This is a genomic window from Algoriphagus ratkowskyi, from assembly GCF_002150505.1.
GTDB classification, from domain to species: Bacteria; Bacteroidota; Bacteroidia; order Cytophagales; family Cyclobacteriaceae; genus Algoriphagus; species Algoriphagus ratkowskyi.
The window spans coordinates 230,687-288,357 of the sequence record NZ_MSSV01000008.1 but is presented as its reverse complement, the minus strand read 5'-3'; the positions used below and the strand labels follow the sequence as shown (position 1 = coordinate 288,357).

The 57,671-nt window shown below is 38.5% G+C and carries 50 protein-coding genes and 1 pseudogene (2 of these 51 running past the window's edge); 13 read left to right on the top strand and 38 right to left on the bottom strand.

Annotation, left to right across the window (positions count from 1 at the left end):
• On the bottom strand, positions 1–1,189 hold the 5' portion of the coding sequence (locus tag BVH02_RS11175) for an aminotransferase class I/II-fold pyridoxal phosphate-dependent enzyme (RefSeq protein ID WP_086501523.1). The gene continues 62 nt to the left of window position 1, outside the view; the window shows 1,189 of its 1,251 coding nt (coding positions 1–1,189); its start codon is at positions 1,187–1,189; its stop codon lies off the left edge, out of view.
• 179 nt (positions 1,190–1,368) lie between these two features.
• Between BVH02_RS11175 and BVH02_RS11170 the strand changes: the two genes are divergently transcribed.
• From BVH02_RS11170 to BVH02_RS11160, 3 genes are read left to right on the top strand one after another with little or no spacing between them, the layout of a single operon-like run.
• Positions 1,369–2,865, top strand: a complete 1,497-nt coding sequence (locus tag BVH02_RS11170) for an acetyl-CoA carboxylase biotin carboxylase subunit (protein WP_086501522.1) — start codon at positions 1,369–1,371, stop codon at positions 2,863–2,865.
• 2 nt (positions 2,866–2,867) lie between these two features.
• Positions 2,868–4,166 (top strand): DUF1015 domain-containing protein, encoded by a 1,299-nt coding sequence (locus BVH02_RS11165; RefSeq protein ID WP_086501521.1) that lies wholly within the window; start codon positions 2,868–2,870, stop codon positions 4,164–4,166.
• Entirely contained in the window at positions 4,147–4,734 is a 588-nt protein-coding gene (locus tag BVH02_RS11160; protein WP_086501520.1) for a Maf family nucleotide pyrophosphatase, read from the top strand. Before BVH02_RS11165 ends, BVH02_RS11160 begins: the two co-directional genes overlap by 20 nt.
• A 171-nt stretch (positions 4,735–4,905) precedes the next feature.
• Here the strand turns inward: BVH02_RS11160 and BVH02_RS11155 are convergent, their stop codons facing one another.
• The 3 genes from BVH02_RS11155 to sdaAB are packed head-to-tail and all read right to left on the bottom strand — an operon-like array spanning position 4,906 to position 8,254.
• The gene (locus BVH02_RS11155; protein ID WP_086501519.1) at positions 4,906–6,216 is read right to left on the bottom strand and encodes an efflux RND transporter periplasmic adaptor subunit; all 1,311 of its coding nucleotides are present in this window, start codon (positions 6,214–6,216) and stop codon (positions 4,906–4,908) included.
• A gap of 3 nt (positions 6,217–6,219) precedes the next feature.
• Complete coding sequence (locus BVH02_RS11150) at positions 6,220–7,557, bottom strand: TolC family protein (RefSeq protein ID WP_086501518.1); 1,338 nt, start codon at positions 7,555–7,557, stop codon at positions 6,220–6,222.
• Between the two features lie 19 nt (positions 7,558–7,576).
• Entirely contained in the window at positions 7,577–8,254 is a 678-nt protein-coding gene (gene sdaAB, locus BVH02_RS11145) for an L-serine ammonia-lyase, iron-sulfur-dependent subunit beta (protein WP_086501517.1), read from the bottom strand.
• A 166-nt stretch (positions 8,255–8,420) separates the two neighbouring features.
• Between sdaAB and BVH02_RS11140 the strand changes: the two genes are divergently transcribed.
• From BVH02_RS11140 to BVH02_RS11120, 5 genes are all read left to right on the top strand, one after another.
• On the top strand, positions 8,421–9,233 hold the full coding sequence (locus tag BVH02_RS11140) for an aminotransferase class IV (protein WP_223271759.1): 813 nt from the start codon (positions 8,421–8,423) through the stop codon (positions 9,231–9,233).
• A 118-nt stretch (positions 9,234–9,351) separates the two neighbouring features.
• On the top strand, positions 9,352–10,995 hold the full coding sequence (locus BVH02_RS11135) for a sodium/sugar symporter (RefSeq protein WP_086501516.1): 1,644 nt from the start codon (positions 9,352–9,354) through the stop codon (positions 10,993–10,995).
• A gap of 12 nt (positions 10,996–11,007) precedes the next feature.
• On the top strand, positions 11,008–12,510 hold the full coding sequence (locus tag BVH02_RS11130; protein ID WP_086501515.1) for a xylulokinase: 1,503 nt from the start codon (positions 11,008–11,010) through the stop codon (positions 12,508–12,510).
• 43 nt (positions 12,511–12,553) lie between these two features.
• Entirely contained in the window at positions 12,554–13,867 is a 1,314-nt protein-coding gene (xylA, locus tag BVH02_RS11125; RefSeq protein ID WP_086501514.1) for a xylose isomerase, read from the top strand.
• Between the two features lie 338 nt (positions 13,868–14,205).
• The gene (locus BVH02_RS11120) at positions 14,206–16,107 is read left to right on the top strand and encodes a sialate O-acetylesterase (RefSeq protein ID WP_086501513.1); all 1,902 of its coding nucleotides are present in this window, start codon (positions 14,206–14,208) and stop codon (positions 16,105–16,107) included.
• 44 nt (positions 16,108–16,151) lie between these two features.
• Here BVH02_RS11120 and BVH02_RS11115 read toward each other — a convergent pair whose 3' ends face one another.
• Positions 16,152–17,210, bottom strand: a complete 1,059-nt coding sequence (locus tag BVH02_RS11115; RefSeq protein WP_086501512.1) for an alpha/beta hydrolase — start codon at positions 17,208–17,210, stop codon at positions 16,152–16,154.
• A gap of 130 nt (positions 17,211–17,340) precedes the next feature.
• Between BVH02_RS11115 and BVH02_RS11110 the strand changes: the two genes are divergently transcribed.
• Positions 17,341–17,913 carry a hypothetical protein gene (locus BVH02_RS11110; protein ID WP_086501511.1) on the top strand — a complete coding sequence of 191 codons (573 nt, stop codon included), beginning with the start codon at positions 17,341–17,343 and terminating at the stop codon, positions 17,911–17,913.
• Between the two features lie 135 nt (positions 17,914–18,048).
• Here the strand turns inward: BVH02_RS11110 and BVH02_RS11105 are convergent, their stop codons facing one another.
• The 13 genes from BVH02_RS11105 to BVH02_RS11045 all read right to left on the bottom strand — a co-directional run bounded on the left by BVH02_RS11105 (position 18,049) and on the right by BVH02_RS11045 (position 31,452).
• A complete protein-coding gene (locus tag BVH02_RS11105; protein ID WP_086501510.1) occupies positions 18,049–18,375 on the bottom strand; it encodes an antibiotic biosynthesis monooxygenase family protein in 327 nt (108 codons plus the stop codon).
• A gap of 877 nt (positions 18,376–19,252) precedes the next feature.
• A complete protein-coding gene (locus BVH02_RS11100; RefSeq protein ID WP_086501509.1) occupies positions 19,253–20,530 on the bottom strand; it encodes a sugar isomerase in 1,278 nt (425 codons plus the stop codon).
• Positions 20,531–20,739: 209 nt separating this feature from the next.
• The gene (locus BVH02_RS11095; RefSeq protein WP_191278283.1) at positions 20,740–20,931 is read right to left on the bottom strand and encodes a hypothetical protein; all 192 of its coding nucleotides are present in this window, start codon (positions 20,929–20,931) and stop codon (positions 20,740–20,742) included.
• 2 nt (positions 20,932–20,933) lie between these two features.
• Positions 20,934–22,358: a purine-cytosine permease family protein gene (locus BVH02_RS11090; protein ID WP_086501508.1), complete on the bottom strand. Its 1,425-nt coding sequence runs from the start codon at positions 22,356–22,358 to the stop codon at positions 20,934–20,936.
• A gap of 161 nt (positions 22,359–22,519) precedes the next feature.
• Positions 22,520–22,837, bottom strand: coding sequence for an L-rhamnose mutarotase (gene rhaM / locus BVH02_RS11085; protein ID WP_086501507.1), 318 nt, complete (start codon positions 22,835–22,837; stop codon positions 22,520–22,522).
• A 114-nt stretch (positions 22,838–22,951) separates the two neighbouring features.
• Positions 22,952–24,025: an acyl-CoA dehydrogenase family protein gene (locus BVH02_RS11080; protein WP_086501506.1), complete on the bottom strand. Its 1,074-nt coding sequence runs from the start codon at positions 24,023–24,025 to the stop codon at positions 22,952–22,954.
• A complete protein-coding gene (gene pnuC, locus BVH02_RS11075) occupies positions 24,003–24,629 on the bottom strand; it encodes a nicotinamide riboside transporter PnuC (protein WP_086501505.1) in 627 nt (208 codons plus the stop codon). Before pnuC ends, BVH02_RS11080 begins: the two co-directional genes overlap by 23 nt.
• Positions 24,630–25,042: 413 nt before the next feature.
• On the bottom strand, positions 25,043–25,891 hold the full coding sequence (locus tag BVH02_RS11070) for a glycosyltransferase family A protein (protein WP_086501504.1): 849 nt from the start codon (positions 25,889–25,891) through the stop codon (positions 25,043–25,045).
• A 34-nt stretch (positions 25,892–25,925) separates the two neighbouring features.
• A complete protein-coding gene (locus tag BVH02_RS11065) occupies positions 25,926–26,852 on the bottom strand; it encodes a glycosyltransferase family 2 protein (protein WP_086501503.1) in 927 nt (308 codons plus the stop codon).
• Positions 26,853–26,855: 3 nt separating this feature from the next.
• A complete protein-coding gene (locus BVH02_RS11060) occupies positions 26,856–27,800 on the bottom strand; it encodes a glycosyltransferase family 2 protein (RefSeq protein ID WP_086501502.1) in 945 nt (314 codons plus the stop codon).
• On the bottom strand, positions 27,797–29,617 hold the full coding sequence (locus tag BVH02_RS11055) for an ABC transporter ATP-binding protein (RefSeq protein WP_086501501.1): 1,821 nt from the start codon (positions 29,615–29,617) through the stop codon (positions 27,797–27,799). Before BVH02_RS11055 ends, BVH02_RS11060 begins: the two co-directional genes overlap by 4 nt.
• Positions 29,618–29,629: 12 nt before the next feature.
• Positions 29,630–30,610, bottom strand: a complete 981-nt coding sequence (locus BVH02_RS11050) for a glycosyltransferase family 2 protein (RefSeq protein WP_086501500.1) — start codon at positions 30,608–30,610, stop codon at positions 29,630–29,632.
• 227 nt (positions 30,611–30,837) lie between these two features.
• The gene (locus BVH02_RS11045; RefSeq protein ID WP_086501499.1) at positions 30,838–31,452 is read right to left on the bottom strand and encodes a DUF4230 domain-containing protein; all 615 of its coding nucleotides are present in this window, start codon (positions 31,450–31,452) and stop codon (positions 30,838–30,840) included.
• Between the two features lie 415 nt (positions 31,453–31,867).
• Here BVH02_RS11045 and BVH02_RS11040 point away from each other — a divergent pair, with 415 nt between their 5' ends.
• Positions 31,868–32,380 carry a hypothetical protein gene (locus BVH02_RS11040; RefSeq protein WP_086501498.1) on the top strand — a complete coding sequence of 171 codons (513 nt, stop codon included), beginning with the start codon at positions 31,868–31,870 and terminating at the stop codon, positions 32,378–32,380.
• A 128-nt stretch (positions 32,381–32,508) separates the two neighbouring features.
• Here BVH02_RS11040 and BVH02_RS11035 read toward each other — a convergent pair whose 3' ends face one another.
• The 16 genes and pseudogenes from BVH02_RS11035 to BVH02_RS10975 all read right to left on the bottom strand — a co-directional run.
• Positions 32,509–33,228: a hypothetical protein gene (locus BVH02_RS11035; protein ID WP_086501497.1), complete on the bottom strand. Its 720-nt coding sequence runs from the start codon at positions 33,226–33,228 to the stop codon at positions 32,509–32,511.
• Positions 33,229–33,390: 162 nt separating this feature from the next.
• Positions 33,391–33,687 carry a hypothetical protein gene (locus BVH02_RS11030; protein WP_086501496.1) on the bottom strand — a complete coding sequence of 99 codons (297 nt, stop codon included), beginning with the start codon at positions 33,685–33,687 and terminating at the stop codon, positions 33,391–33,393.
• Between the two features lie 133 nt (positions 33,688–33,820).
• Entirely contained in the window at positions 33,821–34,753 is a 933-nt protein-coding gene (locus BVH02_RS11025; protein ID WP_086501495.1) for a mechanosensitive ion channel family protein, read from the bottom strand.
• Positions 34,754–35,047: 294 nt separating this feature from the next.
• Positions 35,048–35,572: a PRC-barrel domain-containing protein gene (locus BVH02_RS11020; protein WP_205635728.1), complete on the bottom strand. Its 525-nt coding sequence runs from the start codon at positions 35,570–35,572 to the stop codon at positions 35,048–35,050.
• Positions 35,573–35,614: 42 nt separating this feature from the next.
• Positions 35,615–36,217 (bottom strand): hypothetical protein, encoded by a 603-nt coding sequence (locus BVH02_RS11015; RefSeq protein ID WP_086501493.1) that lies wholly within the window; start codon positions 36,215–36,217, stop codon positions 35,615–35,617.
• Positions 36,218–36,368: 151 nt separating this feature from the next.
• The gene (locus BVH02_RS21245) at positions 36,369–36,515 is read right to left on the bottom strand and encodes a lmo0937 family membrane protein (RefSeq protein ID WP_111357135.1); all 147 of its coding nucleotides are present in this window, start codon (positions 36,513–36,515) and stop codon (positions 36,369–36,371) included.
• A gap of 328 nt (positions 36,516–36,843) precedes the next feature.
• Positions 36,844–37,374 carry a fasciclin domain-containing protein gene (locus BVH02_RS11010; protein ID WP_086501492.1) on the bottom strand — a complete coding sequence of 177 codons (531 nt, stop codon included), beginning with the start codon at positions 37,372–37,374 and terminating at the stop codon, positions 36,844–36,846.
• 523 nt (positions 37,375–37,897) lie between these two features.
• Entirely contained in the window at positions 37,898–39,397 is a 1,500-nt protein-coding gene (locus BVH02_RS11005) for a trypsin-like peptidase domain-containing protein (protein WP_086501491.1), read from the bottom strand.
• Between the two features lie 193 nt (positions 39,398–39,590).
• Positions 39,591–40,358, bottom strand: a complete 768-nt coding sequence (locus BVH02_RS11000) for a PRC-barrel domain-containing protein (RefSeq protein WP_086501490.1) — start codon at positions 40,356–40,358, stop codon at positions 39,591–39,593.
• A 257-nt stretch (positions 40,359–40,615) separates the two neighbouring features.
• The gene (locus tag BVH02_RS10995) at positions 40,616–40,930 is read right to left on the bottom strand and encodes an HPF/RaiA family ribosome-associated protein (protein WP_086501489.1); all 315 of its coding nucleotides are present in this window, start codon (positions 40,928–40,930) and stop codon (positions 40,616–40,618) included.
• A gap of 30 nt (positions 40,931–40,960) precedes the next feature.
• Complete coding sequence (locus tag BVH02_RS10990; RefSeq protein ID WP_086501488.1) at positions 40,961–42,121, bottom strand: baeRF3 domain-containing protein; 1,161 nt, start codon at positions 42,119–42,121, stop codon at positions 40,961–40,963.
• Positions 42,122–42,486: 365 nt separating this feature from the next.
• On the bottom strand, positions 42,487–43,122 hold the full coding sequence (locus BVH02_RS21955; protein ID WP_317045426.1) for an NADP-dependent oxidoreductase: 636 nt from the start codon (positions 43,120–43,122) through the stop codon (positions 42,487–42,489).
• A 34-nt stretch (positions 43,123–43,156) separates the two neighbouring features.
• Entirely contained in the window at positions 43,157–43,495 is a 339-nt protein-coding gene (locus tag BVH02_RS21950; protein WP_317045425.1) for a hypothetical protein, read from the bottom strand.
• Complete coding sequence (locus BVH02_RS21400) at positions 43,492–43,632, bottom strand: hypothetical protein (protein ID WP_158093883.1); 141 nt, start codon at positions 43,630–43,632, stop codon at positions 43,492–43,494. The genes BVH02_RS21950 and BVH02_RS21400 overlap by 4 nt, the downstream gene beginning before the upstream one ends.
• Before the next feature lie 403 nt (positions 43,633–44,035).
• On the bottom strand, positions 44,036–44,608 hold the full coding sequence (locus BVH02_RS10980) for a hypothetical protein (protein ID WP_086501487.1): 573 nt from the start codon (positions 44,606–44,608) through the stop codon (positions 44,036–44,038).
• Between the two features lie 232 nt (positions 44,609–44,840).
• Positions 44,841–45,962, bottom strand: a pseudogene (locus BVH02_RS10975) (aldehyde dehydrogenase family protein); the annotation flags it as partial.
• Positions 45,963–47,082: 1,120 nt separating this feature from the next.
• On the opposite strand from BVH02_RS10975, the gene BVH02_RS10970 reads away from it, so the two are divergent.
• Complete coding sequence (locus tag BVH02_RS10970) at positions 47,083–48,378, top strand: serine hydrolase domain-containing protein (RefSeq protein ID WP_086501486.1); 1,296 nt, start codon at positions 47,083–47,085, stop codon at positions 48,376–48,378.
• Positions 48,379–49,220: 842 nt separating this feature from the next.
• On the opposite strand, the gene BVH02_RS22040 is transcribed toward BVH02_RS10970, so the two are convergent.
• The gene (locus BVH02_RS22040; RefSeq protein ID WP_394363984.1) at positions 49,221–50,021 is read right to left on the bottom strand and encodes a thrombospondin type 3 repeat-containing protein; all 801 of its coding nucleotides are present in this window, start codon (positions 50,019–50,021) and stop codon (positions 49,221–49,223) included.
• 1,659 nt (positions 50,022–51,680) lie between these two features.
• Positions 51,681–52,700, bottom strand: a complete 1,020-nt coding sequence (locus BVH02_RS10955) for a zinc-dependent alcohol dehydrogenase family protein (RefSeq protein WP_223271758.1) — start codon at positions 52,698–52,700, stop codon at positions 51,681–51,683.
• 372 nt (positions 52,701–53,072) lie between these two features.
• Here BVH02_RS10955 and BVH02_RS10950 point away from each other — a divergent pair, with 372 nt between their 5' ends.
• Together BVH02_RS10950 and BVH02_RS10940 are read left to right on the top strand one after the other, a co-directional pair.
• A complete protein-coding gene (locus BVH02_RS10950; protein WP_086501483.1) occupies positions 53,073–53,348 on the top strand; it encodes a hypothetical protein in 276 nt (91 codons plus the stop codon).
• 742 nt (positions 53,349–54,090) lie between these two features.
• Positions 54,091–55,539, top strand: coding sequence for a dihydrolipoyl dehydrogenase family protein (locus BVH02_RS10940; RefSeq protein WP_086501481.1), 1,449 nt, complete (start codon positions 54,091–54,093; stop codon positions 55,537–55,539).
• A 272-nt stretch (positions 55,540–55,811) separates the two neighbouring features.
• Here BVH02_RS10940 and BVH02_RS10935 read toward each other — a convergent pair whose 3' ends face one another.
• Together BVH02_RS10935 and BVH02_RS10930 are read right to left on the bottom strand one after the other, a co-directional pair.
• Complete coding sequence (locus BVH02_RS10935) at positions 55,812–57,353, bottom strand: Fic family protein (RefSeq protein ID WP_086501480.1); 1,542 nt, start codon at positions 57,351–57,353, stop codon at positions 55,812–55,814.
• A gap of 145 nt (positions 57,354–57,498) precedes the next feature.
• Positions 57,499–57,671: the 3' portion of a hypothetical protein gene (locus tag BVH02_RS10930; RefSeq protein WP_086501479.1), read on the bottom strand. The gene runs 43 nt beyond the window's last position; the window shows 173 of its 216 coding nt (coding positions 44–216); its start codon lies beyond the right edge, outside the window — the gene reads right to left on this strand; its stop codon occupies positions 57,499–57,501.

Genomic DNA, 57,671 nt, shown 5'->3' with positions numbered 1-57,671 from the left:
TTATTGCTGCAAATGCAGAAATGGTTTCTTCAACATCTTCCAGCGTATGAACTGCGGTAGGAATTAATCTTAAGATAATCATTCCTTTAGGTATCACTGGGTAAATAACTACTGAACAGAAGATACTGTAGTTTTCTCTAAGGTCTCTTGTCAAAGCAGCTGCTTCACCAACTGTACCATTTAGAACCACTGGAGTGACTGGGGAATTGGATTTTCCTGTGCTGAATCCATTGTCATGAAGCCCTTTGCGAAGCGCAGTCACGATTGTCCAAAGATTGTCTTTCAATTCTGGCTGAGTTCTGAGCAGCTCAAGACGCTTCAATGCACCAGCCACAAAAATCATAGGAAGAGCCTTAGCGAAAATCTGAGAACGCATATTGTACCTCAGGAACATGATTACCTCAGGAGAACCAGCGATAAACGCACCAATACTAGCCATAGACTTTGCAAAAGTGGAGAAGTAAAGATCCACTTCATCCTGTACACCTTGCTCTTCATCTGTACCTGCACCAGTTTTGCCCAAAGTACCAAAACCGTGTGCATCGTCTATTAACAGCCTGAAGTCAAACTTCTTCTTCAATTCAACAATTTCTTTCAACTTGCCTTGATCTCCAGTCATACCGAATACACCTTCAGTGATCACTAGAATACCACCGCCAGTTTCATTGGCTAGTTTTGTAGCTCTTTCAAGTTGCTTTTCGCAGTTTTGAATATCATTATGTGGGAAAACGTAACGCTTGCCCAAGTGCATTCTAAGTGCATCGATAATACATGCATGGCATTCTGAATCATAAACGACTACGTCTTTTCTGTCAAGGAGTGAATCAATAACAGACATGATACCTTGGTATCCGTAATTCAATAAATAAGCTTTGTCTTTCTTGACAAAAGCTGCCAATTCATCCTCAAGCTGCTCATGAAGGCTGGTTTGTCCTGACATCATACGTGCGCCCATCGGATGAGCAGCGCCATATTGTGCAGCTGCATCAGCATCAGCTTTACGTACTTCAGGATGATTTGCTAGGCCTAGGTAATTATTCAAACTCCAGGTTAGAACATTCTTCCCCTGAAATTTCATTCGAGGAGCAATTTCACCTTCTAATTTAGGGAAGGAGAAGTAACCGTCTGCGAAGTCAGAGTGTTTGCCCAAGGGGCCCATGTTCATTTTTAATTTTGCAAATAGATCCAAAGCGTTTCGAATTTAAGTGATAGTTGATCTAATGAACTGTTCATTAAAATCCGACAAAAATAAAACTTTAATACCTGCTATGCAAAAAACAAGAGTGAAACAAATGATTCTTTACAAAGCTCAGATTATTTTCTTTATTTAGCCGAAACCCAAAAAATTAGCTTTTAATACCAGAGAAAATGCCGAAAATCAAGAAAATACTAATTGCCAATAGAGGAGAGATCAGCTTGCGAATCATGCGTACAGCCAAAGAAATGGGCATTGCCACGGTTGCCGTTTACAGTGAGGCGGATAGACTTTCGCCACATGTTCTTTTCGCAGATGAAGCTGTATGCTTGGGACCTGCAGCATCTACTCAATCGTATTTATTGGGAGATAAAATAATTGACGTTTGTAGAGAATTGAACGTGGATGCTATCCACCCTGGCTATGGGTTCCTATCGGAAAATGCTGATTTTGCGCGAAAAGTGAAGCAAGCAGAGTTGATTTTTATAGGACCTTCGCCTGAAGCGATAGAGGTAATGGGATCCAAACTTGCTGCAAAACAGGCAGTGGCAAAATACGATATTCCGTTGGTCCCGGGAACAGAGGAGGCTATTTCAGATATTCCAGTGGCCAAAAAACGTGCTGCTGAGATTGGATACCCAATTCTGATCAAAGCTAGCGCAGGAGGTGGCGGCAAAGGAATGCGTGTGGTGGAAAATGAGGAGGAATTCGAAGAGCAAATGGAGCGAGCCGTCAGTGAGGCTCAATCCTCTTTCGGGGACAGTGCTGTTTTTATAGAGAAATACATTAGCTCACCTAGACACATAGAAATTCAGGTGCTGGGAGATCAACAGGGTAACATTGTTTACTTGTTTGAGCGAGAGTGTTCCATCCAGAGAAGACATCAGAAAGTGATAGAAGAGGCCCCATCAGCCGTCGTCTCACCCGAGATGAGAAAAGCTATGGGAGAGGCTGCCGTCGGCGTAGCCAAAGCATGTGATTATTATGGAGCAGGCACTGTAGAATTTATTGTAGATGGGAAATTGAATTTCTTTTTCTTAGAAATGAATACAAGACTCCAAGTAGAACATCCCGTGACGGAGATGATCACAGGAAAGGATCTCGTTCGAGAACAGATCTTGATCGCAGAAGGAGCGTCCCTTTCTTTTACCCAGGATGATTTGAAAATCAATGGTCATTCTCTGGAAGTCCGTGTCTATGCAGAAGATCCAAAGAATAACTTTCTTCCAGACATTGGAAAGCTAGAAACTTACAGACGACCACAAGGAGCTGGAATTCGAGTTGACGATGGTTTTGAAGAAGGAATGGATATTCCTATTTATTATGATCCAATGATAGCAAAGCTGATTACGCATGCTGAAGATCGGAATGCTGCCATAGAAAAGATGGTGAGAGCCATTGATGATTTCAAAATTGTCGGTATCCAAACTACTCTTGGTTTCTGCAAGTTCGCTATCACTCATGAAGCTTTTATAAGTGGTGATTTTGATACAAAGTTTGTAGAAAACTACTTTACACCAGCAGTCTTGGAGGAGGATTTTTCACCTACTGAATTGGAATTGCTTTCCGCACTTGCGGTAGAGTTTTTTGAAAAGCATAAGTCTTCAGGAAAGTTAAATACTGAATTGATTGGTAATAAGGAATCAGCGTGGAGAAATAGACTTAAGTAAAGATGGCAGAGATATTACCAATCAAAGCTTGGCGTTACGCTGAGCATTTAGCACCGAAAATGGAAGAGTTGACTGCACCCTTATTTGATGTGGTCTCAGCTCGTCAGCGACAATTGCTCTATGAGAATCCGTTGAATAGTATTCACCTATCAGTTCCGAAAGGTGAAAATCCTGCACTGAATGCACTTGAAACTTTGAATAAATGGAAAGAGACGGCTGTAATCCTACAGGATGATCTGCCCGGAATATATGTGTATTATCAATATTTCCGGCTTCCTGGGGAGCATGATGAGCGTTGTAGAAGAGGCTTTGTAGCTCAAATTAAAGCCTACGAATGGAGCGACCAAGTTATCTTAAGACATGAGAATACAATCACTTCTGCGGTGAATGACAGAATCGAATTACTGCTAAAAACGCAAATACAGGCTAGTCCTACACATGGCTTGTATGAAGATCCTGAAGAACAGCTGGAGAAATACATGGATGATGCTATCGCTAATCCATTGTACGAGCTAGAAGATTATCAGGGCGTAAGAGAAGTGATGGCTCTCATTCAAGATCCCGAGATTATTAGACATTTTGTGCAGGTAATGAAAGACAAGCAAGTAATCCTAGCAGATGGGCATCACAGACTTGAGGGAGCTATAGAATACCGAAAGTCCATGCAGGGCTCATTGTCTGATACTCGCTGGAAAGGACATGATTATCACCTGATGTATCTGACCAATACAAGCGGAAATCATTTGAAAATCCTTCCCACTCACCGGTTATTTTATGGATTGGAGCTATCACAAGAGGACTTAATAGAAAAGGTAAAGAAATGGTTCGAAGTGAAAAAATTTGCAGACTCTGAAGAATTGGGTGGATATGCTTTTCATAAACCTCATACCTTTGGTTTGGTAATGGGAGAGGATAGCTATATGCTGCAATTGAAGTCGGGTAAAATAAACGATATCAATCAGCATTTGCCGGAAAGTATCCGAACCCTTGATTTAGCCGTACTTCATGAGGTGCTTTTTGAAAGGATATTAGCTATTCCAGTAGCTGTTCAAAGGAACTCAGATCAGATAGCCTATGAGCGAAATTTCTCCAGATGCATCAGTGAAGTGAGATCAGGCAAGGCAAGTTTTGCAGTAATTACCCGAGAATTAGAAATGGAACAAGTGTTAGAAGTATGTAGATCTGGTGAAGTTATGCCGCAGAAATCGACCTATTTCTATCCAAAAGCACTAGGCGGATTACTTTTCGCCAGTATTAAACAAGATGAATTTGATTTCGACTATGAATCCTTTATTGAGTAATCTAAGGAATAAGAAAATTGTATTAGCCTCTAATTCACCAAGGCGACAAGAATTATTGAAGGGATTGGAAGTTGATTTTGAAGTTAGAGTCATTGACGTAGATGAAAAAGTACCAAAAGATATTCAGGCTGAATATGTGGCTGCTTATCTTTCCAAATTGAAATCTGAATCTTTTACTGATGAACTTGCTGCCAATGAAATTTTAATCACTTCAGATACTGTAGTGATAGCTGGTGGACATGTACTAGGTAAACCTAACTCAGAAGAGGAGGCCTTTGATATGTTAAAAAGTCTCTCTGGAGCCACACATACGGTGATGACAGCGGTAACATTTCGTGACAAAACCAGGCAAATAACGTTGGAAGATGAGACGAAAGTGACTTTTAGATTTCTTGAAGAAGATGAGATCTGGCATTATATCCGTCAATACAAGCCCATGGATAAGGCTGGTTCTTATGGTATCCAAGAGTGGATTGGTTATATGGGAGTGGAGCGGATAGAGGGTTCTTATTACAATGTGATGGGTTTCCCATTGCATTTAATATATGCTCAGTTAAAGAAATGGTAATTGTATGATTTTGTTCAAGTCTCAAGACTGAGTTATACTAGATAAAAAGAGCTGACTTGAAGTAAATGAATAGTCATAGAAAAAGCCCTGTGAAAACTCACAGGGCTTTTTAGATAGTATGAATGGCATTGAGATACGAAAGATTTTTCGCTCATACATTCATTAATAGCTTTATTTTTTAACCGCCGTAATCTTTCCATCTACAGCAGCTACTTTGTCGCCTTCTTTTAGGTCTTTGCTCACGATGAAGTAAGGGCCAGAAATGATTTGATCACCTTCAGCAAGTCCTTCCAGTACTTCAATGTTTTGGAAGTCAGAAATACCCGTTTTGATTTCTCTCAATTTTGCCACTCCGCCTTCATTGATAAATACTAATTCTTTGGCCCTAGTAGTACCTCCCAATAAAGTATCCTGCTTGCTTTCTCTTGTCGTCACAGCTGCCAGAGGAACAGATAGTGCATTGTTTTTAGAATTAGTAAGAATCTCCACAGAAGCTGTCATTCCTGGACGGAAAGGGTATTTTTTACCTTCACTCACTAATTCTTTGTAAGAGTCATTCAATATTCTGATTTTAACTTTGAACTCCGTCACAGCGTCAGATGATGCTTTTGTATTAGCCGTATTAGCAATACTTGTCACCACGCCTTTGAACGTTTTACCTGTGTAATTGTAGGAATCCACATCAATAATAGTAGTGTCACCTAAGCTTAATCGAACAATGTCATTTTCGTTCACATCTACTCGTACTTCCATTTTAGAAAGATCAGCGATGGTTAGCATTTCAGTACCTGCCATTTGAGCTGTACCTACTACACGCTCACCTTGTTCTACCAAAAGATTGGAAACAATTCCACTTACTGGAGAATACACGTTAGTTAATCTTAAGTTTTCGGATGCTTCATCTACAGATGCCTGAGAACTTTTAACCACAAACTCTGACGCGAGAACACTTTGCTTAGCTGCTTCTAGATCTTTTTGAGATGAAATAAAAGTTGCTTGAGCTTGTTCAAAATCTGAATCGGAAATTGCTTTTTGTTCGTAAAGACTTTTTTGTCTATTAAAATTTTGGTCTGCTTGAGTGAATTGCGCTTCAGATCTCTGTAATGCTGCACGAGATTGGGCTAAGTTAGCTTGCTGTTGATTGAAGTTAGCTCTAGTTCTATCTAATGCTGAGATAAAGTTGTCAGGTCTAATTTTGACTAACAACATACCCATAGAAACAGAATCTCCTTCTTTTACATTGAGAGAAATAATCTCACCAGCTACGTCTGGACTTAGGTTGACTTCTACTTCAGGTTGAATTTCCCCAGAGGCACTTACTTTCTCCACAATTGCCACTCGTTTTACGGTCGCAACTTCCACTTGAGTTTCTTTATCACCGCCTACCCAACCGGCATTGCGAGCGATCACTGCAAAAATTATGAGGACTATTATTCCTCCTAGGAGATAATACAATAGTTTATTTGATTTCTTATTAGCCATGGTTTAATTAAGATTAATTGGATTACCCAAGTAAAAATCAAGAACTTTTACTCTGAAAATGTATGTGTATTTGTCGTAGACAAGTTGAGATTGAGCAGAAAACAAGTTGTTTTGAGCAATCTGAAAATCAACAGAGTTGATAGCTCCTAGTTCAAACCTTTGTTGAGAGATCCTGAAGGATTCTTCCAAACTCGCGATTCGAGTCAATGAAGCCTGATAAGATTGCTCAGAAGCAAGAGCATTAGTATATGCCGTTTCTATATCCTGTCTTAATTGATTTCTTGCTTCTAATTCAGAAACTTCTGCCAACCTTTTCTGAACATTTGCACGCTGAACATTGGACTTGTTCACCATTCTGGAAAATAATGGAACACTTAATTGTAAACCTGCAGACTGGCGAAAGTTAAAATCAATTTGATTACTAAAAGTTTCATCGTAAATATCCACATAGTTGGATCCTAAATTTGCGTATAGACCTATGGTAGGGTAGTATCCAGATTTTGCAATTTTGATATCATAATTTGCGCTTTCAACGCCCAATTCCGCCGCTTTAATTTCTGGCATTGTACTTACAGCAGTCTGGAATATGCTAGAGGAAGATTCTGATACCATAAAAGTATCATCAATATCTAGCTGTGGTTTCTCAATTTGAAAATCACTCGAAAATGGGATTTGGAGTGCTTGCGCAAGACTAAGCATTGAGTTATTCAGTGTAGCTCGAGCATTAATCAAATCCACATTATTAGTAGCTAGCTGCGATTGAAGATCCAATTGATCCGAATAGGGTAAAGAACCTGCATCAACCAATTTGGTTGTTCTTTCTAATTGATTTTGAGTAGTTTTCAACTGATTTTCAGCAATTTTAACTTGCTCCTGATTGAATACCACATTCACATAGAAGTTGATTACGTTCAGTGTAATTGTGTTCTTAGTGGCTTCTATGTTATAATAACCTTGCTCTATAATCGTCTTGGTCTGGTTGATTGTATTATTTATTCTACCAGCATTGAAAACCGTTGCATTAGAGGACGCACTCAAGTTAATGTTACCAATTCTTTGTGTTTCAAACAAGTTGGTCGCAGGGTTAATGGATCTACCCCAGTTGAAGTTTGTTGAACCTCCAGCTGTTAAATTGGGATAACGTTGACCTTGATTTTGAAGAAGTGTAGCTTCATTTGCTAGTTGATTTAGCTCACTTCTTTTCAGGGTCAGGTTATTGTTCAATGCAATAGAAACGGCTGTTTCCAAGTCAATAGGACCGCTTGGGATTACAGCTTCTTGTGCAAAAGTTGAAAAACCAATTCCTGTAGCTAAGGCAAAGCCTAGTAGAAATTTTCTCATGGTTTATTTAATTGTGTAATTAAAGGTCGATGTCTGGAATGTAAATTAATTCAGTGATCCAGGATAATGATTTTAAGTATTCTATAGTAATATCTCTGATTCCAGAGTCCATTTCTATCACGTGACAAGCCAAGTCATTTTTACCTTTTCTAGAAACGGACATCGTAGCAATATTCGCTTTGGACTGAGCAATCACGGCAGATATAAAAGCAATAGCTCCTGAGATATCTTCAGCTTTTATAATAAGCGTATGATCAGCTGCTGAAAAATTGGCGACAAACCCGTCAACTTCTGAAATGTTTATTACACCACCCCCCAAGCTTTCTCCAACTACCTCCACTGTTCTTTCTCCTCTTCTCAAATTGAGTTTGATGGTATTTGGATGATGAATAGAAGAATTAGCTATTGATTTAAACCTATATGTAAGCCCGCTTTCTTCAGCAATCTGGAGTGAGTTTTTGATATTCGCGTCGTCAGTTTTGAAATCCATCAATCCACCGATTATTGCTCTATCGCTCCCATGACCTTCGTATGTTCTAGCAAATGAATTATAAAAAGTGATAGAAGCATCCTCTGGTTTCCCTCCCAATACACGAATTGCTGCTCTTGCAATTCTTACTACTCCTGCGGTATGGGAAGAAGACGGTCCGATCATTATTGGTCCTATCATATCAAAAATGCTACTTTTATTTGCCATTTGGGTCTATTGTTCCAATTTTGATGCTAAGGTAAAATCGTTCCATTGATTTCATGCCATTATTAAAGTTTATTGTATAGAATGGGTTTGAATGGTTAAATGTTTATATAGTTTAACATCCCTATAAATTTACAAAATATTGCATTGACCGATTATGAACAGTTTTATGAACGAAATCGAAACAATCTTTCAAAAATCATCCACTAATGAAAACTGGATTAACCAAGATAGTATAAAGTTGCCAAATAGGGCAATGAACTTCGGTGACGGGCTATTTGAGACAATGCTTTGGAATAAGGATAATATTCGATTTTTTGAAAAGCATTTATTTCGCTTACATAGAGGAATGAAGGTTCTAGGCTTGGAGGAATCCAGTATCAATTCCACTGAGCTGATTTCACTTTTGCAAACTATAGCCCCGGGCACCCGAAAAAGAGTGAGATGGAATGTGTTCCGTAGTGGAGCTGGTAAGTATACCCCAGAGAGCGCTGAAGTGCTGCAAACATTATACATCACCGAATTTATCGTAGCACCTAGCATAAAATCCAAAGTAGATGTGTCCTTTAAAGTTCGGCTGTTCCCAACGCTCTGGTCTTCATTTAAATCTCTTAATTCCTTGCCCTACGTTTTGGCTAATAATGAAAGAATAAGTAGAGGATTGGATGAAATAATCTTGCTCGATTACAGGGGATTTATATCAGAGGCTGGAGCTAGCAATATTTTTTGGATTAAAGATGGGACTATTTGCACCCCTTCGCTTAGTTGTAGTTGTATTGATGGTGTGAGCAGGAGGCTAATATTAGAGCATTTAGATCAAAATTCATTGCCATATTTAGAAGGGGAATTTGAGTTGAGTGAATTGGAAAATGCTGAGCAAGTTTTTGTAAGTAATTGTACAGGCTTCAGTTTTTTGGAAAGTTTGGGAAAGTGGGAGCTATCTACGGAGCCGATCTCATTTTTGAGGGAAATTTTTGATTGACATTTAAATAGGTACTTTTTATTACAGACCTTATCTTGAAAATATTATCTTTAACGGCTTATTCTAATAAGTTTAGTCAATTACCCAAGCTAACTGCCCATAACCTAACCTAATATTTATGCTCTTAGAACCTTTAGATTTAGCCGTCTTCATAGGCTATTGTTTGCTCATCATCGGGATGGGACTTTATGTGTCCCGTGAGAAGAAAGGTCACGTAAAAAATTCCTCAGATTATTTTCTTGCATCGAAAGCATTGCCATGGTGGGCTGTGGGTGCATCTTTAATTGCTTCCAATATTTCTGCGGAGCAGTTTATTGGGATGTCAGGATCTGGTTTTGCACTAGGTTTGGCGATATCTACTTACGAATGGATGGCTGCAGTCACCTTATTAGTAGTAGCAATTTTCTTTTTGCCGATTTATATTAAAAAGGGAATCTATACCATGCCTGGATTCTTGCTAGATCGATATGATACTAGAGTAAGAACCACTATGGCAATCTTCTGGTTGCTACTCTATGTTTTTGTTAATCTTACCTCTGTATTATATCTAGGGGCTTTGAGTTTGAATACTATCCTGAATGTCCCTATGGTTTATGGTATTATAGGTTTAGCATTTTTTGCTATGATCTATTCTATCTATGGTGGTCTGAAGGCGGTTGCTTGGACTGATGTGATACAAGTGATTTTCTTGATCGCAGGTGGACTTGCCACTACTTATATCGCCCTTCAAATGGTAGGTAGCGGAAACGCGTGGGACGGATTGAGCTTGTTGAGGAGGGAAGTACCAGGCCATTTTTCAATGATTTTATCTCAAGGGGAGATGATCATCCCTGATGGTGCAGGCGGGACCCGCGATGCCTATCTGGATCTTCCTGGGATATCTGTATTAGTAGGTGGGATGTGGATTACCAATCTTAGTTACTGGGGTTTCAATCAGTACATCACTCAAAGAGCATTGGCTGCTAAAAGTCTAGATGAAGCTCAAAAAGGGATGATTTTCGCTGGTTTCTTGAAATTACTTATGCCTTTAATCGTCGTAATTCCTGGTATTGCAGCTTATGTAATAGTGAAAAATGGAATTGATGTAGGCTTTATAGAGTCAATGAAAGATCCGATCACGGGTCTTGTGAAATCTGATAGAGCTTATCCAACCCTACTTCAACTTTTGCCTGTAGGTTTGAAAGGTCTTGCCTTTGCTGCTTTGACAGCAGCTATTGTATCATCCCTAGCATCTATGGCGAATAGTACTTCTACTATTTTTACAATGGATATTTTCAATAAATACATTGATAGAAACGCTTCAGAAGCGAAGCAAGTAAAGGTTGGTCGTATTACTGCATTGGTTGCATTTGGTGTAGCATCGTTAGTAGCTCCTGCACTGGGAGCGCTAGATCAGGCTTTTCAGTTTATACAGGAATACACAGGGTTCATTAGCCCTGGCGTTTTTGCTATTTTCTTCTTTGGTGTATTCTGGAAGAAGACTACTTCAAATGCTGCTTTGACTGGTGCCGCTGTGAGTATTCCTCTTTCCATACTTTTGAAGGTTGTCTTCCCCTCATTGCCATTCATTGATAGAATGGGAGTAGTGTTCTTAATTTTAGCTGCGTTGATGATCATTATTAGTTTGGTAGAAGGTAAAGGAAAGGATCATCCAAATAGTATTGAGATTTCTAAGGACCTATTTAGTACAAGTACCACGTTTAAGATTGGTGCTGTTCTGATAGCTGGCATTACTGCAGCATTATATATTGTATTCTGGTAAAAATTAATTTAGATGAGACGTTTATTATTAGGAATTGACATAGGAAGCTCCTCTGTCAAAACCTCTCTACTTGATGCAGATTCAGGCAAGTCTATCATTTCAAAAGGATTTCCTGATGAAGAAATGATTATAGATTCTCCTGAAAAAGGATGGGCAGAGCAGGATCCAGAGACCTGGTGGAAGTATGTGCAACACACTATCCGCTATGTACTGAACAAGACTTCAGTGAAGAAGGGCGAATTGAAAGGAATAGGTATAGCTTACCAAATGCATGGGTTAGTATTAGTGGACAAAGATCAAAATGTCCTCAGACCGTCCATTATTTGGTGCGATAGTCGAGCTGTAGGTATTGGAGAAAAAGCTTTTAGAGATTTGGGTGAAGAATATTGCCTGAAAAATTTGCTGAATTCTCCTGGAAATTTCACTGCTTCAAAGCTCCGTTGGGTGATAGAAAATGAGCCTGCTTTAGCTTCCAAAATCCATAAAATGATGCTTCCCGGAGATTTCATTGCAATGAGATTGAGCGGGGAGATTTGCACATCCGAAACTGGCCTATCTGAAAGTATCTTATGGGATTTTAAGAAAAATGCCTTGAGTGATAAGGTGCTGGACAATTATCATATTTCAAAATCTTGGATTCCCGAAGTGGTTCCCTCTTATTCTATCCAAGGAAGAGTATCTGCTTTGGCATCTGAAGTCACGGGATTGGAAGAAGGGATTCCTATTTCATACCGCGCTGGTGACCAGCCAAATAATGCCTTTTCACTTCAAGTATTAAAGCCGGGAGAACTAGCCACGACAGCGGGTACATCTGGCACTGTGTATGGAGTAGCTGATAAACCGCTTCATGACCCCTTGTCCAGAGTAAATACTTTTGTGCACGTAAACCATACCGAGAATAATCCTTCGTATGGAGTTTTACTTTGTGTAAATGGAACAGGTATCTTGAATAGCTGGCTGAAGAAAATCATGGGGGCAGCACACATCGAATACGATGAAATGAATAACCTGGGTGGGTCTGCGCCAATAGGATCTGAAGGCTTGACTTTTATTCCTTTTGGCAATGGTTCGGAGCGTATAATGCAAAATCAACATGTGGGAGCTCATATGCTTGGATTGAATCTTCTAAAGCACGATAAGCGTCACATGATCCGTTCTGCACAAGAAGGAATCGTATCAGCACTTACGTATGGATTTCGTATCATGCAGGAAATGGGATTAGATCTCAAGACTGTCAAAGCAGGTAAGGCAAACATGTTTCTGAGTCCAGTTTTTCGCAAAACTTTTGTTCATATGAATAAGGTAGTGCTAGAATTGTACGACACAGACGGAGCACAAGGCGCCGCTAGGGGAGCAGGAATTGGTGCTGGTGTTTTTGCCAGTGAGTCAGAAGCATTTGTTGGCTTATCTTTGCTAGAAACCATAGAACCAAATGAGCAATTTTATGATCCCTATGAAGAAGTATATTTGAATTGGAAAAATCATTTGGAATCAGTACAAAAAATGAATTTATAATCGAATTTCAGACCTATAAATAAACAGATAAACCAAAGTAAACATGTCAAAAACTTATTTCCCCTCAATCGATAAAATACCCTTCGAAGGTAAAGACAGTGATAATCCAATGGCTTTTAGGTTCTATGATGAAAATCGTATGATCGCAGGAAAAACCATGAAGGAGCACTTCAAATTTTCTATTGCATACTGGCATTCCTTCTGTGGAAATGGTGGCGATCCATTCGGTCCTGGTACTATTGTTCATCCTTGGGACTCAGCTGCAGATCCTATTCAGAGAGCAAAAGACAAGATGGATGCGGCTTTTGAATTCATCACTAAAATTGGATCCCCTTTTTATTGTTTCCATGATATTGATCTGATTGACGAAGGATCTAGCCTTGGTGAGTACGAGAAAAGAATGCAGATCATCACTGACTATGCTAAGGAAAAGCAAGCAGAGTCAGGAGTAAAATTACTTTGGGGAACTGCAAACGTATTTAGCAATCCTCGCTACATGAATGGAGCTTCAACCAACCCAGATATGAATGTAGTAGCTTGGGCAGGTGCGCAAGTAAAAAATGCAATAGATGCTACCATTAAACTAGGTGGTGAAAATTATGTGTTCTGGGGCGGTCGTGAAGGCTACATGTCATTATTGAATACAGACATGAAGCGTGAGACCGAGCACCTAGCTCAATTTTTAACCTTGGCTCGTGACTACGCTAGAAAGAATGGTTTCAAAGGAACCTTCTTCATTGAGCCAAAGCCAATGGAGCCAACTAAGCATCAGTATGATTACGATGCTGCTACGGTTATTGGCTTTTTGAGACAGCATGGTTTGGATAAGGATTTCAAACTGAATATTGAAGTAAACCACGCAACATTGGCAGGTCACACTTTCCAGCATGAATTACAAGTATGTGCTGATGCAGGAATGCTTGGAAGTATCGATGCGAATAGAGGGGATTACCAAAATGGATGGGATACGGATCAGTTCGCGATGAACTTGCAAGAAATGACCGAAGCGATGTTGGTGATCTTGACTTCAGCTGGTATTCAAGGTGGTGGAGTTAATTTTGACGCAAAAATCAGAAGAAACTCAACGGACATGGATGATTTATTCTTGGCGCACATCGGCAGTATGGATGCTTTTGCTAGAGGTATGCTGATCGCTCAGGATATTTTGGACAAATCAGATTACCTTGAGAGAAGAAAGAATCGCTATGCGAGTTTCGATTCTGGAAAAGGGAAGTCCTTCGAGACAGGAAGTCTGACACTTGAAGAGTTGAGAAACCTCGCTGCTGAGGTTGGTGAACCAATTCAGACTAGCGGTAAGCAAGAGTACTTTGAGAACCTATTGAACAGATACATCTAGATCTCATTAATAAATAGTATTTGGAAGTCCGGTTGATATACATCAATCGGACTTTTTTTGTTATTAGTGAGTTGTGTCCTAATAAATATTGTTTGGAGAGAAGATGTTTGTGACTTCCGATTTTCCAGATAATTGATTACAGTTGTCTATCTAAAAACATTAAAATAGAGTAATAAGACCAGCTGAGAAGCTAAAACTATTAAGTCTCTGGCTAAGGTAGATTTTGATCAAACTCAATCTAATTTAACTCAAGTAATGCTATTGATGTGGATAGTCATATTTAAGTTTAGATGTTCCAGATTTTTTAGGCAATTTCCCATTGGAATTAACCAAGTCCTATGAAACATACCTGGAAACTATTTGCTCTTCTTATTCTCTTTTCTTGTGGGTCCTCAAAATTTGACTCGGAAGTTACCTTGCCTAAGCTTTTTGGTGAGGGAATGGTTTTGCAGCGTGACGCCACGATTTCATTCTGGGGGCGTGGTATTCCAGGTGAAAATGTACGCGTAAGTTTAGCTGGAGCGATTACAAGTGGAACGATAGAAGAAGATAGCACATGGATACTCAAATTACCCAAATTACCTGCTGGAGGTCCATTCATATTGGAAGTGAACCGGAAAAAAATCAATGATGTGTACATCGGAGATGTCTGGGTGGCCGGTGGTCAATCCAATATGGAATGGCGATTGAAATCACAGGTGATAGGTGCAGAAAAAGAATTTTTAGCAGGCGGAAATCCTCAGATTCGTTTTTTTAAGGTTCCAAATTCCTATAGCGCAGTGAAGCTAGACGATGTGGTAGGAGGTGAGTGGAAAGTTGCAGATTCGGTTAATTTAAAGGAATTCTCAGCGGTGGCCTGGTTTTTTGCGAAGCGAAATAATGAGGAAAAGAAAGTGCCAGTAGGGATCATAGAATCTAATTGGGGAGGAACCCCCGTGGAAGGATGGACTGATGCTGAGATTTTGGCGGAAATGGAAGGTTCATTCAGCAAGCAAGCGAAAGATGTGATTGAAAACAATGAGCGTTGGGAAGCTAAGTTGAAAGAGAATGATTCGAACCGGCAAATGCGCGATTCTATGGTAAGCAAACCTGATTCGCTTACGGCAATGAATGTGGCAGCTCTTAGCTACGATGATTCTAAGTGGAGAAAAATTAATCTGCCTCAGGCAAATCCCTTGCAGCATATTGCTTGGGTTCGCAAAAAATTCACTCTTACAACAACTGACGACGTAAGGCTTCATTTGCCAACTATCGATCAAATGGCATATGTATATCTGAATGGACAATTGTTGCACTATAAAGACTGGGGATCAACTTTGTCAGAACTGATGATTCCATCGAAGATTCTCCTGACCGGAGTGAATGTGTTGACTATTCGAGCGATTAACACTTGGAATAATAAGCCAAGCATTGGTCAATCTGACGAAATGTATTTGCTAGAAGCTGGTAATAAAATATCGCTGGAAGGGACTTGGACATATTCCAATACTACAGTTGAGCCTCACCTGCCAAAAGTAGAATACTTCAATTGGATGCCTGGAATGATGTACAACGCAATGATTGTACCTCTCACCAATTATACGATCAAAGGCGCTATCTGGTATCAGGGAGAAAGTAATGCAGGTCGTCACGAAGAGTATAAGACACTTTTTGCTACTATGATTACCAACTGGAGGGAAGCTTGGGGATTAGGCAATTTTCCATTTCTGTTCGTGCAATTGGCAAATTATATGGAACGTAAAGAAGTTCAAGCAGATAGTAATTGGGCGTTTTTAAGAGAAGCGCAAACTCAGACACTAGAACTTCCAAAAACTGGAATGGCAACAATCATCGACATTGGGGAAGAAGGAGATATTCATCCTAAAAACAAAAAAGATGTTGGAGAACGACTATGGCTACAGGCTAGAAAAGTTGCTTTTGAAGAGAAAATTCTAGTTTCTGGACCCCAAGTTGATTCGCTTTATAGACAGGGAAATGAATTGATAATCAAATATAAATCTACTGGAGAAGGCCTAAAGTTACTTTCCGGAGATGCAGTAAAGGGATTTATTGTAGGAAATGAAAAAGTTGATTTTGAGCAAGTTTCAGCTTCAATTGTGGATAAGCAAACCGTAAAAATTAGTCTTCCGGAAGGAATGGAAGTTGGGGAAATACGTTACGCTTGGGCTGATAATCCTGAAGTCAACTTGGTAAATAATCTTAATTTACCAGCTGAACCATTCAGAGTGGAGTTTGAGTAAATCATCTAGAAGACCAAGTGTTATTGCTTGGTCTTCTTTATTTTCTATTTTTCTAGTAATTCCTGAACTTGGATTAAATCCTCAAATTTTTCTTGTAATTCAAGCTTAGCAGGGATCTTAACTATATTTTCTAAAAAGTCAATAGTGCTAAAAAGAACTCCTTCCCAATCATCAGAGGTGATAGAGCTTCCGATCACATGATTACCAGACTTCGGGAATGCTTTTTCTCGCTTCATGTCATTTGGCGTAGAGATCTGCTGATACATTTCCATCATCTTCGGTACCGATACGACCTTGTCTTGATGTTCGTTATCCTTATAGTAATATCCTAGAAAAAGTGGTTGATTTATTTTCTTAAAGGTGCTTTCATTCATATTGCTGTACATAATGATGCCTAGACTTTCATACGCTTTGATGTTGTAATCTTCTGACCAATACATCGCTTTTTCACCCTCACGTGGCTGATAGGCCAATTTTTTCATAGCAGTCTTCTCCATAATTTGTTCCATCCACGGATTAAAAATAATGCCTAATCCTTCTCCATAATCCCTAATCGCTGGCGAATAAACTGCTACTGCTTTAATGTCTGGTTGCTGGCTTGCTAACAATAGCGTCAAAGCTCCACCCATGGATGTCCCTACTACAATCACCTCATCACCTAGACTTTTTCCGATTTGATATGCCTCGCCTGCAGCATTGGCTAGAATTTGTGCGGTCATGTATTCCATCCCATTTTTACGCTTGATTCCATGTTCAGGCAATCTGGTTACAAATAGATTTGCGCCAAAATGCGCAGCCAAGAATCTGTGAACTGGATCTCCTTCCATAGGACTAGCTCCAAATCCATGAATGTATACAATAGAGTAGGGAGTTTTGCGCTTATTCATACTGTCCGCCCAGACGATATAAGCTTCATTTCCTGGTTTTAAGCCAATTACAGTGTCTTCTCGTTGGTGCACATAATCTTGTAATTCAGCAAGTCGAGTCGGTACCTGAGGGAATTCGATGGTAATTTCTTGATGTGCTACTTTTGGTCCCAGCATGTAAACAATTGCGAGGATCATCGCAGATGCAAATATTCCCAAGAATATCTTTCTTAGCATTGGTTTCTAATTAAGAAGTAAAGTTATGGATAATTCTAAAATTGGTTTAGCTATAAAATATATTGAAATGTAAACATCATTTTAGTTGAAATAGCGTTAATTCGTATTAATAAATCTTAAACCAACACTTATGAAAGCTTTATTCCTTGGAATCTTATTGCTAGTCACCAGCCAACTAGTATTGGCTCAAGAGACACAAACAAAAGTGCCAACTCAATCAGTTTTCGTAGAATTAGGGGGAGCTGGCTTGCCTTATAGCTTTAATTATGACTTCCGCTTTGACAAAACCCGTATGGACACTTGGGGTATGAGAGTTGGTTTTGGAGGCTATACAACGAACAATGAATCATTTTTCTCCTTGCCAGTCATGGTAAATAGACTAATGGGAAAAGGGCCACATTACTTTGAAATCGGTTTGGGAGCAACTTTTTTTGCTTTTGATGAGAACAAAAATAGATACTGCATTGATAGTACATATGATCCAAATACTGGGATGTCGACATGTAATACGTATGAATCTTATCCTTACAGTTTTATCCTTGACGTAGATAGTTCTCCAAGTATTATGGGAACGATGAATTTTGGGTATAGAAGAGTGCCTGTTGATGGAGGTTTTACCTGGAAGATTAATATCAACCCAATTTTTAATAACAATGGATTTTGGCCTTTGTATGGAGGAGTAGGTTTTGGATATGCTTTTTAAAAAAGTAGTTAGACTTAAGACATAAGATTTTAGAAAAGTTCAGGGTATATGATCCTGAACTTTTTTTTTTGATATGCTTTCAATAAAAGGAATGAATATTTTGTAAAAAAGCTGACGAAAGCCAGAATTAAGTAATCACTTCTCAGACTCAAAAAATTCATAGTCACGCTCCACCTTACAAATTCTGGTTTTGTAAGCCGCGTACCAATTTGCTCGTCCCAATTTTTGAGCGACTTGATGATCAGTTTGCTGCTTCCAGTTTCGAATCGCATCTAGACTTGCCCAGTAACTTACTGTAATCCCAAGACCATCCCGTACACTTTCATAGCCTAAATAACCTTCTTGCTCCTCAGCTAGTCGGACCATTTCTTCTGCTGTTTCGGCATATCCTTCCTCGAATTCTGTACGGACACTAGAAAATATCACAGCGTAATAAGGAGGATTTGGAGTGGCAGCGATCATATTTATAAATTTTTTATACGAGTATATTCAACTAAGCTAATATCGTTTTAACTTTTAAAGATGAGTTAATATTTTGTCTCTTTGGGTGCTTTTTAAGGAAAAATTTGCAAGTGAAATAAAGTTATTAACCCGATTTTATTAGGTTGGCTTTTACCAATTAAACTCATTTACATAGTACACAATAAGATTTTATATTGATATAGGTCAAGGAATTGGAATTCTAAAAAGAATGGCAAAATATTTGAGATATATTGTTATGCAAGCAGAGTAATAATAATTGGAAAGCAAAATCTTGTTCTGAAAATTTATCAGATGTTTAAATTTAAGCGAATTTAATTTTGATGATTTACATTAAAAATCTAGATTATAGTTTAGCTCCTTTTATTACCTGTTGAACTAATTTTATGGTATTCCAGTTTAAAAATTAGAAATTCACAGGGTTTGGATTTGAAATTGTACGACTAATAATTCATCTCTTAAACCAATATAGCTTAAGATGCTTAGGTAGGAAATTTTGACAAATTTTAATTTATCTGATTTTAATAATACTAAGAAGTCAACCAGCAGGAAATTACAAGTTGACGGAGGAATATCTTATTGTTTTATAAAAAAATTACGGTTCTCCTTATACCGAAACAGATGCTGCCTTTAGTGGCTACATCAAAATAAGGAATGTGTGAAAAGTTGTTCACATCACCCAGAACCCGGTTTCGGCCGGGTTTTTTTTATTCTTTTTTCGGAGTAGATAATCCTCATTTTAGTAGGAATACTGCTGTTTCCTGAGTCGAAAAAAAGTTGCAAGGAAACTAGCATCAGATGATAGAGGTAAAAAAACTTTTCCAAAATTATAAGTTTTGGAAAAGTTAGGTCAGGAAAATTAAAGTCCAGAAGCGATTGATTTAAAGCCTCTTTCTTCAATCAATGTTTCTCTTACTTTAAGTGATCTGAATGATTTGATTGGATCAATTGCTCCGCCGGATCTGCGTGTTGCTTCAGCAAGTAAAGGACGAAGATCAGTTCTGTAAGCATCCTGCAAAATCTCCTGTGCTCCAGCGACGTCATGAGTTTCCTGGGCAGCTTCCAGAGATTTGCTATCTACCAAAAGCGCTTGAGCGTAGGCAAGTTTAATCGCCAACACAGATTGGATCAGGTCTTCCATGGGATCTTTTAAATTATGACTTGCGTCGATCATCCACGAAAGAGGAGGATTGTTCGTCTCATCAAAACCTTTTACAAGTTCCTGAAAAATCAGGAATAACTGATATGGTTTTACACTTCCCACAGTCAAATCGTCATCACCATATTTGGAATCATTGAAGTGAAATCCTCCTAATTTTCCTTCTGTCATCAATGTTGCGACTATCTGCTCAATATTAGTATTTGGCAGGTGATGGCCAAGATCTACGAGAGTGTAGGCTTTTTTACCAAGCTTATTTGCCAATAGGAATGATGTTCCCCAATCCTGAATCACTGTGCTATAGAAGTGCGGCTCATAAGGTTTGTATTCAATCAGAAGTTTCCAGTCTTCCGGTACATCCTTATAGATTTCTTGTAGTGATAAGTGTGTGTTTTCAAGCGCTTTTCTCAAGCTATGCTGGCCAGGGAAACTACTTCCATCAGCCAGCCAAACGGTTAATGCTTTGGATCCCAATTTCTTTCCAATCTCTATTACCTGCTTATTATGCTCCACTGCTAGCTCACGCACGGCAGCTTCTGAATTAGCCAATGAGCCGAATTTATAACTTCGTGCTTGGTTTTCTTGATCCTGAAATGTATTGGAGTTCACGGCATCGAAGCCGATTCCAACTTCTGATGCACTCTCTTTAATCGCTTGGTAATCACCTGGAATATCCCATGGAATATGCAGTGAAACGGCATTGCTGGATTGATTCAGCGCATGAAGTATTCCAACATCCTGGATTTTTTGAACTAAAGTGGCTGGTTCTCCACCTCCAGAGAATCTACCAAATCGTGTTCCACCTGTTCCCAGCGCCCAACTTGGAATCGCGATTTGCAAGGCTTGAAGCTTTGAAATCAGTTCTTCTACATTATTTCCTTTTTTGTCTAGGCTTTCGGCAAGGAAGTCGAAGTTTATGCTGTGCTCAGCACTTTGAGAATTATTATGATCATTTATTTGGTCGAGAGTAAGTTTCATTGGTGTGTGTGTTTAACCGCGGAGGAGGACACAAAGGTCACGCAAAGGGCGCGGTTTTATTATTTAAAGTTGTTTTGTCCTGCTTCTCCAGAAGCTGGACTTATAGATGTTTAACCACAAAGGACACGGAGTTCACGCGGAGTACACTGAGTTATATTAGGATTCCCTGTTGTCTTGCTTCTCCAGAAGCTGGACATTATTGAAGCCATTTATATAACTTCTTCCTCATTTTCTTCAGTCTTATTCATCCAAAAGGAAGCTGTTCCGAACCAAACGATTGTACCAATAAGCATCAGGATTTTAGAAAGGCTAGGTTCTATATATCCCCAGAAAACCAGAAAAGATGGGGCTAGAGTAAGTACTAAAGCTGTAAATGAAATTATTTTCAATACACTTTTCATAATCAGTAAGTTAAAGGAATAGTTGGAGAGACATTTGTTGTTTTTTTCTGAATAATTTTTGATGAGAGTAAGTACACGATCACTGCTACAAACCAACCTGGAAGTCCAAGGAAGAATATTTCAATTCCACCCCAGATGTTCAAACCCAAACAAAAGATAAGTGAAACTATCCAAGTGATTCCAACTGCTGGATTGAAGTGAGATTTAGTCAATTCAGCATAATTACTCACAAGCCCAATTTTCGGAAGCACGAAAACATCCATAAAAATCACCGCTCCAAGTGGCATCAAAACCAAGCCATAAAGAGCTACAAATTCTAATAGCTGCATCACTAGAGCTGGGAAGCAAGCAGCAATTGTTGTGACTAGACCTACGAAAAGTGTTACTTTCCAAGTTTTCCATTTTGGATTGATGGATTGGATCGCAAGTCCAGCGCGATACAGGGTAGGGTTTGCCGTGGTCCAGCCAGCGATTACCACGCATACAGCGCCTGCAATGCCTGCTGCTTCATAAGCGATCGGACCCGGAGCGAATACTAAACTGCCTTTTGACTCCAAAAGGAAAAGAGAATACAAGATTCCAGAAGCCATCCAAGCAATAAAATGCCCTAAGAACATGCCTGTGCCTGATGAAAAACCATAGGTCCATTTTTTCGCGTAGCGCAAAAGTGACATATCAGCCATTCCTATATGCATCCCCATGTTGCAAAACCAAGCGAAAAACATGATGTGCCAGAACGTAAACTTACTCTGTCCTTCTAGAGGAACTCCGTTCCAAATTGTGGTCTCGGCCACAGGCCAAAAATCAGAAAATGAGGTGATGCCCAATCTAGGTAAAACACCTACTGCTGCTGCTATAAAGATCATAATCATCCATGGTGCAGCGATATTGGCAAATTTGGAGATGACATTAAAGCCAAACATCGCCACAAATGTAGTGATCGCTCCAATACCAAATACCGTAACAATCCAGCCCACACTGCTTGGATAAATATCTGTAAGTGAAGGCATGGCCAGGTTAAAAGGAATGCCGACAGCAGTAGCAGATACTGCGATCATGGCACCAGCCAGGAAGCAAAATAAAGCTGCATTGACGACATTATAGACGAGTGTAAAACGATTTCCCGCAATTTTCTCCAACTGATAATAAAGTGTGGTTCTGGTCTTCATAGCTACTTTTCCTGTGAAAAAAGCCCAGCTGAGAATAGCGAGAATATTACCGACAAGCAATCCACTTACCAAGTCTCCGGCAGTAGCGCCATGGGCTACGAATAGCGGACCTATGACGAACTCTGTGCCTGCGGTATGCTCGCCTGCATATGTCCCTATAAAGCTTTTCCAGCCTTTTAGTTTGTTTTTGGGAATAGGCGTGCGTTCGTATTCATTAACAGCTTCCAGACGCTGTTTAAGATTTTGTGTAGATGACATAGGTTTTCTTTTGGGCTTGAGGTTCAAATTAGGGTAGGAGATACTGAAATGTATCCTGTGCTATATGGTTCAGAAATGAGATTTGAAATTTCTTTTCCCGCTAATTGTTAGAACCCTTAAACCAAAATATTCGCTAAAAAATGGAAGCTTTCTCTAATTGATTAGTGTAGGTTGAAGACGTTAGGGAGTTCTACCGAAATTGGAGAATTGTCTGGATTAGTCTCCATAATATCAGCCATGTAAGCCCACCACCTTTTGACGATTTCTGTACTTCCCAGATCCTGAGAATTTGAATTTCCTTCGATCTCCTGAAAAGCAAAAAGCGTGGAAGTTTCTCTGTCCAAAAAGATCTGATAATCAATTACTCCGGTGTCTTTGAGTAAAGTGACCAGTTCGGGCCAAATTTCGCTATGTCTACGTTCGTATTCTTCTTCGAAACCTGGTGTGAGTTTCATTCTAAAAGCTAATTTTTGAGGCATACTTATTTGACTAATGTGTAATTAAATAGTTGTAAATAAATCCATATTAAGATCAATATACTTAAACATCTATTCTCAAATATTCTCCTATGCGCCATTCATGTTTTGAAAGAACTAAAAAGGAAATATCAACAAGGCATGTTGTCCGACTGTATTGAAATCTCTCCAAATTCGATTGAGTTCGGTATGTGTTTTTGCAGCTTCCAAACCTGAGAACGGGTAGAGTTTAGAGTTGATCTCACGACATTTTTGTGTAAGCTTTCTGCTGGTCAGACTAACTTTCTTTAAGCGTGACTTTGAAATCTTGCCATTTTCTTCCAGCTCAGCCCATGAATCATTGACTTGTCGATAGAATTCGTCTCGAAGTTTCTCTAGTTTTTTGCTCTGTTTGTTCAGCAGATTTTGAAAATAGGAGAGATGCTTTTTATCGTATTTTCTATACTCATTTCGTTTCCAGAAAGACTGCTCAATTACCTCGATTAGGTGAATGGAAATGCCCAAGATATTTGCTGCAAGTGTTGCTTCAGCAAATTGAAGAAAAGGATATTGATAAACGGAAGCAGTCAGTTGTGCTTTTTCAGGGAGAATCTCGAAGCATCTGTTAAGTGGAACACTTAGGTCTTCACATCGGAAAGCGTGGCTTCCAGTCGCTATCATTCCCATGTAATTCCAGCCATCGAGAATTTCCACATCTTTTCTGTCAATCACAAAAGCCTTTATCTCTGGCTTTCCTTTTTTATCCAGAAGTGGCTCCCCGTGCTCTAGAATCTCACAATTGGCAGTGAGATGAGTGGCATGCAATGCTCCAGATGCATAGGTCCAGCTCCCTGATATTATGTAGGTATCGTCGATTTTATCAGCTTTCCCACCCACAAATCCACTACCTGCCAAACAGAGTTTTTCGTCAGGAAATATATCATTTCGCAGTGATTCATCCATGAATCCTACGAACCAGGCAGCTCCAGCACAAAGCGTCACAGTCCAACCCAAGCTCCCGTCCAGCTTGGCAAGTTTCTCCTCAATCTTAAGAGCCTCGGGTAAGGTACATCCCAATCCTCCAAGCTCTTTTGGCACAAAAAGCTTGAACAACTTATTTTTATATATTTCAGTCAGCCATTCTTCTGGAAGGTGGCCAAGTCTCTCCGCTTTGGTGGCGAGTTCGTGACTAAACAGTTTTAAGTTTTCCATGCGCTTGGTCCAGTTCTTTTCTCCAATCAAAATAGCCAAAGATGGCTACCACGAAAAGGAAAATTGTGAGGAATGAGATTAGAATTAGGTCTTTGTGAAAAAGCAGGGGAATGGCTACCAGGTTTGATACATTCAACCAAATCCAGTTTTCAAGTTTTCTTTTCGCCAGAAGCCACATGCCCGCCCAAGCTGTAGATGATACAAAAGCATCAACTATCGGCACATCAGAATCGGTGAACGTGGTGAGCATGAAGTATAGAAATCCCCAACCGATGATAGCGATCGCCCAGGTGATTTTCTGCTCATTTGCAGTACTTCTGGAGATTTGAGAAGCTCCGCTGGCAGAGTTGTCTTTCCAAATAGCCCAGCCATAAATACTCATGACGAGATAGTAGGCGTGGAGCAAGGTTTCAGCGTAGAGTTTTGCATCTACGAGTAAGAAGCTGGAACATAAAATTCCAATAATGCCAGCTGGATAAAGCAAGACGTTGTTTTTGCGAGCGAGAAGTACTGAAGCCACTCCAAAACTTACAGCAAACCATTCTAGCAAACTGGTGGCTTTGATCTGCTCAGTGAGCAGATTTAGGTCAATAGAAAATAACATTTGAATAACGTTTTATGATTATTCAAAAAAGGGAGAACAGTAATCTAGTCCCTACGCCGGCATTACCCGGATCAGGTGCTCCCGATAAATCGGGATGGGTATGATCTCAGCCCGTAACTTTTAGGGCACCCCTTATTTGATGGCGCTAATATAGAAATTAATATTTCTTTAGTGGAAACACAGTGAGGGAAAATGATTTCTGAATAGATTAATCAATATGATTATCCCCAATGAAGCCAGTAGTCATAAATTCTTTGGTTTCTTCGCTGGAAAACAGGAGACAGAAATGACCTCAATTCCTGATTATACCCAATACTAAGCAAGAAAGCGGATATTGATAAAAACTGTGGCTAATCAACTTTGAGAATAGCCACAGTAATTTTTTATAAGCCTAATATTTGTAACCTAGAAACTTATTTTTTGTCAAAAAGAATTGGGAGTAAATTTCGTTTGAATTTATAATCCTGGAAGGCTGTAAACCAGCTAGAAGCAAGATTTATACTTTTTGACCAGGTTCTAGGATTGCGTAAAGGACCGCCAAGATGTTCGTTTAGAAATGCGGAGTGCTTTTGATTGATGAGAGCAATGGTGCTTTTCTTAGCTTTTCGATTTACTGATTTTCTTCGTGAGCATGAGTGAATTCTGTATGAAAAACCCACCAATGGGAGTTTGATTACTTCCCCACCTGATTTTAGTAAGTTGATCCAGAACTCCCAATCTTCCCAGCCCCAAACCATTCTTTCATCAAAACCACCTGCATTTTTCCAGTCAGATTTCCGGAAAACAGAGCTAACGAAAATCATGTTGTCTTTAGCCAGGGCTGCCTGACTGAATTCCTTTAACTTCCATTGCTTATTCTTGAATCCAAACTTCTCGGCCTCACAGTACACAAGTTTTACATTCTGATTTTGTTCCAATTTATTTACACTTTCAAGTAAATACTCTTGACCAATTTTATCATCCGCATCTAACGGTAGAATATACTTCCCGCTCGCTTGTTTTATTCCTAAATTTCTGGCTACAGATGGTCCAGCATTAGGCTGAGACAATACTTGAATTAGTTTTGGATGCCGTTGTTGTATCGAAATTGCAATTTCCAAGGAATTATCTGTGGAACCGTCATCGATGACTATAATCTCAAGTTTCTTAAGACTGCTGTTTAGAACGGAGGTTACAGCCTCTTCCAAAAAAGTGCCTTGATTATAGCAAGGAATAATTACTGAGGCTATAGGTGTATGATCGTGGATTGATTGAGTTGGCATAGTAGTATTGTGGTTATTAAACTAAAATGTTTGGCTATTTGTGCTGGTGATTTCTGGCAATTTTATGAAGTTGGAAGACTTCATAAAAAGAGCTGAATTGAGTCATTTTGTATAAATGCTTAAGATCCCAAAGAGGACCAGTAAGTATTACATGCTTTATCAGTATATCAGTCAAGTGCTCATTCAGAGCAGACAACTTGTTTATTAAATTATAGTCAATAGGGAGAGATTTTATTTTTTGTTCAAGCCATTTTCTAAGTTTTAGCTCTCCGTAGTACATTTTTTGAGCGTTTTGGCTCATACTTTTCTTATGAACGCGAATAAGAGTTGAAGCTTTTTGATCGGGCAAATAAGCAAAATGTGTGTTCGCCATTGCCAGCTCCAGCCAGTAATACCAATCCTCTGAATTAGACACATTCTCAGAAAATTTGATGTGTTGATTGGAAGAAGTTCGCCTCAATAGAGGGCTGGATACTACTGTGAAGTTCCTTTTGATAAGGTTGTTCAGAATAGTAAAGCCCTTACCATCAACTTTGGGCATCCATTCTACCCCTTGCATTTCCAGGTCAGGAAAAAGAATACTAGGGTTTTCACTTTGAAAATACCAACAGTCCGAATAGACTAAATCAACTGTAGGATTATCCTCCATATACTTTACCTGCAGGTCGATCTTATCCTTACTCAGTAAATCATCGGCATCAAGAAACTGTAAAAATTCACCTCTTGCATGAAGTAATCCAGTATTTCTTGCATTAGAAAGTCCTGCATTAGGCTGGAAAAAATACCTGAATCGACTGTCTTTTTTCAAATACTTTTCGACAAGCTCCTTTGTATTATCAGTAGATCCATCATCTATGATCAAAGCTTCCCAATTAAAATATTTTTGGTCAAGAAGATTGTCCAGAGTTTCAGCTAGAAATTCCCCGTAATTATAGGATGGTATGATGATCGATACTTTCATGGGTTATTTGAAAATAGTTTTAGTTTTCAGTCCCCAAACTTGCCGAAGTGCAAAGCTAAATTTCTTTTTTTCGTCTTGTTTTGGAATGTGTAGAAGTGCGTTTCTATTCTTCCAGATTTCGTATCCAAACCCAAAATTGAAAAAATTTGAAGCTCTGTTTTGTCCTTTGCTTAGCAGCCAAGTGGCATAGCTAGAACGCTTCTCTTTTGCTTCATATTCTGCACATACATTTAGCCAATCATTTTCCCGTTCTATTCTAGAAATAGTCGTCTGAAGCTTAGTTTCGTTTCTTTTTACACCTCTTATATCTGTCAGATTTTTTGTGTGTTGCCTATATTTTACCAGACATTCATTGAGATAGTCTATTCTGCCAAAATGGGATGCAACATACACGATCCAATGATCATAAAAACCCTTTGTTGGGAATGGAAAAATGTGCTCTAAAAGTGATTTTCTGAACAACATTGCATGCCCAGATACGCAGTTGAAAAAGAGAAAAGCTTCCGGTTTTTTGCCGCTGACGAAGTTCAGTTTGGTGGTCATTCTATATCCTATAGGTGCATCATTTTCATCTACCAGTTCTGAATCGTGATAGACCAAAATATTATCCTCGGAGAGCTTGAATAGCTTTTCTATTTTGTCTAATTCCCAAATATCATCCTGATCACACGGTGCGATAAATTCGCCTCGACAACTTTTTAAATTTGCTTCGAAATTTCGTTGATAACCAAGGTTTTGCTTATTCCTATGAATTCTGATCTGCGAGTACTCGGTTGAATATTCCTCCAAAATCTCCATTGTATTGTCGGTGGAGCAGTCATCGTAAATACTGATTTCTAGATTAGGATAGCTCTGATTGAGGAGTGAATCAAGTTGTTTACGCAAGTATTTTCCACCGTTATAGGTGCACATAGCGATGGAAATCAGTGGATGTGTGACTGTAATCATGCTGTGGAAAATTGTTGTTTGTCAATGAGTTTACTGTATAGTCCTTCCTGGAAAAGAAGCTCGTGGTGCGTGCCTTGCTCAATAATTCTGCCTTTGTCCAAGACTAGAATTAAATCTGCTTTTTGGATAGTACTCAGTCTGTGAGCGATAACTAGTGTGGTCCTGTTCTCCATTAGTTTGTTAAGTGCATCTTGAACCAGATATTCAGATTCAGTATCAAGTGCAGACGTAGCCTCGTCCAGTAGGAGAATAGGAGGGTTTTTCAGCACAGCTCGAGCGATACAAATTCTTTGCTTTTGACCACCAGAGAGCTTAGTGCCACGGTCTCCAATATTGGAATTGTATCCATGTTTTGTGTTCACAATAAACTCGTGAGCATTTGCGATTTTGGCAGCAGACTCGATTTCTTGCGGGCTAGCATCAGGCTTGCCAAATGCGATGTTGCTGGCAATGCTATCATTGAAAAGAATAGATTCTTGATTGACTATGCCAATTTGAGCACGAAGAGATTCGCTACTTATTGATTTACTATCCATGCCATCGAAGCTTATACAACCTTGTTGAGGATCTATAAAACGTGGAATCAAATCCATTAAGGTAGATTTCCCACCACCAGATGGTCCGACTAATGCTACGGTAAAACCTCTTGGAATTACCAAGTTGATATGTTGGAGGACCGGTGTATGGTTGTAGGAAAAAGACACATCTTTGAAGGCAATACCCTTATTGAGCTGTTTCAAAATGAAAGGCTCTTTTTGGTCAACCACTTGTGGTTTTTCATCTATTAGCTCCAATACGCGTTCTCCAGCTGCTAAACCTGCATTGATAGTACTGAAGGATTCAGTAATGGCTTTTGCAGGGCGCATCACTTGGGAGAAGATCGCGATATAGGTGATAAATGCAGCTGCGGATAGTTCTGATTGATTACTGATCACTAGTGAACCTCCATACATCACGATCACAGCAACCATAAATACTCCAAGGAGCTCAGAAACTGGCGATCCTAGCTGCTGCCGGTAAGCCATCTTTCTTCCTAAGTCAGAATACTGAACATTTTCCTGATGAAATTTCTCTTTGATTCTATCGGTAGCATTGAATGCTTTGATAATTTTGATGCCAGAAAGTGCCTCGTCAAGGTAACTTACCATTAGTCCAAACCGCTCTTGCGCTTCCGTGGCTTGAGCTTTCAATTTTTTAACGATGTTCGAAATCACAAAAGCAGAGATCGGAATCACCAAAACCGCGAACAAGGTAAGTTTATAAGAGATTGCAAAAAGAATGGCGATGTATGCGATTAGTTGAAGCGGTTCTTTGAAAAGCACCTGAAGCGTACTGGTCACAGAATACTGGACTACTTGCACGTCGGAAGCAATTTTGGCAATGATATTACCTTTTCTCTGCTCATTAAAATAGCCGACATGAAGATCCATGACGTTATTAAACACAGTTTTCCGAAGGTTCAATAAGGTATGTATTCTCAGGTTTTCCATCACTCGCTGGGAGAGATACCGGAATAGATTTCCTAAGAATACAGAAAGAACTATCACAATGCACACCCACTTTAATGCTTCGAATGCGCCATAGTTTTGTTGAATTTCAGTTGTGTAATAGTTGAAATAGCCAATAATATCCGTCCAGGAACTAGGCTCGGCTACAGCACTTGCTTTTTGGTCCCCAAACAGGGTGGTAAGCAATGGCGCTAATAATGCCAAGTTCATTGTGTTGAAAATCACCGAGAAAATTGTGAAAATTAAATAGGGGACGGCATACTTTCCAATGGGTTTGGCAAAAGAAAGTAGCCTCAAATATGTGTTCATAGGTTATGCGAATTATAGCGTGACGACCTGTTTTGTGACGAGGAGGTTTTGAATTCTTAGAATAATCTGCTGCAGTGATACTTTACCATGCCTACTCATCATTTTCAACCTAAGATTTTCACGAGATTCTTGAATTTGTTTATGCTGAGCAAGAAATCCTACATAAGCTTTCCAAATCCAAAATTGGCCGAGAAGCATTTTAGGCAATACTTCCAGTAATACTAACCGATTTCGCCACATCTTAAGATCCTTACCATCCAAATGAATGGCGTGAAAAATCATGCGATTTCTGAAGTAAATCTCTTTAACCTTACTCTTCTCGAAATAGGTTTTGGTTGTGTGTGAACCTAGGTGAAAGCAAGTCGCTTCATGTTCGTAGTGGCAGAACCAGCCCATTTTCCATGCTCGAATTCCCAAATCCACATCCTCGGAATAAAATGGAGAATAGATTTCATCAAATCCGTCCAATTGCTGGAGTTTATGTCGATCTATAAGGGAGTTGGCTCCAGAGAGAAATATTGTAGGTACTTCCTTACTGGATTTGATGTAAAAAAGTTGGTTTGACTTCAGTTTAGATCCATTGAATATAGGATAGCGTGCAGCCACTTCTATATCTTTTCCGTCGGATGTTAGAATTTTACCCATTACACCAAATGTGTCTGGATTGTCAAAGTAGGGCAGTAGTACTTCGAAATAGTCTGATGTTAACTTGATATCAGAGTTGAGTAAAAAGATCAAATCCATTGTAGCAGCCTGAATTCCTGAATTACAGGAAAATGAGAAGCCGCGATTTTCACCATTTGCTAATATTTTTATATTAGGGTAATTCTGCTGTAAAAATTCGACAGAATCGTCAGTAGAACAGTCATCAATTACGATGAATTCATAGTCAATTTTTGAGTGCTTTAAAGCCTTCAAAGTGAAGGGAATGTATGTCTGGAGCAATTCCTTCCCGTTGTAATTGGGTAGGATCACAGATATGGTGTTTTTCAACGGTAATAGTGGTTTAGCTTTTTTTAAAACGAAGTCTCATGGAGAAACGCTACATGGATCAACGAAAAAAAATAATTAGGTATAGGGTTATTTGGGCGTAACCTATTCGTTTAGAATTGCTAAGGTAACATATGAAAAATTGTTTTGAAACTCATCAGTTCATTTCTCTCTAGCGTGAAAATCATATCACACTTTTGAAATGAAAATTAGATGGATAATATATCTTTCTACCTTTTTAAATTCTCCATCTGCTCCTCATTTTCAATTATGACTTCATTATAGACCAATGTCCAACCTAGAGACTTGGTCAATACATAGATATTTAAAAGTTCGCTCATTAAGCGCTCTTGGGCATCATTTTTAAGTTCGGAGGCCTCGATTTTCTCTCGAAATTGAGCAGTGATGCTTGTTTTTATCTTGTTGTAATCCTTTGCTTCAAAGGGATTTAAAAAGTCCTGAGTTACATCGTAGTATTCAAATTCAGGGTAAATATTGATCACAGGATCTGGAATTTTTGTAATTGTAACTGTCTTAGACTCCGGGTCAACTTTCGTCTCTAGTTGTCGAAGATCATATTCTACGGTGGCTTTTGCTTTAGCAATAATCAAAGCTTTCTTATTAGCACTGACAAGACTAAGAAATAGCTTTTGAGAATTTTTGAAGGTATAAACCTGAGAATAATATCCTTCAGTCACGATAAGTTTTCCTACTTGCTGGATCTGCTGCTGAATCATCGCTGAGTTAGCGTTCAGTTCATCTCGGCTATCTTTTCTATCAGAAAAGTACCAAAAGCCACCTATAATTAAGAGAGCAGCAAGAAATCCGAAGACAAATCTATTCATGAGAAGGAGGTGAGATGGCAATAAAGATTAAAGGTAACTACGGAAAATGGTAGGGTAGAGATTTGAAAGCAAGAATATTAGTTATTAATTTTTGTTTTAAACATTAGGGCATTGGATTGAAAATCTCTCAAGTTTTATTAATGCAAAAACAGCTATAAAAAACAATTCTGTATGATATTTTTATCTGCTAAGAGAAACAGAAACTTCACAATGTTGTTCCTGTAGGATAAAGAATAGGCTTTTGATTTCGGATTTTAGGCGAAATAATGAGGATAAATTCGGAACTTCCGCACCTCAACTAGGGATGTGAAATGTAATAGTTTTCGTTTTAACATTATATTCAGCTACCACTGAAAGCAATTAATTTTGCAATCACATTAGTTAATTAAGGTAAGCATAGCTAATAATCTCATATATGGCAATCAAAAGTAATCCTGTTACGCAGAGTTTAGAATTTAAAACACATGTCGACCAGGTTGAAAAGGAATTTAATTTTCTAGTTTCAGAATTCGGTTTTTCTTTGTCACAAAACGAGTTTATTGGTAAAGAATTTTGGATAGTCTATTCAAAAGATCCACTTGCGATAGAGATTTTGTTTGAAAAGGGCAAGCTGCCTTTTGTCACGCTACGCAATAATAGTATGCCACACGATGAGGAGTTATACATCGACAATGGGGATAGCGTAGAAGAATATAGCGTGAAGGCTCAGCAAATTAAGAATAGCAGATACGAAAGAAAAAACGCGCTTGAGACGCGAGTAATGGACACATCCCCAATCATTAGCAACTTAGCTTTAAAGGAATTAAATGATGATTATGCTTTGTTTGGTCATAATGAGCATATTGAATATCTGAAGGAAGCAGCATTAACAGTTCGCAAAAATTTAGAATCCAAAAGAGGTCATATGGGAAAATACAGTACGTCTTAATCGATAATACTTTTATTCTAATTAATCTGATTAGCCTATAAAATCTCCCTCCATTACTCACTGAATGATAGATCAATTGGTTTAAAACCTGTTTATAAAGGTGTAATATTGATTTAAGTGTGAGCGGATCACACCTTTTGGTCCAAATGAAAATCTAGCTCATTCCATTTACCTACAGTCTTGTACGGAATGAAATTGGCAAAAAGTTCTTCGGAGTACCAACCTAATTCTCTTGTATTTTTAATGACTTCCATATGCAATGGAGATCCATAAGCATAAGCTCGCATAGCTTCATAAGAATCCCAAATGCTGAAGGTGGCCTGCATAAACCAAGGATATTCTCCTATGCCGATAGAGAAAATTGATCCTTCTGCCTGAGATACTTTTCTCCCCAAAGAGGGTACGTGTCGCCAGAATTTTAGGAGAAATTTCAATTTTATTCTAGCTCTGGTAATCACGACAACTGGGCCGTTTGGACTTAAATTTTGTAGCTCGTAAGGGTTAGTTCCATCCCAAAGTCCATGTGCTTTTACTGCCTTCAGGAAAATGTAAAAAATTTCCGCTGACTTAATTTTAAACTCAGAAAACGTGTCTGATAGTTCGAAGAAGTCAGTCGCATTTTGCTCTGATTCCCACACGCAGTGAAGTGCATACACATTCACATTCAGCGACTTGGAAAATCCATTTCCGCCACCACTACCTAATAGTTTGAAAAATAACAGACCAGGAACTTCCTCAAGTTTTTTCTGAGCTTTTCCCATTTGACCGAAAATCCAAAAGGTATTACTAAGCCCATTGAACCTCATTAAGGTAAAAGTACTAATCTGCGAAACTGGTAAATCTTTCATTTTGGGTAATGTAGAATATCTTATCAGAAACCTTTCAATTGACCAATGTTATGGGATTTGAGTAAAAAGATGTGCCAGATCTTTGGGTTATGTTCCGATCTGTAAATTAAACAGCCATAATTGCTATTTATGATAGGTATAATTTATTCAATTCTCAAGGCCTTATAACTCTCTAGCAAATTCCTTGGCAGCATAGATATAATCTTTTGTTCCATTTTTCGTAATTGGTGCGTTTTTCAAATCTTTATTAGTGTCCATAGCCACTTTCTCGGCAGGTAGAATATTCCCATCATATGCGAGAGAATATAAACAATCACTTTTGACACGGTTGAGGTGAGCAGTTGCGCCAGGATGGCTTTTGGCTATAATTCCAGTTTCTAGAAAACTATTAAGGTATAAGTCTGCATCTAGCTGATACACTAATGAACTCTTTCTTAACTCATCTTGGAAAAGCTCCAAAAAGTCAATCTTGTTATTAACTGCATAAGAGTTTATGAAAGCTGATTTAACTGCTATTAGATTATAGTTTGTTTTCGCCGATGGTTGTTCGATTCATCAAAAGCTAAATTCTCTTAAAGTTCACCGTAATTTTCTATTCGGTACTCTTTTCCTTACTTACTCCATTTATGTCCAATTCCATTTGGGAGAGTTTTTGACCGCCTTTAATTCCAAAGTCCAGTGTCCTGATTGGAAAAGGAATAGTAATATCCTGTTTATCAAATGCACTTTTAATCGCTTTGATAGCTTTGTTTTTCATCGTGAAGTAGCTGGGTTCTCCAGGATATTCTATCCAAAATCGAATATTAAAATTGATTGAACTGGAGTCAAAGTCAGAATAATCAAAAACAATCTTATCATGGTCTATCACTCCTTCCAAGTTTTTTATTGTGCTCAATACAACATCTTCAACTTTATCAAGATCTTCTGCATAAGAAACTCCAACGGCTATATCAATACGCCTTTTTTTCAAAATAGAATAATTGTAGATAGCACTCTGTAAGATGTCTTTATTTGGAATGTAAACTTCTTGGCCCTGGAAAGTCTCAATAATCGTAACCCGTAAGTCAATTTTACTTACTACGCCCATAATATCCTTTATTCCTATAATGTCCCCAACCTTAAAAGGTTTCCTGAAGGCCAGAATAATACCCGAAATAAAATCTGCCGCTATATCCTGAAAAGCAAAACCCAATACTAAACCAAGCACACCAATTCCTGCGATTAAGGAGGTTAATGCTTTATTTAGCCCGAGTACTCCAAGCATAATAAAAAAACCAAGCCCTAAGATTGCCGCATAAACAACAGTGGAAAATAAATGCCCAAATGCTTCGTTTTTTGATGCTTTGTAGAAAAGTTTTATAGATAGTTTGCTTCCTAGTCTGGCAAGAACAAGAAAGATTATTAATAGGAGCAGGGTCACTGCCATGTTGGGAATCAAATTTATTAAGGCATCATACCAACTTTCTAATTTTTGGATTACCGTTTCTATAGGTGCCTCTATTTGCGTTTGTATGTCCTGTTGCATTGTCCTATTTTAAATTTACTTTTTATGTATATCCCGCTTTTCTGCCAGTAAAAAAATAAAAGCAATATAGGAGGTGGTTAAAATTAGTATTTAGGCCACTTCGGTCACCGGTCTTCCGTCCTATAAAGCTAAGAAACTATGGCTAGTGGCATCATTGCGGATAATCATATTACTTTTATTTAGTTGGCAGCTATTTTATGAATTAAGGCCGAGCCTATCATTCAGCTGCTTCCTGTCACAATTACTACTCCGGTATCTGCCAAAACATTATTAGGTGATTAATTACATAACATTTTACTCCAAATCTCTGTGATGAAAAGAATTGTTAAACTCTTCACGATCATAAAATCCATCAACACTATTCGAACCGTGAATCGTGTTATCTCCCCTGTAATGGCGAAGTAAATTTAATTCGTATTCAAAATCTATAACATCTCCCTTTTTGAACCGATTTGCTTTGGAAAAAGTGGAACTATCAATTTGTTGAGTATTTACAAGTTTGTTCTTCTCATCAATAATTGTCATTCCTATAGGAATAATCAGGTGATTTTCTCCTTCCTTGTTTAAAAACTCATGCACACCTTCGCTAACTTGGTTTTGATATGCGTCGTGCCCCTCTTCTATCAACGTTTCATCGACTTCAACATCTAGATAAACTACTCGTTCGGCAGTTTTATTTACCAGCAAATGATCTACTTTTCCAATGATACGGTTATTTGCATCTTTCACATCCCAACCCCTTACATCGCTATAATTCTCGGCCACTTTATAACCTGATAATTCATCCAGATTATAAAGATTTTTATTTGTATGTGTCATTATTTTAATTTTTTAAAGCCTGCATGCCGCAGGCATGGTTAACTAATTCATTTTTTGAAGAAGGTCCGCAGCTTTTGCAAAGTAATTCTTAACTGCATCTTTTTGTTCAAGCGTAAGTACTCCCATTTTTATTGATTCTGATGCACTCTTTAATTCTTCAACTTCGTCTGCCAAACCTGGATACATTGCCTTTTGGAGGTTTTGTAATATATTAGTTAAGATATCATCTGCCTTTCTAATATTATCCGCATGTGTTGTTTCGAAAGGATCACTTGCAATCATTTTTGCATATTCGTTTACCTTTTCTATGTCTGCCTGAACGTCATAATCAACCTCATTGGCCATAGCATTAGTAGCTGCAATTAGTTTTAATAATGCTTCATTTGTATATGCATGGTCCAGACCCATATTTGCCTTATTGTTTTCTAAAAAATTTACATAAGCCGCAACGGTGCTGTTATTTTCATTTACCCCTAAAAGGTCATATTCGTTCGTATTGGTGATGTAATCTGCTTCAGTTACTGCCTCAGTATTTTCGCCGTTATCACGAAATACCAGAAAATATACAAGCAATGCAGCGATGATAAGGCCGACTAACAACCATGGCCAAATCTGTTTTTTCTGTTCAATCTTAATTTCTGCCATAATAATTTTGTTTTTAAGTGTTAAAATATTTATTAGATAACATTCTATTTTCAGCTATCGTCAGATAGACTACAAAGGAATTATATTAATTATAGAATTTGTCGATTACCTGAAAGGTTTCCTTTCAGGTAATCGACATTAATTATAGTATTCATTTGCCTTGAATGAGTTTAACAACTATTGCGATAACTGCAATAACAAGCAATAAATGTATAAACCAACCGACTTGAAAAGCAAAAAAACCGATTACCCAGCCAATAATTAAAATTACCGCTACGATGTAAAGTAAATTTCCCATGATTGTTTTTTTTAAGTTATTATAATTAGTTTTTTGATATTATTGTGACCTTTTAAATTTGAGATAGGAATTCCTCATGATAACCAGCAATACCAGGTTTCAGTCCGGTGAGTATTGTAGGTTCCAAAAAAGCTCCTTCACAATCTGCACGTTTTCAGCTCAATAGGACTTCTTACACCTGCATCAAAATAACGCTTAGCCTGATCAACTAAATGAACGGCTGTTGCTTCACTACTTAATTGGCCAATCCTTCAGGCACTTCTGCTTCTTTAAAAAGTTCTAAAATGGCAGCCGCATATTGTGGAACGATGGAGGGCTTGAATTGCTCCTAGTAACGGGTAGGTTCTATAATGCCATCTACTATAAAAATCATTCCGTTTTTAGATTTGATATCTGCTTGAATGACTTTTGATCCTCCAAAAGACAAATAATAAGAATCCTGGTAAATTTCAATCTCGGTGTTATTTCCAGTACTGATGACATCAGCATTCTTAAACTCAGAACTATTATATTTTTTTGATAAAAAATGTTCATTCATAAATTTGATCAGTCCTGCCCTGTTATTTGGATTTGTCAATTCCGCAAAACGTTTTATGGACATTTTGGTAAAGGCATTATTGGTAGGAACTAACAGTGTATGGGGTTCTGTGGTAAGCGCCAAAGAGAGATTGAGCCCAGAAAGCGTCAACAAGTTTGCAAAGGTCGAGAGATCTCTGTCCATATTTATTAACTCGATTGTTTTATACTCGCTGGTGTTGTCTACTCCGTTAAGGATAGGTCCATCTACCTGGGCAAAAACACTTGAACTGAACATAAATGCTGTCACGAAAGTGGTGATTTTAAAGAAATTAGTTTTCATAATATTGATTTTAGTATTAATTATTTATTTTTGTATTTCTATTTTATGAGTGTACGCTACTTTGCCAGTAAAGGCATTAAGCACTTATAATTTGAGTTTAAACCTGAGTTTGCGTCACACCGGTCATCGTACACCTATCACCCGTCTGGTAAAGCAAAGGAAATAAGGGTACTGTAATCATTCCGTATATCCATATATTATAATTAGTTTTTTGATAGTATTATGACCGTTTAAATTTGATATAGTAAGTTAAGTCTTAACACGATATATTGTGTTACATAATCCCACTATTAAGTTACATAATTCACACATTAGCCATTTGTTAATTCTTTCTAAAGCCGCTTTTTATTATTCTCCACCATCGCCCTTTTTTTTATTTTTCTCGCCTCCACCTTGTAAACATTAACAATGCCTGACAAGCTACTGATTATCAATTATTATTGATTTCATTTTCCTTCATTCAATTATGTTTAGATACTTATCATTGTATTAAATAATTTCAATACAATGTAAAGTATTTACTTTAAGTCCCAAGCGAAAAATTGAATACCACCCTGGAGCCATCAGGTGCAATAGCGAGTATTTGAATGATTCCATTTTGTGCTGAAAGCAAAGCTGTATCAATCTCTTTAGAGTTATCAACCGGCTTTCCATTGATGAAGACGATTATCGTGTTCTTGGGAATTCCGATCTGTTCAAAAAAACCTCCTCTTCGAACATCCGTTACGATGACACCTGAATTCAGATTTAATTGTTGTTTCTGATCTCTCGTTAGCGATGTAAAATCAGCTCCTAGTTTATTGTGTATAGTTTCAAGAGATTCATTTAAGTTAGTTGCAGTTTTTACCGATTCATCTCCTTTTAAGGTAACGGAAGTAGTATATGTAGTACCTTTTCGTAAATAATCCAGTTTAATAACATCGCCTGGTTTATGCCTTGCGATTCTTTCGGAAAATTCCGTTGATGAAGTCATTTGTATCCCATCAATACTTTGAATTATATCACCTTCCTGCAATCCCGATGCTTCTGCTGCACTTTCTCTTAGCACACTCGTTATATAAACTCCTTTTACTTTTGCCGGATCAAGTCCCTCTTGCTTAAAAAATTGATCTTCTGCAATAGGAGCGGGAAATGACACACCTAGTATACCTCGTTTTACTGTGCCATACTTTTTTAAATCGTCTAGAATTTTTTTAGCAAGATTAACAGGAATTGCAAAGCCATAGCCTGAGTAGCTACCGGTCTGCGAAGCAATAGCACTGTTAATTCCGATTAATTCACCATTTAAATTCACCAGTGCCCCACCGCTATTTCCAGGATTAATAGCTGCGTCAGTTTGAATAAAGGATTCAACTGCCGTGTTCATGTTTGGAGAATTACCGTCACTATTATTACCCGGTCGGTTAATAATTCCGATGCTTCTTGCTTTTGCGCTCACAATTCCAGCCGTAACCGTTGTATTGAGCGAGAAAGGGTAACCAACTGCCAATACCCATTCGCCTATTTCTACAATATCAGAATTTCCAAATTTTACTGCTGGAAGCCCCGTAGCATTTACTTTTAATAATGCCAGATCTGTATTTGGATCAAGGCCAACTAATGTAGCGGTGAATATTCTTTTATCGGGAAGTATAACTTCAATCTCAACAGCATTTTCTACAACATGATTATTTGTAGCGATATAACCATCTGCTTCAATTATTATCCCAGAACCTGAGCCCATTGCAAAACTGCTTTTGCCAGGTATCCCATTAAATTGCTGTCCGGAATTTCCGGACGTTTCTGACCCTTCGTAAATCGTTTTAATATGCACTACTGATGGCGTAATTGCCCTCGATGCCGTGACAAAATCTCCAAATGCATTTTGTGATTTATTGTAATGAATACTATCGTTCGACAAGGATTGAGGAATTGTATCCTTTGCAAATTTTTCAGCGCGACTGTTTTCAACAGAATAGCCAGCCAAGCAACTTTGCATACCAATAAACATTGTTGCAATGATCAATAAAAAGTTATTTTTCATGTGTTTATAATTTGAATGTTAATCCGTTATAGCGTGATTTAGCTTGAAACTGAAATTGAAAAACCTTACTTTATTCAGCACGGTGTAATGAATACATCACAATGAGTGGCTTGACCATTGATTTACAAGAAGCTCATGTTGGATTAGTTTTGAACATGAAGAATAGGGTAAATAAATGTTCTTCAGAAGATTATCAATGTGTTACAGATTCTTTATAATAGTCCTCAAGATTGGATACATAAGAATCGCTTATCTCATGGTCTGGAAAATATTCTGGGCTGTTTTTCACTTGCTCTTTAGTGGCATTTACAATCACTGAAGAAGTTTTCCAGTTTATTTCCCTGATCCAATTTGGAGATATCAAGACCTTTTTTCCCGGAAACCAATTCCCGGTATCAACTTCCATAAAATCAATTGCCCAGGTTTGATTATCGATTATGAAATCTTCCACCTCCCCAATCTCACCGTCTGTAGCTTGAATAGTATAACCCTTCACCTTATCTGTGCTTCTTAAGTGTGGGTCTTCATGATTTTCTTTGCCATCCGAATTTGCCTCATTATGAATAGCTTGTCTGAGTGGCAAGGTCGATTGAATCATCATTCCTGTAGTACCCATGCCGCCTCCCATTAAACCGCCACCCCAATAGGTATTCCATGAATAATAACCATGTAGTTCCATTTCTTGCTGTCGTGACACCGGCATATCTGTATCAATTTCAGGGCTGCTTTTAATTTGTTCCATTGTGAGATTTACAGGAAAAATCTGCTCGTCCCAATTAGGCGTAAGCAATGCTTCTGGCGCCAACAATATCTTTCTGCCGAATAGCCAGTTTCCTGTCTCTACCACTAAATACCGTATCGTCCAGGTCTTATCGTCAAAATAAAATTCTTTTACTTTTCCTACCTCTCCATCTGTAGCACCTATGGTAAAACCAATTAGATTTTCAAGTCGTTGTCTCATAATATGTATTTTTTATATGCTGTTTATATCAATAATAAATTCGAAATCCGTTTTTTTAGAATTACTTATGGTATTGTGAGTATATAGAGGTATTAAAAACGAATCATTCAAACCACATAGGCGAAGGAGCTTTTTATTCACAAACTCCTGAATTCACCCATTCCCCAATTCCAAGTGCTATCATGCATCATATTGGTTAGTTTTAGTTCTAGATGTATTCATTTTTGTGAGCTTGTTCCACCTCCTTTATCTTTCACTTAATGATTACTCAACCGTCCCATTATGGTGTTTAGTGAGGTAGTCAACTTATCAATTGCGCCCGAAACGGCCTCATCAAGGGTGTCTGCCTGATCGGTAACTGCAATGGGTTGGCGACCCTCGACTCGGGCTTCAATCATACATCGCATGGCGTTTAATCCATTATTGTTACCATCTTCATCGCTAAGATGTACCTCGATACGTGTAATCTGATTACTATACTTGCTTAGTTCACCTTCTATTTGGGCGATATAGGAAGCCGTAAACTCTTCGGTTCCGTTGATGTTTTTGTCTGTGTTAAATTGAATAATCATGTTTTTTATTTTAGTAATGATGACTATGAATTAGTAACGGAATATGGCTGCAATTCCTGTTTGCGAGGGCATTTGCTCTTTGGGTATGATCACGACCGTACCGCCCATTTTCTGGACCAATTCACCTAAGTCATCCAGTTGATCGTCTAATACTGGTTGCGTTGAATCAGCCATTTCATACGTGCCTGTTTCTTTATTTCTTAACCTGTCGGCAATGACCCGATGTGATTCCAAAAGAATCGTTTCTACTCTGCCGGATTCCGCGGCTTCCAGCACCTCATCCATGCTATCGCTACCTAAGCCTTTGGACTTTACCTGATTGTATTTTTCTGATAGTGTCTCCAGTTGTTTTAGATATACCGGTTGCATCACTTCCCACGATAGTTCCGTCAGCTTTTCTATTGAAACAGCCTGGGGATTGATGTCAATTCCTTTCGGCAGCAAAAATGGATTTTTATCTACCTCCTTATAAAGAGAATGATGTTCGGGCAAGGTGGCGAGGATCAAGGGTATCCCTTCAGGGTTTGAGTAACGCTCATAAACATCATTGGATACCACACGGAAAAACCGTTCCGCATCATTGTCTATTTCCTCTTTTTTACCGCCTTGTCCGTGATGCATATTTGTGCTATTGCCACTTACGCCACCATAAGAGGCTACGGTAGAATGTTTCTCCGTTAATTCCTTGCCCAGTGCTGCTTCTATTGTTTTTGGAAAATCATCGGGAAGATCGATTTCATGGAGTGAATACCTATTGCCTTCATAAAGATGGATGTCATCCAGGGTTAGCGCCAGCACATGATAACGATCTTTTGACTGCAGAATATTACGCAGCGGTTTGGTGTGGAAGCTGTCGGCTACCATCACCAGAGCTTCAACAGGAAGCTGCAAGCGAATCACTTCGAAATGTTCGGAAGAACCCAACACCGCAAGGCCATCGCCAGCATGATTCCAATATTCCTGATCCATGGCAAGTGCTTCAAAAGGTGCTAATAACTTATCATTGTCGGCAGTAGGATATTTTTCAGTTACCGACTCCCTGACTTGCTTGAGTAAATTTTTGTATCGAATCAAATCCTGCTTATTTTCAGGATGCGTCCGATGGGTGGGCATGTAAAGGGAGATGCATGGTGCTTCTGTAGCAGACAGCAGTTTATTAAGTACTTCTTGTGTGACTGATTGTATTGACATCTTATTAGTATTTATTGTGAGTTGTTTTTTAAAATGAGACTCTATCATGCATTTGTTTACTGTTAGTGCACTTTAGGCTCCTTACAAAGTTTTATTAATTAATCCGTGTTAAAACGGATGATTCAGATCACTAACACGGAGATAGACAGAAATGCCGGGCTTCAGATCAGTGAGTATGGTAGGTTCCATATAGGCACCTTCACGATTTGTAGGTTTGCCTCCCAAGAGCACCTTGTGGCACCTTCATCTACAGCTTTCTATTAGCATTTCAAGCTTTACCGTGTCAAGAGACGAATTCTCCGGTATTTCCCAAATCGCTGTGGGAGGTTATGACCATTAATACGTTCATAGTTTTTTTGTTTTTGTTAAATACAGACGATCATTTTTCCTTCATTTTTTCCATCGAATAAATCAATAAATGCCTGTGGAATATTATCGAATCCCTCTACTATCGTTTCACTAAACGTCAGTTTGTCTTCGTTGAGCCAAGTGCTTAATTGTTTTATAGCTGTCAAAAATTTTTCTGAAAAATCGCTAACGATGAACCCGCGCATGGTAGCACTTTTAGTTAGAATGATGGGCTGCAATCTAGGGCCAACGGGAACCTCCGTTTTGTTGTAAAGCGAGATGGCACCACAAACTGGCAGTCTTGCATACTGATTGATGTTTGCTAAAACAGCATCTGAAATCTCCCCACCAACATTGTCAAAGTAAATATCTACCCCTTTAGGGCAGGTACTTTTGACCGCATCTCTTAAATTAGGCGTTGTTTTATAATTGATGGCTTCATCGAATTTGAACTTTGATTTAAGCAGTGTTACTTTTTCATCACTGCCCGTGATGCCAACCACTTTGCAGCCTAGCAATTTCCCAACCTGACCTACCACTGATCCAACGGCACCAGCGGCCCCGGAAACCACAAGTGTTTCACCTTTCTTTGGTAGTCCGATTTCAGTCAAACCTAAATATGCGGTAAGCCCGGTCATTCCTAAAATCCCCAAATAGTTGGATAATTTAGCTTCCGTTTTATCGACTTTAGCTAACTAAACCCTTCCCATTGGAAGTTTGATATTCCTTCCAATCCAAAATGCCTGAGACAAAGTCACCTTTTTTGAAATTGGCTTGTTTACTTTCCATCACCTCGGCAATGATGCCCGATTGTATGGGTTTATTCAATTCAAATGGTGGAACATAAGATTTAGCATCATTCATTCTGCCGCGCAAATAAGGATCGACAGAAACATACACTGTTTTTAATAGTACCTCACCATCTTTGGGAATTGGCGCTTCTTCACTAATAATTTTAAAATCATTAAGTGTTGGTTTGCCATCTGGCCTTTTATTTAATAGGATTGTTTTGTTCATAATTTTCATTTCTCATTTAAGAAAACAACAGCAATTGCAATAAAACCCAGACCTGTAATGGCAGGCGGTAAGCCTCCAATTTTATAAGAAAGGTAGAACATTACGAGAGCCAGAATAATTAAGATGATTGCTGTTATTTTTTTCATGTTTAATTTTTTTATAGCGTTAAAATTTCCTTTTGGTTCTAGGCCTTAATGAGTACCAGTAGTGATCTCCACTATCGTTACAGAGCTGCGTGTTAAAACAGATCATCCAGTTCACTTACCCGAATCAGTTTCTTATTCAAATACTCCTGAATTCCCAACTCAGAGAGTTCACGTCCAAAGACTGACTGCTTGGTTACTCCAAATGGAAGATCGGCTTGTGTCCAAGTAGGGTGGTTGATAAAGACTTCTTTTACGCGACCTGAAAAAGAATGTCCCTAACACAAGTACCAGTACAAATATGAAAGCCGAAAAGCCAAAGTGCAGTCCCATATAGCCATAATCACCATCGTATATTATAGCTATTGATATTTTATATAATGAAATTATTATTGATGTTATCAGTTTAATTGTGATCCATTTTCTTCATCTTCATACCCTTATCTTTCTCTTTCATCTTCTCCATCATCTTTGCTTTCATTTCAGGATTCTCCATCATTTTTTCCATCATCTCTTCCATCATCGCAGGGTTTTCTTTCATTTTTTCTTTCATTTCCCCTTGCATCTCTTTGTTTTCATGCATTTTGTGCATCAGCATCTTTCTTCCTTCGGAACTTCCCAACATTTTATCGAGTACCATCGTCTGCATTTTTTCTTTCATTTCAGGATTTTCCATCATTTTCTGCATATGCGAATCCATCTTCTGTTTCATTTCAGGGTTTTTCTCCATCATTGTTTTCATCTTTCCAGATTCCATCATTTGCATATGGTTCTGCATCATTATCTTTTGTGCACCTTCATTCTGTTGTGCCAAATCGATAAATTCGCTGAAATGGCTCTGGTTTGAAATGATCTCTTGATAAAGGGCATTTCTGTTTTCCAGATTTTCCATCGTTTCGTAAGCATTAAAGGTGGATTTACAACTCATTAATGAGCCAATCAGACTAAAAACGAGTAATGTTTTTACTATAGTTTTCATTTTACTTTGATTTAGATTTAATAGAATTTTGTTGACGCTATTTTATAGTATGATTATCCGCATCCGATAGCTATCGGATGATGGCAGTACTTGTAATATACAATTAAAACGGATCATTCAGCCCACTTACACGAATCAATTTCTTATTAACAAACCCCTGAATTCCCAACTCTGAGAGTTCACGTCCAAAGCCAGACTGCTTGGTTCCTCCAAAAGGAAGATCGGCTTGTGTCTAGGTAGGGGAGGTGATAAAGACTATACCCGTATCAATCTGATCCACGACTCTTTTACCACGTTCGATTTCCTGAGTAAACACTGATCCGCCCAAACCAAAATCAGAATCATTAGCCAGATCAATAGCTGCTTGTTCGTCTTTCACCAAATAGAAGCATGCAATCGGGCCAAATAATTCTTCGTGATATACAGCAATGCCGGACTTCAAATCGGGGAGTATGGTAGGTTACATGAAGGCACCTTCACGATTTGCACGTTTGCCTCCCAGGAGCACTTTGGCTCCTACATCCACAGACCGTTTCACCTGATCAGCTAAATGAACTGCAGTTTCTTCACTACTCATTGGGCCGAGTTCTGTTTCGGGATCCATGGGATCGCCAACTTTCATTTTTGATAACTTGTCCTTAAACTTTTGGATAAACTCACCGGCTATTGCTTCCACAGCAATAAACCGCTTGGAGGCTACACAGCATTGACAGTTGTTATTCATTCTGCCAACGACCGCCCATTCTACTGTTTTATCCATATCGGCATCTTCCTTTATAATGAACACATCGTTACCATCTAGCTCCAGCACAACCATCTTCAAATGTTTTCCAGCTTCAACGACTACACTTGCACCGGCTTCCTCACTTCCCGTTAAGGAAACACCTTTTATTCTTTTATCAGAAACCAATGCTGATGCACGTTTTCCGGAGATGAATAGGTTAGTATATATTCCTTCAGGAGCGTTTGACTCTTCAAAGAGTTCTTCGATAGCAGCAGCACATTGTGGCACTACGGAAGCTTGCTTAAGCAAAATCGTATTACCCGCCATAATATTGGGAGCTGCAAACCGAGCTACTTGATAAAAAGGGAAATTCCATGGCATCACGCCTAACAATACACCAATAGGACTGTTGCGAGCCATGGCTGTTCCATATTCCGGGTTAAGTACTTTATCGGCAAGAAACTCCTCTCCATGATTGGCATAATAATCAAGTATATCTGCACTCAAATCGATTTCTCCCTCAGCCTGAGCAATGACTTTACCCATTTCTAAGGTGATAGTTTTAGCCAATTCAGAATTCTTGATACGCATAAGCGTAGCTACTTTATGAAGAATATCAGCCCGTTGTTGATAGCTGGTTTCTTTCTAAATACTAAAAGCCTGGTGGGCCTTTGCCATTTTAGCATCTACTGTTTTCTCAGTCATTTCTTCGAATGACTCTAGAGTCTTATTGGTGTTTGGATTAACTGTTTTGAATGGACATCTTGTAATCTCTTTAAATTGTAATCTAGAAGAGGATATTCCTCTACTACTTCCGTTGTTGCTAAAAGCAAGATTCAAATACAACTTTCAAAATAATATTACTAAAGTTTCTTGAATGCCTTTAAGCTACCTTTTGAAGGTGAGGAAATTGCCAATTAAAAGTGTTACACATGGATTAGTAATAATTACATAAATCGCACATGTGGTAATGCGAGGGTAAATGGAATAGGCGTATTTTTTTATGCTCCATAATTAAATTTGTCATGATACAGGTTCGAGATTAAACCTCGACAATCATTAAAAAAACGACGATTATTAATATTCCGAATGACCACGAAGAGATCCAACCTTTCAATAGCCATGAGTGTCCGCGGTAGCTATCAGGACCCATGGTAATAAGATCACCACAGAATTCCCTCCCGCTAAAAGCCTTCTTTTGGAAATGTATGTCTATGCGGGAGGATGACTGCTTGGCCGGTAGGCTGGGAAAGGGATTTCATTTAATCTGTAAAAACCACATTAGTTACATTACAGGAGTTGTTTGATTGTCATATGTACATCCACTAGATTTTTAACCTTTTATTCTTCGTTCTTTTGCCTTGACGCAAAAAGAACTAAAAAGTCAAGTTGTGGCAAAGCTTCAGCGCGCATACCTACCGCCGGCCCGCTTCCTCCTTCGGCGGAAAAGGCCACGACCGCCCACCGCGCCCATAAGAATTGCTAAATGAAATTGATAGAGTGATTGTGCTGAAACAATTATCTCCAGAGGAAGTACAGCTTGGTAGCACTAGACATATACCTAGACATCAGCCTCCCGCACAGAGAAGTTACTTAGAATCGAGAATTCCTGCGGGTGGATGGAAATGAGACAAGTTGTATTGTAAACAGCCATTGAATAGGGTAGGATTTTAAGTAAGGAGACCGCTAATAGTAAAGCCAGTTATTTTGTCATAGATTTTTGCATATTTAAGGATAAAACTAGTTACTAATGAAAAAAATTCTGCTTTCGATTTTCTTAATTACTTCAGTGATGCAACTTGGATTTGCTCAACGAGAACTGATCCATGCCAAGCCTTCTGCACTGGGATTTGATGAAGAGTTCATCAACCACAAAGTGGATTCTATAATGCAAATAGGCATAGACAGTTTGGCTTTTCCCGGAGCACAACTTTTAATAGCCAAGAACGATACGGTTATTTTTCATAAAGCTTACGGTTATCATACGTACGACAACATCCAACCTGTTGCATTAAATGACTTATACGATTTAGCCTCGGTGACCAAAATAGCTGGGCCTTTACCCGCCTTGATGAAGTTGGTGGACGAAGGAAAGCTTGATCTGGACGAGCCTTTCAGCACCTATTGGGAACCTTGGAGAAAGCGAAAAGACAAAAAAGACTTAACGCTCCGTGAAATTTTGGCTCATCAGGCAGGTTTAGTCCCCTACATAGTGTTTTTAAATGATGTGGTTCGGAAAAATGGTAAGGTCAAAAGAAGGTTTGTGCATGACAAATCCGGTAAGCGGTTTCAAGGTCAAGTCTATGATGGGCTTTATATCAATGACCGTTTTGAACGGAAAATGAACCGAATCATTAATCGGTCCGACGTTTCCGATGAAAAGAAATACCTGTATTCAGGACTCACTTTTTTGATTTTTCCTACCTTGATCGAGCAACTCACAGGAACCGACTATCAAACCTACTTGGAAGAAAATTTCTATCAACCAATAGGTGCAAATACACTGGGATATCTACCTGAGGGAAAAAATTATGTAAATAACATTGTGCCTACTGAAGTGGATTCTCTCTTTAGGAAAGCCTTGGTAAATGGATGGGTACACGACGAAAACGCAGCGCTAAAAGGAGGTGTTTCGGGTAATGCAGGTTTGTTCGCTACAGCCGATGACTTGGCTAAATTGATGCTCTTGTATCAGAATTATGGCAGCGTAAATGGCCTACAACTAATTTCAGCCGAAACCGTGAAAGAATTTACTGAGGTGCAATTTCGTGAAAATGAAAACCGCCGCGGATTGGGATTTGACAAACCACACTTGAACAATGCCGAGCTTCCATTGGCAGAAGCTTATCCTTCCCCTTTAGTAAGTCCCGAAAGTTTTGGTCACTCCGGTTTTACGGGAACTTTCGTTTGGGCTGATCCAGTAAATAAGCTCACGTATATATTTCTCTCCAACCGGGTTTATCCTTCAAGAGACCACCAAAATTTGTACAATCTGAATATTCGACCAGCTTTACAGGATGTTTTTTATAGGGCTGAACGGGAGTAGAGTTCTAATGTAGAAACCCAAACTTGGGTTGGTGTGTTTTTTTAACCGCAAATGCGCAAAGCACACAAAGAATTCCGCAGAGGAGATTATTATGGGAAAGGAAATGAAATGGTTTTTGAGGTCGGATTACAATTCCTTTGATAGAGGCTCGAGATTGCAAATCTCGAACAGCGGGTAGGGGTATTGGCTTTTGTGTCCAGTTTGGGCTTGTTTTATTTGTATTTACCGGGGAATCCGTCGGCATTAAATGGCATTGAATGGACCATTGTCGCGGGTTGGCTGCTGATCGGTTTGTTGATATATTTTTGGGCCAGTCGGGTCTATACCCGAAAAGGCATGCGGGAAAAGATGGATGATCATCTGGAGATCTGAGTTTTTTTATTAATCCCGGCAAAGTGCTGGAGATACAGATGTTTTTTATTTAAACCACATAGACAGATAGAAAACATAGTTTTTTCTACAGCAATAGAAATAACACCGAAGGTATTTAACCATTAATAGCCATGGGTGGAGCTTGTGGAACCCATGGTTAAACGAATCCGCACCACATTCCCCTCTAGCGCAGGAGGTCAATTTGGAAAGGAATGCCAATGCAGGAGGATGGAAACGAGTTTCATTTTGTTCCCATTGTATAGATCACCCAAGAGGTTATGATTTACGGAATTACAAATTTCTAAAAAATAAAAAAGCGTAGATGCAATCTACGCTTAGTGGGATACCTCATAATTAAGACGTCCCGTTATTGGTAATATTTAAACTTTTCTACTAGGAATAAAAAAAGGTTTACGAATTATATAAAACGTAAACCTTTTAAATTAATAGGGGATATTACAAATTAATTTTTATTTGGAAGAACCAGCACAAGACATAATTGCACCATGCTCTTTTCCACTAATTAAACCGCTTGATTTCCATGAATTCGAAAGATTGGCCATTGCTCTAACAAATTCACCATGGTTCTTATAAGTTCCAGCCTCTAATGCATCTATCATATCAGACATGGTTAAACCACAACTGGAAGTCATACGATTTTCTACACTGGTATTACATCCCTTAATATCAACTGTAGCTTCTATATTGGAGAATGGTGTAGGATCATCAACATCCAAACAACCATCATTATCATCATCTGCATCACAAACATCTCCCTCTAGATCTCCATCATAATCTGCTTGCTCGGGATTGGCTGTTAAAGGACAATTATCATTCTCGTTTAATATTCCATCTCCGTCAATATCATCATCGCAAACATCTCCTATACCATCACCATCATAATCTTCCTGCCCGGGATTTGCTGTGATAGGACAATTATCATTCTCGTCTAATATTCCATCACCATCACTGTCTAGATCACCAGGAGTGGTACTTCCAAAAGTGACATCATCAAATGCTATAGAATTTGATGCTCCACTAAAAACAACAGACTTTGCAGTCCCTTCAAAAGGAACAGCTATTGGATCCCAATTACAAAATTGTCCAGTTGGGTCACCTGTGCAATTAATGTTATAGTTGAGTGCTAAAACTATTGTACCCAATAGATTTCCAGTGCCATTAAGTGCATCGTAAACTGAAACAAATCCATCAGAAGTAGCGGAAGAATAGAAGAAGGATAAACCTGTATCAAATCCAGCCGAAACATTCATAAAAGCCTGATTTTCATCCAAAAAAAACATGACGGTCGACGGTGATGGTTCATTGGCAAAATTTCCAGTACCACCTGCGTCCGAATCAATAATAGCCAGTGCAACACCAAATTCAACCCCATAGTTTGGGCCGGAAAAGCCAGATCCACTGGTGCCGCCATTGTAAAAATTATTGATATTGTCAAGGTTTCCTAAACCTTCAAAATCCAGTACAAAAATATCCCCAAGAGCAGCGGACTCGTACCCAATATTCGCTGATTTGTTTTTTTTTCCTAAAGCGCTAATTTGTGCTGGAGTAATTGTTGCTTTAGCATTTGGATCGATAAGGCTTTGTGACTGTGTGATCGGAACTTCATTATGGATGAATGTGTCTTCCTCACAACCTACAGTTAATACTGCTAAGAATATTATGCTAAAAATAATTTTAAAATGTTTCATGTCTTTATAAAATTTAAGTGAAATAAAAATGTTGAATTAGATAGAGATTTTCTTAATTGTTAGATATAAAATCAAACAATTAAGAAAATTATTTCAATTTTAGTCAATATTTCATGATTCATGGAGGGTGTATATTTTCCCAAAAAAATATTTTTACACTAATAAATACAATTTGTAAGTCATTCATATAACTTAATATTAGTATAATATTTATTAATTATCACTCACGAAAATATCAATCATTGTTAGATTATAATATTTTTATCAACGATTAAAAATATTATAAAAATCACTAAAAATAATCACTAAATCTGTTATATCTTTTAAATATTAAAATAACTTAGCCAGTTTCAGGTTATAAAATTTTTTTAGTTTAATATTATTTTTTAAAGTAAGGAATGTTTGAAAAACTTACTTAGTAATTTAACTATATCAAACTTATTTATAGTTACACTTTGTAGTGTCTATCAGTCTGAATTGGTTTAGTAGACACGCCTTTCCAGAGAATATTTTGTGGATAAACAGTTGTTAATTAGGTTCTTTAGAGATTCTACCTTCTCTTAGCCCCGCACGACTTCCACTTTTTTCTAACCCAAGTCTGTCTTCTTGATTCTCTTAAAAATTAAGATCATTTCGGCTTTTTTTGGTTGTTCAAAAAAGACATTAAATTATTATACCCGCATTTTTATGCATTCAAAAAGCAGTATTTAAAAATAAATTTTTTTTTTCCATTATCCAACAGTATTTTTATGTTCTTTTTTCTTCGTCCTATTGCCTTGACGCAAAAGAACCAATTCCGTACAGCTGTCGGTACAAGTCGTGGCAAAGCTTCAGCCGCACTTGCCAGGCGCCGGCCCGCTGCCACGAAAGCCCCTGCGCCAACAAAATCAGCGATTGTGGTAAATGGAATTGATTGAGTGATCGTGCTATAAAAACAAACACCGAAGGTGTTTAACCATTAATTAGTGGAGCTTGCGGAGCCCATGGATCGAAAATATGCTAACAAACCAGCCTCCTGCCCGAAATCATCTTTTGGAAATGTATGCTTATGCGGGAGGATGGAAATGGGTCTTTTCTCATCGAATTGTTGAATAGGAAGAGTTGAATACCGGTTTGTGAAGACACAAACCGGGGCAAGTCTTAGGCAGGCAGGCACAAAAACTTTGACAAACATCCAAAACAAAACCTTCGAGGTTTTGAAAACCTCAAAGGTTTGATGATTTAGCCATTACTGATGATTACTTTCATGGTCTTTTCCCGTGCGGCATTGCTAAAGACCTCATAGGCTTCCAGCATCTGATCGAAGGTAAATCGATGTGTGATGAGTTGTTCTGGCTGGATCTTTTTGCTTTCCACTGTTTTGAGCAACATGGAGGTGGTATTTGTATTCACTAAGCCCGTGGTGATGGTGATATTTTTAATCCACAACTTCTGTAATTGCAAATCCACACTCTTTCCATGCACGCCTACATTGGCAATATGTCCACCTGGCCGGATAATGTCCTGGCAAATATTAAAAGTCTCTGGAATCCCAACAGCCTCAATCGCCACATCCACTCCATCTTTGGTTTGCTCGGTAATGATTTTTAGGACGTCATTCTTGGCCGGATTGATGGTCTGAGTGGCGCCAAATTTCTTAGCGAGTTCCAAGCGGCTTTCATCCGTGTCGATCATAATGATCTGAGCAGGTGAGTAAAACTGCGCGGTCAATAGTACCGACATGCCCACGGGACCAGCTCCCACAATCGCAACGATGTCTCCCGGTTTTACGGCGCCATTCAGCACGCCAATCTCATGACCGGTAGGAAGAATGTCACTAAGCATGACCAAGGCTTCTTCATTCGCTTTGGGAGGAATAGGATAGAGACTATTGTCAGCATGAGGAATGCGCACAACTTCAGCCTGAGTGCCATCAATCAAGTGACCCAGAATCCAACCACCATCTTCACAATGGGCATACATTTGCTTTTTGCAATACTCACATTTTCCACAGGAAGTAATGCAAGAAATCAGCACATGATCCCCTTTTTTGAAATTGTTGACCGCGCTTCCTACTTCTTCTACGATGCCAACACCTTCATGCCCGAGGATCCTTCCTGCGGTAACTGCCGGAACATCTCCCTTCAGAATGTGCAAGTCCGTACCACAAATAGTGGTCTTGAGCACTTTCACAATCGCATCGGTGGGATCTACTAGTATTGGCTTTGGAGCATCTTTCCATTCCTTTTTCCCGGGCCCCATGTAGACCAGCGCTTTCATAGTTTTCGTGCTTTGGGCCTTATCAACTTCTAAAACTTTCGTGTTCATCGCATTCCTGATTAAGTGAAAAATCTTTCTGTATTCCAACTCAATCACCTCATAAAAATCAACACTTAAAATGACGATTGTCAGTCAGAAGGATGACTTAATCAAGGGGTGATTAATGGGGTAGGGGGAAAGTTTGGAGCTGAAATAGGTATTCACTTTAAGGTCTTCAGAAAAATGAGTAGCGGAGATCAGTCTAGAACTAAATGAAACTTTCTTGTCAGTTATGCCATCAATACCTACCACCACCACACAATTGTATACCCCAATAATTATTAATACCTTATATATCAACCAAATAACTGTATCATGGCAAAGGTAATTATTACAGCAAAAGTGGAAGATTCCGTGAAATGGGAAGAAGGTTTTCGAACTCATGGCGAATTGTTTAAGCGACAAACCTGCGTTAATCCCATTCATATTTCCATCAATGATGAGAATGAAGTGGCGCTAATCTTTGAACCTAAAAATCTGGAAACGTTCATGCATATTCTTGAAACTGAAGGGCCAGGCGCGATGGCAAATGATGGAGTTTTACGGGAGACTGTGAAATTATTCGTAATGGACAAAGAGTTTCAGATATAAATTCATCTGCGAGCCACTAAGAGCAAAACCCCAAGCACAGCTGGGAATTTAGAAGCCAATTTTTGAAAGTTGTAATTCTAATTCTGACTAATGCCGCCCCGTGGTATCAGCATAATCTAAGGGGTGATTAATCCTGTAGCTGGCAGTTTGAAGCTGAAATAAGTATTCCCTTCAAGGCCTTCAGGAAATTGAGTAGCAGAATTACAGATTACTGAAGAGCTCACGTAAATATTTCTCTCCAACCGGGTTTATCCTTTAAGAGACTACCAAAATTTGTACAATCTGAATATTCGACCAGCTTTACAGGATGTTTTTTATAGGGCTGAACGGGAGTAGAGTTCTAATGTAGAAACCCAAACTTGGGTTGGTAGATGTTTTTTTAATCACTAAGTCGCAAAGGACCTTTCAATATCCATGGGTGGAACTCATGGTAAAAAGGTAACCAAACAATTCCTTTCCGTGCAAAATCATCTTCTGGAAATTAGCGTCCATGCGGAAGGATGCCTGCCTGCTTTTATATTTTATTCCAGTTTTCTTACGATAAAATATAACATAAATTTCAAAGCTCTCCCAATTTGAAAAATGCTTCATAAAGTTAATTTTATTAATGCATTTGGCTACTTTTAACCCAGTAACAACAGCATTTATAATCCAGCCAATTAGTTTCATTTTTAACTAGGTGCAGCTAAATGTTTACCCATTTTAAATAATATCAAAAGGAGTAGTTTACAAAAAAGCTTCTATGCACAAGAAAGTTAATAGTACAAATTCGGATGTTATTGTAATAGGAGCCGGATCAGGAGGCTTGAGCGTGGGATTGTTTCTTGCAAAAGTTGGCATTTCGGTGATTATGATTGTAAAAAGCGACAAAGAGGTAGGTGGAGAATGTTTAAATGATGGTTGTGTACCTAGTAAAGCCTTAATACATGTTGCCCGTCAAGTGAATGCTGCTAGAGAAGCAGAATTTTTTGGTATAAAACTGGTTGGCGAGGTAGATATACAAAAGGCAATGGCTTATGTATATGCGCAACAGGAGGTTATACGCAAACATGAAAATGCAGCATGGCTTTCAGATCAGGGAATTACCGTGGTACTAGGTGAAGCAAGCTTTTCAGGCAAAAATGAAGTAACAGTAGACGGCAAGATTTTCTCAGCTAAAAAGATCATTCTGGCGACTGGCTCTAAACCTCGAAAACTTCAAATAGATGGTGTTGAAAAGGTGAATTATTTTGATAATGAAAATATATTTCACATTAAAAAGTTACCCAAGAAGCTGCTGGTTGTAGGTGCTGGGCCAATTGGAATTGAAATCGCTCAGGCAATGTGTAGGCTGGGTAGTAAAGTGACAGTTGTCCAGAAAGGACATGGGATATTAGCGCATGATGATCAGTCCCTAACCAGCATTTTATTAAAAAAGCTACAGGAAGAAGGGATCGTATTCCACTTCAATGCAAGTCTGGAAAAGTTCACTTCTCCTACTGAAGCGTTAGTAAAGAAGGATAATGGGGAGGATTTTGCTCTTTCTTTTGATGGTGTGTTTGTAGGAGTTGGAAGAATATTGGTACTCGAACCATTGAAACTTGCTTTGGCAGGTATAGAAGTAAAAGACCATAAAATTGTCATAGATGATCAGCTTCGCACTACGAATAAAAATGTTCTGGTTTGTGGTGATATTGCCGGTGATCTACAATTCTCACATGCGGCAGAATTTCACGGTCGGATTATTTTAAATAATCTCTTTTCGCCAATTACTAAAAAGCTAAATAATGATCATATGTCTTGGGTCACTTTTACAGATCCTGAAATAGCCACCTTTGGACTAAGCGAAAAACAGCTTCAAGATCGTGGTATAAGCTTTGAAAAATTGGATCAGGATTTCAGTGATGATCATAGAGCAGTTACTGATACTTATAGATACGCCAGAACTATTCTTTACATCACTAAAGGTGGACTCTTTAAAAAAGAAAAAATTCTGGGCGGTTCGATGGTCGCTCCAAATGCAGGAGAACTCATCCAAGAATTAATATTGGCAAACACATTAGGTTTATCTATCAACAGTATTTTCAATAAAATATATCCTTATCCCGTAGCTACAAGAATTAACCAACAGGTTATTGTGAGACACAAGCAAAAGAAATTAACCTCAGGCTTAAAAAAACTTTTGAATGCTGCTTTTAAAATATTCGGGTGAAGGAAAGATTTTCCACCCAACAAATTGTTTTTCTTTCTATAGGTCTCATTCTCTCAAGATAAACTATAAGCCACCAACTTCCCGATACAGAATGTGCAGATATCTGTTAGTCAGTATGTTAACGTTATTTCGGTACAAATACGGTACAGAAATCTTACATTTTTGAATTTTGTAGGCTTATTTCAATAAAAAATTTAACTTTTCAAGGGTGGCTAATTTTCAAAGCTGACACCCAAATCTGGCTTATCTTAGTTATTGATTTACTTGAAATTTCAATTCCCAAATATCAAACTATATTCTTTCTCAATCTCTAAGACCTCGTTAGAGGAGAGGTCTTTAAACTCTTTAATTTTTGCCCGACTTGAAAGTTTTCCGTTGTTCTGCTCCAAAAACCTTAATAAGAGCGCAACCATATCGTCGGGCATTTCGAAAGTCTCGTCGACAAAATTTTTAAACTCCTCAAATTTTGTCAGATAGTCAACCTCCTCAGGCAAGATGTTTTCGATGGTATCTTTCACACATTTATATAGAAACTCCACCTGTCTTGTTGCGTCAAAGTAACGGTAATAGTCTATGGTTTCATTAAGTACTTCTAGATTATGATCTTTGGTTTCTTTCCACTCGATCAAATCCAATAGTGGAATAGAGTAGGATTCCAACACTGATCGATAATCTGATATGCTATCAAGAATAGCTGCAGAAATTGGAAAAATAAGACCTTGCTTAGAAAATTGTTTCTTTGCCAATACATGATGGATCAAGTATCGGTGGATACGACCATTTCCATCGACAAATGGGTGAATAAATACAAATCCAAAGGCTATAACTGCAGCTGCCATAATAGGGTCGGTATCATCCAATAGTAAAAGGCGGTTTGATTCCATGAGTCCAGTCATCAAAGATTCAATGTCTTGATGCTTTGCAGAAATGTGATCGGGTAGTGGAGAGAATGTATCCTTATCTCGTTCTCCCACAAATCCACCTTTTTTACGGTAGCCCATCTCAATAAATCGTGTATTCTCTATGACTAGTTGCTGTAATCGGCAAAGCTCTTCATGACTAAGGTCTTTTACTCCCGCCTGACCAATCGCCTGACTCCATCGTGCTGCCCTTTTACTTTTAGGGCTTTCACCTTCAATCGTGAAAGATGCCTTGGAATCCTTTAACAAAAGAAAGGCAGCAGCTCTTTGTAAGATACTCTTCCGGATTCCTTTTAAATACTGATCGTTTAATCTAACAAAATCCTGAGATGCGTACTCTTTAATTTTTTTGGTTTTACGCACCAAAGGACAAAAGTTGATTGTACCAGGCAGGTTATTGACGATACGATGTCTGGGTGACTTTTCTCCTTTTGACAAAGTGAATTGTAGCTTATCATCAAGAAGGGTCACATAGTTTTTAATGGTTAAGTCAGGTATAGGGAGCTTTTTTTCCATTAACCATTCATATAGAAACCAAATTCTACGGGAATATTGTCCGGTTACCTCTATGGAAAGTAGCTCGAGAATTTCTCTTTCACTTAGTTTTTCAAATAGTTTTTTGAGTACCAACAAATTGATTCCTTCATATTTTAAAGCAAATACGAGATGGTGGTAGCAGCTTTCCTCTGGTTGGTATCGGGGAGTGAAAACCATCCAGGCTTCAGTTTGATAAGTTTTATGTTTTATGTTTATCAGTGCGATCACTTCAGGAATCGGAGTCTCCAGTCTATAGTGTTCAATGATAGCTGGATAGCCGACGATATATCCACTTTCAGGGAGATTTCGGCCATGAAATGTGGGTGTATTAATTGAAAAGGAGGTATTATGATTCATTCTTCGTGAAAAACAGGCTATTCAAAAATACTAGAAAAACAGGTTATTTATATGAAAAACGGGTAAAAAGATATGCTTTTTATGAAAAACAGGTAGATTTTATTGTTGAAAAAATTTTTATGAACCAGATTCAGGTTATAACTGCCTACAAGTTTGTTTGAGCGCGTCTTTTGGCTTCTGCTAAAATCTCAGCCACGGATTTGTTGGATAGTCCGCTTTCCTCACCTTTAATAAGCTCAGTTCGAACCAATTCTTTACCTGCATTTCTTTCACCTTTCCAAAATAGGTTGCTCTTACGCTTTCGTAGATGTTTGGCCC

Excerpts from the sequence above, each read along its gene's own strand:
- BVH02_RS11155 (WP_086501519.1), bottom strand. The coding sequence starts at position 6,216 with ATGGCTAATAAGAAATCAAATAAACTATTGTATTATCTCCTAGGAGGA.
- BVH02_RS11140 (WP_223271759.1), top strand. The coding sequence starts at position 8,421 with ATGAACGAAATCGAAACAATCTTTCAAAAATCATCCACTAATGAAAAC.
- BVH02_RS10980 (WP_086501487.1), bottom strand. The coding sequence starts at position 44,608 with ATGAAAACTATAGTAAAAACATTACTCGTTTTTAGTCTGATTGGCTCA.
- BVH02_RS21950 (WP_317045425.1), bottom strand. The coding sequence starts at position 43,495 with ATGAAAATTATGAACAAAACAATCCTATTAAATAAAAGGCCAGATGGC.
- BVH02_RS11095 (WP_191278283.1), bottom strand. The coding sequence starts at position 20,931 with ATGAAAAGTGTATTGAAAATAATTTCATTTACAGCTTTAGTACTTACT.
- BVH02_RS11115 (WP_086501512.1), bottom strand. The coding sequence starts at position 17,210 with ATGCTAAGAAAGATATTCTTGGGAATATTTGCATCTGCGATGATCCTC.
- BVH02_RS11160 (WP_086501520.1), top strand. The coding sequence starts at position 4,147 with ATGAATCCTTTATTGAGTAATCTAAGGAATAAGAAAATTGTATTAGCC.
- BVH02_RS11070 (WP_086501504.1), bottom strand. The coding sequence starts at position 25,891 with ATGCCAACTCAATCAATCCACGATCATACACCTATAGCCTCAGTAATT.
- sdaAB (WP_086501517.1), bottom strand. The coding sequence starts at position 8,254 with ATGGCAAATAAAAGTAGCATTTTTGATATGATAGGACCAATAATGATC.
- BVH02_RS11025 (WP_086501495.1), bottom strand. The coding sequence starts at position 34,753 with ATGCAACAGGACATACAAACGCAAATAGAGGCACCTATAGAAACGGTA.
- BVH02_RS11110 (WP_086501511.1), top strand. The coding sequence starts at position 17,341 with ATGAAAGCTTTATTCCTTGGAATCTTATTGCTAGTCACCAGCCAACTA.
- BVH02_RS22040 (WP_394363984.1), bottom strand. The coding sequence starts at position 50,021 with ATGAATGTTTCGGCTGGATTTGATACAGGTTTATCCTTCTTCTATTCT.
- BVH02_RS10990 (WP_086501488.1), bottom strand. The coding sequence starts at position 42,121 with ATGTCAATACAATCAGTCACACAAGAAGTACTTAATAAACTGCTGTCT.
- BVH02_RS11165 (WP_086501521.1), top strand. The coding sequence starts at position 2,868 with ATGGCAGAGATATTACCAATCAAAGCTTGGCGTTACGCTGAGCATTTA.
- BVH02_RS11065 (WP_086501503.1), bottom strand. The coding sequence starts at position 26,852 with ATGAAAGTATCGATCATCATACCATCCTATAATTACGGGGAATTTCTA.
- BVH02_RS10950 (WP_086501483.1), top strand. The coding sequence starts at position 53,073 with ATGGCAAAGGTAATTATTACAGCAAAAGTGGAAGATTCCGTGAAATGG.
- BVH02_RS11000 (WP_086501490.1), bottom strand. The coding sequence starts at position 40,358 with ATGAGACAACGACTTGAAAATCTAATTGGTTTTACCATAGGTGCTACA.
- BVH02_RS10935 (WP_086501480.1), bottom strand. The coding sequence starts at position 57,353 with ATGAATCATAATACCTCCTTTTCAATTAATACACCCACATTTCATGGC.
- BVH02_RS11105 (WP_086501510.1), bottom strand. The coding sequence starts at position 18,375 with ATGATCGCTGCCACTCCAAATCCTCCTTATTACGCTGTGATATTTTCT.
- BVH02_RS10940 (WP_086501481.1), top strand. The coding sequence starts at position 54,091 with ATGCACAAGAAAGTTAATAGTACAAATTCGGATGTTATTGTAATAGGA.
- xylA (WP_086501514.1), top strand. The coding sequence starts at position 12,554 with ATGTCAAAAACTTATTTCCCCTCAATCGATAAAATACCCTTCGAAGGT.
- BVH02_RS11005 (WP_086501491.1), bottom strand. The coding sequence starts at position 39,397 with ATGAAAAATAACTTTTTATTGATCATTGCAACAATGTTTATTGGTATG.
- BVH02_RS11035 (WP_086501497.1), bottom strand. The coding sequence starts at position 33,228 with ATGAAAGATTTACCAGTTTCGCAGATTAGTACTTTTACCTTAATGAGG.
- BVH02_RS21245 (WP_111357135.1), bottom strand. The coding sequence starts at position 36,515 with ATGGGAAATTTACTTTACATCGTAGCGGTAATTTTAATTATTGGCTGG.
- BVH02_RS11080 (WP_086501506.1), bottom strand. The coding sequence starts at position 24,025 with ATGGAAAACTTAAAACTGTTTAGTCACGAACTCGCCACCAAAGCGGAG.
- BVH02_RS11055 (WP_086501501.1), bottom strand. The coding sequence starts at position 29,617 with ATGAACACATATTTGAGGCTACTTTCTTTTGCCAAACCCATTGGAAAG.
- rhaM (WP_086501507.1), bottom strand. The coding sequence starts at position 22,837 with ATGCCTCAAAAATTAGCTTTTAGAATGAAACTCACACCAGGTTTCGAA.
- BVH02_RS11150 (WP_086501518.1), bottom strand. The coding sequence starts at position 7,557 with ATGAGAAAATTTCTACTAGGCTTTGCCTTAGCTACAGGAATTGGTTTT.
- BVH02_RS21400 (WP_158093883.1), bottom strand. The coding sequence starts at position 43,632 with ATGAAAAAAATAACAGCAATCATCTTAATTATTCTGGCTCTCGTAATG.
- BVH02_RS11020 (WP_205635728.1), bottom strand. The coding sequence starts at position 35,572 with ATGACACATACAAATAAAAATCTTTATAATCTGGATGAATTATCAGGT.
- BVH02_RS11135 (WP_086501516.1), top strand. The coding sequence starts at position 9,352 with ATGCTCTTAGAACCTTTAGATTTAGCCGTCTTCATAGGCTATTGTTTG.
- BVH02_RS11040 (WP_086501498.1), top strand. The coding sequence starts at position 31,868 with ATGGCAATCAAAAGTAATCCTGTTACGCAGAGTTTAGAATTTAAAACA.
- BVH02_RS10995 (WP_086501489.1), bottom strand. The coding sequence starts at position 40,930 with ATGATTATTCAATTTAACACAGACAAAAACATCAACGGAACCGAAGAG.
- BVH02_RS11170 (WP_086501522.1), top strand. The coding sequence starts at position 1,369 with ATGCCGAAAATCAAGAAAATACTAATTGCCAATAGAGGAGAGATCAGC.
- pnuC (WP_086501505.1), bottom strand. The coding sequence starts at position 24,629 with ATGTTATTTTCTATTGACCTAAATCTGCTCACTGAGCAGATCAAAGCC.
- BVH02_RS10970 (WP_086501486.1), top strand. The coding sequence starts at position 47,083 with ATGAAAAAAATTCTGCTTTCGATTTTCTTAATTACTTCAGTGATGCAA.
- BVH02_RS11130 (WP_086501515.1), top strand. The coding sequence starts at position 11,008 with ATGAGACGTTTATTATTAGGAATTGACATAGGAAGCTCCTCTGTCAAA.
- BVH02_RS11120 (WP_086501513.1), top strand. The coding sequence starts at position 14,206 with ATGAAACATACCTGGAAACTATTTGCTCTTCTTATTCTCTTTTCTTGT.
- BVH02_RS11015 (WP_086501493.1), bottom strand. The coding sequence starts at position 36,217 with ATGGCAGAAATTAAGATTGAACAGAAAAAACAGATTTGGCCATGGTTG.
- BVH02_RS11010 (WP_086501492.1), bottom strand. The coding sequence starts at position 37,374 with ATGAAAACTAATTTCTTTAAAATCACCACTTTCGTGACAGCATTTATG.
- BVH02_RS11045 (WP_086501499.1), bottom strand. The coding sequence starts at position 31,452 with ATGAATAGATTTGTCTTCGGATTTCTTGCTGCTCTCTTAATTATAGGT.
- BVH02_RS10955 (WP_223271758.1), bottom strand. The coding sequence starts at position 52,700 with ATGGGGCCCGGGAAAAAGGAATGGAAAGATGCTCCAAAGCCAATACTA.
- BVH02_RS11100 (WP_086501509.1), bottom strand. The coding sequence starts at position 20,530 with ATGAAACTTACTCTCGACCAAATAAATGATCATAATAATTCTCAAAGT.
- BVH02_RS11090 (WP_086501508.1), bottom strand. The coding sequence starts at position 22,358 with ATGTCATCTACACAAAATCTTAAACAGCGTCTGGAAGCTGTTAATGAA.
- BVH02_RS11060 (WP_086501502.1), bottom strand. The coding sequence starts at position 27,800 with ATGATTACAGTCACACATCCACTGATTTCCATCGCTATGTGCACCTAT.